51 protein-coding genes and 1 pseudogene are annotated in these 57,093 nt (G+C 63.2%); 26 read left to right on the plus strand and 26 right to left on the minus strand.

The annotated features are described in order from the left end of the window. A pseudogene (locus LCF60_RS00005) lies at positions 1–668 on the minus strand (hypothetical protein); the annotation flags it as partial. A 181-nt stretch (positions 669–849) separates the two neighbouring features. Between LCF60_RS00005 and LCF60_RS00010 the strand changes: the two are divergent. Continuing rightward, on the plus strand, positions 850–1,413 hold the full coding sequence (locus tag LCF60_RS00010) for a hypothetical protein (protein WP_292288952.1): 564 nt from the start codon (positions 850–852) through the stop codon (positions 1,411–1,413). Between the two features lie 543 nt (positions 1,414–1,956). Then, on the plus strand, positions 1,957–3,639 hold the full coding sequence (locus tag LCF60_RS00015) for a histidine kinase dimerization/phosphoacceptor domain -containing protein (RefSeq protein WP_292288953.1): 1,683 nt from the start codon (positions 1,957–1,959) through the stop codon (positions 3,637–3,639). 91 nt (positions 3,640–3,730) lie between these two features. On the opposite strand, the gene LCF60_RS00020 is transcribed toward LCF60_RS00015, so the two are convergent. The 3 genes from LCF60_RS00020 to LCF60_RS00030 form a co-directional block, all read right to left on the minus strand. Then, the gene (locus LCF60_RS00020) at positions 3,731–3,883 is read right to left on the minus strand and encodes a hypothetical protein (RefSeq protein ID WP_292288954.1); all 153 of its coding nucleotides are present in this window, start codon (positions 3,881–3,883) and stop codon (positions 3,731–3,733) included. 102 nt (positions 3,884–3,985) lie between these two features. After that, a complete protein-coding gene (locus LCF60_RS00025; protein ID WP_292288955.1) occupies positions 3,986–5,236 on the minus strand; it encodes a sarcosine oxidase subunit beta family protein in 1,251 nt (416 codons plus the stop codon). A gap of 43 nt (positions 5,237–5,279) precedes the next feature. Then, positions 5,280–6,074 (minus strand): alpha/beta hydrolase, encoded by a 795-nt coding sequence (locus tag LCF60_RS00030; RefSeq protein ID WP_292288956.1) that lies wholly within the window; start codon positions 6,072–6,074, stop codon positions 5,280–5,282. An 81-nt stretch (positions 6,075–6,155) separates the two neighbouring features. Here LCF60_RS00030 and LCF60_RS00035 point away from each other — a divergent pair, with 81 nt between their 5' ends. Continuing rightward, on the plus strand, positions 6,156–7,631 hold the full coding sequence (locus LCF60_RS00035; protein ID WP_292288957.1) for an NAD-dependent succinate-semialdehyde dehydrogenase: 1,476 nt from the start codon (positions 6,156–6,158) through the stop codon (positions 7,629–7,631). A gap of 141 nt (positions 7,632–7,772) precedes the next feature. Beyond that, positions 7,773–9,941: an esterase-like activity of phytase family protein gene (locus LCF60_RS00040; protein WP_292288958.1), complete on the plus strand. Its 2,169-nt coding sequence runs from the start codon at positions 7,773–7,775 to the stop codon at positions 9,939–9,941. A gap of 95 nt (positions 9,942–10,036) precedes the next feature. Here the strand turns inward: LCF60_RS00040 and LCF60_RS00045 are convergent, their stop codons facing one another. From LCF60_RS00045 to LCF60_RS00065, 5 genes are all read right to left on the minus strand, one after another. Beyond that, positions 10,037–10,504, minus strand: a complete 468-nt coding sequence (locus LCF60_RS00045) for an Hsp20 family protein (RefSeq protein WP_292288959.1) — start codon at positions 10,502–10,504, stop codon at positions 10,037–10,039. A gap of 117 nt (positions 10,505–10,621) precedes the next feature. Next, positions 10,622–11,449: a trypsin-like serine protease gene (locus LCF60_RS00050; protein ID WP_292289165.1), complete on the minus strand. Its 828-nt coding sequence runs from the start codon at positions 11,447–11,449 to the stop codon at positions 10,622–10,624. A gap of 70 nt (positions 11,450–11,519) precedes the next feature. Next, positions 11,520–12,833 carry a glycolate oxidase subunit GlcF gene (glcF, locus tag LCF60_RS00055; protein ID WP_292288960.1) on the minus strand — a complete coding sequence of 438 codons (1,314 nt, stop codon included), beginning with the start codon at positions 12,831–12,833 and terminating at the stop codon, positions 11,520–11,522. Positions 12,834–12,836: 3 nt separating this feature from the next. Next, positions 12,837–13,940: an FAD-binding protein gene (locus LCF60_RS00060; protein WP_292288961.1), complete on the minus strand. Its 1,104-nt coding sequence runs from the start codon at positions 13,938–13,940 to the stop codon at positions 12,837–12,839. Between the two features lie 56 nt (positions 13,941–13,996). Beyond that, on the minus strand, positions 13,997–15,445 hold the full coding sequence (locus LCF60_RS00065) for an FAD-linked oxidase C-terminal domain-containing protein (RefSeq protein ID WP_292288962.1): 1,449 nt from the start codon (positions 15,443–15,445) through the stop codon (positions 13,997–13,999). 123 nt (positions 15,446–15,568) lie between these two features. Between LCF60_RS00065 and LCF60_RS00070 the strand changes: the two genes are divergently transcribed. From LCF60_RS00070 to LCF60_RS00080, 3 genes are read left to right on the plus strand one after another with little or no spacing between them, the layout of a single operon-like run. Continuing rightward, positions 15,569–15,979, plus strand: a complete 411-nt coding sequence (locus LCF60_RS00070) for a CopD family protein (protein ID WP_292288963.1) — start codon at positions 15,569–15,571, stop codon at positions 15,977–15,979. Next, positions 15,979–16,689, plus strand: a complete 711-nt coding sequence (locus LCF60_RS00075; RefSeq protein ID WP_292288964.1) for a DUF599 domain-containing protein — start codon at positions 15,979–15,981, stop codon at positions 16,687–16,689. Before LCF60_RS00070 ends, LCF60_RS00075 begins: the two co-directional genes overlap by 1 nt. Positions 16,690–16,724: 35 nt before the next feature. Then, positions 16,725–17,057 (plus strand): hypothetical protein, encoded by a 333-nt coding sequence (locus LCF60_RS00080; protein WP_292288965.1) that lies wholly within the window; start codon positions 16,725–16,727, stop codon positions 17,055–17,057. Between the two features lie 104 nt (positions 17,058–17,161). On the opposite strand, the gene LCF60_RS00085 is transcribed toward LCF60_RS00080, so the two are convergent. Further along, the gene (locus LCF60_RS00085; protein ID WP_292288966.1) at positions 17,162–18,082 is read right to left on the minus strand and encodes a rhodanese-related sulfurtransferase; all 921 of its coding nucleotides are present in this window, start codon (positions 18,080–18,082) and stop codon (positions 17,162–17,164) included. Between the two features lie 113 nt (positions 18,083–18,195). Here LCF60_RS00085 and pncA point away from each other — a divergent pair, with 113 nt between their 5' ends. From pncA to LCF60_RS00110, 5 genes are all read left to right on the plus strand, one after another. Further along, positions 18,196–18,789, plus strand: coding sequence for a bifunctional nicotinamidase/pyrazinamidase (gene pncA, locus LCF60_RS00090; protein ID WP_292288967.1), 594 nt, complete (start codon positions 18,196–18,198; stop codon positions 18,787–18,789). Then, a complete protein-coding gene (locus LCF60_RS00095; protein ID WP_292288968.1) occupies positions 18,786–19,502 on the plus strand; it encodes a YkgJ family cysteine cluster protein in 717 nt (238 codons plus the stop codon). Before pncA ends, LCF60_RS00095 begins: the two co-directional genes overlap by 4 nt. A gap of 118 nt (positions 19,503–19,620) precedes the next feature. Then, a complete protein-coding gene (locus LCF60_RS00100) occupies positions 19,621–20,076 on the plus strand; it encodes a TerB family tellurite resistance protein (protein WP_292288969.1) in 456 nt (151 codons plus the stop codon). A gap of 60 nt (positions 20,077–20,136) precedes the next feature. Beyond that, complete coding sequence (gene pncB, locus LCF60_RS00105) at positions 20,137–21,429, plus strand: nicotinate phosphoribosyltransferase (RefSeq protein ID WP_292288970.1); 1,293 nt, start codon at positions 20,137–20,139, stop codon at positions 21,427–21,429. Between the two features lie 115 nt (positions 21,430–21,544). Then, positions 21,545–22,966: a saccharopine dehydrogenase NADP-binding domain-containing protein gene (locus LCF60_RS00110; protein WP_292288971.1), complete on the plus strand. Its 1,422-nt coding sequence runs from the start codon at positions 21,545–21,547 to the stop codon at positions 22,964–22,966. Positions 22,967–22,990: 24 nt separating this feature from the next. Here the strand turns inward: LCF60_RS00110 and LCF60_RS00115 are convergent, their stop codons facing one another. Both LCF60_RS00115 and LCF60_RS00120 read right to left on the minus strand, forming a co-directional pair. Beyond that, the gene (locus LCF60_RS00115; RefSeq protein ID WP_363318371.1) at positions 22,991–24,163 is read right to left on the minus strand and encodes an MFS transporter; all 1,173 of its coding nucleotides are present in this window, start codon (positions 24,161–24,163) and stop codon (positions 22,991–22,993) included. A 48-nt stretch (positions 24,164–24,211) separates the two neighbouring features. Next, the gene (locus LCF60_RS00120) at positions 24,212–25,435 is read right to left on the minus strand and encodes an MFS transporter (RefSeq protein ID WP_292288972.1); all 1,224 of its coding nucleotides are present in this window, start codon (positions 25,433–25,435) and stop codon (positions 24,212–24,214) included. Between the two features lie 96 nt (positions 25,436–25,531). On the opposite strand from LCF60_RS00120, the gene LCF60_RS00125 reads away from it, so the two are divergent. Beyond that, entirely contained in the window at positions 25,532–26,464 is a 933-nt protein-coding gene (locus tag LCF60_RS00125) for an aldose epimerase family protein (RefSeq protein ID WP_292288973.1), read from the plus strand. Positions 26,465–26,585: 121 nt separating this feature from the next. Here LCF60_RS00125 and cueR read toward each other — a convergent pair whose 3' ends face one another. The 7 genes from cueR to LCF60_RS00160 form a co-directional block, all read right to left on the minus strand. Then, on the minus strand, positions 26,586–26,978 hold the full coding sequence (gene cueR / locus LCF60_RS00130; RefSeq protein ID WP_292288974.1) for a Cu(I)-responsive transcriptional regulator: 393 nt from the start codon (positions 26,976–26,978) through the stop codon (positions 26,586–26,588). Continuing rightward, positions 26,975–29,440, minus strand: coding sequence for a heavy metal translocating P-type ATPase (locus tag LCF60_RS00135; RefSeq protein ID WP_292288975.1), 2,466 nt, complete (start codon positions 29,438–29,440; stop codon positions 26,975–26,977). Before LCF60_RS00135 ends, cueR begins: the two co-directional genes overlap by 4 nt. A 100-nt stretch (positions 29,441–29,540) precedes the next feature. Then, positions 29,541–29,993: a hypothetical protein gene (locus tag LCF60_RS00140; protein WP_292288976.1), complete on the minus strand. Its 453-nt coding sequence runs from the start codon at positions 29,991–29,993 to the stop codon at positions 29,541–29,543. Between the two features lie 186 nt (positions 29,994–30,179). After that, positions 30,180–31,367, minus strand: a complete 1,188-nt coding sequence (gene rlmN / locus LCF60_RS00145; RefSeq protein ID WP_292288977.1) for a 23S rRNA (adenine(2503)-C(2))-methyltransferase RlmN — start codon at positions 31,365–31,367, stop codon at positions 30,180–30,182. A 124-nt stretch (positions 31,368–31,491) separates the two neighbouring features. Further along, positions 31,492–32,535: a permease gene (locus LCF60_RS00150; protein ID WP_292288978.1), complete on the minus strand. Its 1,044-nt coding sequence runs from the start codon at positions 32,533–32,535 to the stop codon at positions 31,492–31,494. A 16-nt stretch (positions 32,536–32,551) separates the two neighbouring features. Next, positions 32,552–32,869: a metalloregulator ArsR/SmtB family transcription factor gene (locus LCF60_RS00155; RefSeq protein ID WP_292288979.1), complete on the minus strand. Its 318-nt coding sequence runs from the start codon at positions 32,867–32,869 to the stop codon at positions 32,552–32,554. A 134-nt stretch (positions 32,870–33,003) separates the two neighbouring features. Further along, positions 33,004–33,537 (minus strand): invasion associated locus B family protein, encoded by a 534-nt coding sequence (locus LCF60_RS00160; protein WP_292288980.1) that lies wholly within the window; start codon positions 33,535–33,537, stop codon positions 33,004–33,006. 174 nt (positions 33,538–33,711) lie between these two features. Between LCF60_RS00160 and LCF60_RS00165 the strand changes: the two genes are divergently transcribed. Further along, on the plus strand, positions 33,712–34,710 hold the full coding sequence (locus LCF60_RS00165) for an asparaginase (RefSeq protein WP_292288981.1): 999 nt from the start codon (positions 33,712–33,714) through the stop codon (positions 34,708–34,710). Here the strand turns inward: LCF60_RS00165 and serB are convergent. After that, positions 34,682–35,572 carry a phosphoserine phosphatase SerB gene (serB, locus tag LCF60_RS00170; RefSeq protein ID WP_292288982.1) on the minus strand — a complete coding sequence of 297 codons (891 nt, stop codon included), beginning with the start codon at positions 35,570–35,572 and terminating at the stop codon, positions 34,682–34,684. The genes LCF60_RS00165 and serB overlap by 29 nt on opposite strands. A gap of 297 nt (positions 35,573–35,869) precedes the next feature. On the opposite strand from serB, the gene LCF60_RS00175 reads away from it, so the two are divergent. The 3 genes from LCF60_RS00175 to LCF60_RS00185 all read left to right on the plus strand — a co-directional run bounded on the left by LCF60_RS00175 (position 35,870) and on the right by LCF60_RS00185 (position 39,574). Next, positions 35,870–37,051 (plus strand): phosphoserine transaminase, encoded by a 1,182-nt coding sequence (locus tag LCF60_RS00175; RefSeq protein ID WP_292288983.1) that lies wholly within the window; start codon positions 35,870–35,872, stop codon positions 37,049–37,051. A 94-nt stretch (positions 37,052–37,145) separates the two neighbouring features. Continuing rightward, positions 37,146–38,741, plus strand: coding sequence for a phosphoglycerate dehydrogenase (gene serA, locus LCF60_RS00180; protein ID WP_292288984.1), 1,596 nt, complete (start codon positions 37,146–37,148; stop codon positions 38,739–38,741). A gap of 92 nt (positions 38,742–38,833) precedes the next feature. Then, positions 38,834–39,574, plus strand: a complete 741-nt coding sequence (locus LCF60_RS00185; RefSeq protein ID WP_292288985.1) for a metallophosphoesterase family protein — start codon at positions 38,834–38,836, stop codon at positions 39,572–39,574. On the opposite strand, the gene LCF60_RS00190 is transcribed toward LCF60_RS00185, so the two are convergent. Together LCF60_RS00190 and LCF60_RS00195 are read right to left on the minus strand one after the other, a co-directional pair. Next, the gene (locus LCF60_RS00190) at positions 39,571–40,581 is read right to left on the minus strand and encodes a cytochrome d ubiquinol oxidase subunit II (RefSeq protein ID WP_292288986.1); all 1,011 of its coding nucleotides are present in this window, start codon (positions 40,579–40,581) and stop codon (positions 39,571–39,573) included. The genes LCF60_RS00185 and LCF60_RS00190 overlap by 4 nt on opposite strands. Before the next feature lie 4 nt (positions 40,582–40,585). Continuing rightward, positions 40,586–41,971 carry a cytochrome ubiquinol oxidase subunit I gene (locus tag LCF60_RS00195; RefSeq protein ID WP_292288987.1) on the minus strand — a complete coding sequence of 462 codons (1,386 nt, stop codon included), beginning with the start codon at positions 41,969–41,971 and terminating at the stop codon, positions 40,586–40,588. 300 nt (positions 41,972–42,271) lie between these two features. Here LCF60_RS00195 and LCF60_RS00200 point away from each other — a divergent pair, with 300 nt between their 5' ends. The 5 genes from LCF60_RS00200 to LCF60_RS00220 all read left to right on the plus strand — a co-directional run bounded on the left by LCF60_RS00200 (position 42,272) and on the right by LCF60_RS00220 (position 47,075). Beyond that, complete coding sequence (locus tag LCF60_RS00200; protein ID WP_292288988.1) at positions 42,272–42,706, plus strand: universal stress protein; 435 nt, start codon at positions 42,272–42,274, stop codon at positions 42,704–42,706. Positions 42,707–42,773: 67 nt separating this feature from the next. After that, on the plus strand, positions 42,774–44,270 hold the full coding sequence (locus tag LCF60_RS00205) for an alanine/glycine:cation symporter family protein (protein WP_292289167.1): 1,497 nt from the start codon (positions 42,774–42,776) through the stop codon (positions 44,268–44,270). A gap of 155 nt (positions 44,271–44,425) precedes the next feature. Continuing rightward, the gene (smpB, locus tag LCF60_RS00210; protein WP_292288989.1) at positions 44,426–44,899 is read left to right on the plus strand and encodes an SsrA-binding protein SmpB; all 474 of its coding nucleotides are present in this window, start codon (positions 44,426–44,428) and stop codon (positions 44,897–44,899) included. 134 nt (positions 44,900–45,033) lie between these two features. Next, positions 45,034–45,891: a 3-mercaptopyruvate sulfurtransferase gene (sseA, locus tag LCF60_RS00215; RefSeq protein WP_292288990.1), complete on the plus strand. Its 858-nt coding sequence runs from the start codon at positions 45,034–45,036 to the stop codon at positions 45,889–45,891. Then, entirely contained in the window at positions 45,891–47,075 is a 1,185-nt protein-coding gene (locus LCF60_RS00220) for an amino acid aminotransferase (RefSeq protein WP_292288991.1), read from the plus strand. The genes sseA and LCF60_RS00220 overlap by 1 nt, the downstream gene beginning before the upstream one ends. A gap of 124 nt (positions 47,076–47,199) precedes the next feature. Here the strand turns inward: LCF60_RS00220 and LCF60_RS00225 are convergent, their stop codons facing one another. The 3 genes from LCF60_RS00225 to LCF60_RS00235 form a co-directional block, all read right to left on the minus strand. Further along, positions 47,200–47,544 carry an antibiotic biosynthesis monooxygenase gene (locus tag LCF60_RS00225; RefSeq protein WP_292288992.1) on the minus strand — a complete coding sequence of 115 codons (345 nt, stop codon included), beginning with the start codon at positions 47,542–47,544 and terminating at the stop codon, positions 47,200–47,202. Positions 47,545–47,593: 49 nt separating this feature from the next. Next, entirely contained in the window at positions 47,594–50,578 is a 2,985-nt protein-coding gene (locus tag LCF60_RS00230) for an error-prone DNA polymerase (protein ID WP_292288993.1), read from the minus strand. Between the two features lie 117 nt (positions 50,579–50,695). After that, positions 50,696–51,424, minus strand: a complete 729-nt coding sequence (locus tag LCF60_RS00235) for a 4'-phosphopantetheinyl transferase superfamily protein (RefSeq protein WP_292288994.1) — start codon at positions 51,422–51,424, stop codon at positions 50,696–50,698. Positions 51,425–51,611: 187 nt separating this feature from the next. Between LCF60_RS00235 and deoC the strand changes: the two genes are divergently transcribed. The 4 genes from deoC (at position 51,612) to rlmH (ending at position 55,980) form a co-directional block, all read left to right on the plus strand. Next, positions 51,612–52,604, plus strand: coding sequence for a deoxyribose-phosphate aldolase (gene deoC, locus LCF60_RS00240; RefSeq protein WP_292288995.1), 993 nt, complete (start codon positions 51,612–51,614; stop codon positions 52,602–52,604). Between the two features lie 34 nt (positions 52,605–52,638). Then, the gene (locus LCF60_RS00245) at positions 52,639–54,987 is read left to right on the plus strand and encodes an aldehyde dehydrogenase family protein (RefSeq protein WP_292288996.1); all 2,349 of its coding nucleotides are present in this window, start codon (positions 52,639–52,641) and stop codon (positions 54,985–54,987) included. 152 nt (positions 54,988–55,139) lie between these two features. After that, entirely contained in the window at positions 55,140–55,505 is a 366-nt protein-coding gene (rsfS, locus tag LCF60_RS00250) for a ribosome silencing factor (protein ID WP_292288997.1), read from the plus strand. 1 nt (position 55,506) lies between these two features. Next, complete coding sequence (gene rlmH, locus LCF60_RS00255) at positions 55,507–55,980, plus strand: 23S rRNA (pseudouridine(1915)-N(3))-methyltransferase RlmH (protein WP_292288998.1); 474 nt, start codon at positions 55,507–55,509, stop codon at positions 55,978–55,980. A 96-nt stretch (positions 55,981–56,076) separates the two neighbouring features. Here rlmH and LCF60_RS00260 read toward each other — a convergent pair whose 3' ends face one another. After that, positions 56,077–56,880 carry an undecaprenyl-diphosphate phosphatase gene (locus LCF60_RS00260; RefSeq protein ID WP_292288999.1) on the minus strand — a complete coding sequence of 268 codons (804 nt, stop codon included), beginning with the start codon at positions 56,878–56,880 and terminating at the stop codon, positions 56,077–56,079. Positions 56,881–57,093: the final 213 nt, after the last annotated feature.

The following is a 57,093-nucleotide window of genomic DNA, read 5'->3' on the forward strand; positions in this document are numbered from 1 at the left end:
GCCAGCTTGACCTGCTCGTCCTGCACCATCGCGTTGTAGGCGGCGTTCAACTCGGCCAGTTCGGTTTCCAGCTTGGTGCGCGCAGCGGCGTCCTGTTCGACGCTGATCCTGTTTTCCAACTCGATGATCCTGGGGTCCATCGTCAGGATCTCGGCCCGCACGGATTCCAGCTCTCCGACCGTCGCTTCGCGCTCGTCCAGCGTTTCGGACAGGTTCACCTCGACCTTGTCCTTCTGTTCGTTGAGCAGGTTCAGCTGCCCCTGCAACAGCGTCACGATCACGTCGGACTTGGCGATCAGGTCCTGCAGCTTGTCGTCGATTGACGCTGTCTTCATCCGCTCCTGCCGCATCGATTCCGATTTGCCCTTCGAAAAGATGCCCACAAAGCTTTCCCAGCCGGTCTTCGACCGCATCTCGTCGAAGTCCTTGGAAAACGCGGCCGTCACATCGTCCAGCCCCATGATGAGCTCCGCGATATTCGCGTTCATCACATCCGTATGGGCATGCACGTCCTCCAGCGTGGCGTTCTCGATGTCGAAGGTGATGTCGTCGCCGGTTTTCATCTTGGCCCGAGCGGTTTCGATCCGGCCTGTCAGTTCCGCGATCTTGGCCTGTGCCTCGGCCACCTGCGCCTGGCTCTCGCGCACTTGCGTGTCGAAATCTGCCACTCGAAATCCTCCAATCAAAATGCCCATTCGGAAAATAAGGGGCCATGCCGCACACCGACAAATCGGCTGTGCCGAAACATTTGCAAAAGCCCGGTTGAAAGGGAAGCGAAGATCGCGCTTAAAGTTGCAGAAGGTGCGATGCAGCGCCTTGAATTTGAAACGACCATTCGGAGCATTCAAGATGAACAGATTCATGTTTCTGGCGCTTGTCGCTGGCCTGTCGCAGCCGATTGCTGCACGGGCGGACGAAATTACCGACACGCTTCAATCCGCGATCGACGCCTATAACGAAGGTGATGTCGCCTATGCGCTGGAAGAGCTCGACTTCGCCCGCCAGAAGCTGATGGCCCAGCGCGCCGAGGTGTTCCGGGAATTCCTGCCCGAAGCGCCAGAGGGCTGGACCCGCGAGGTCGAGACCGAGATGCAGGCCGGGCTTGCGATGATGGGCGGCGGCATGGGGGCCAATGCCAGCTACACGTCGCCAGACAGGTCGCAAAGTTACACCATCACCATGATGGCCGACAATGCGATGGTCGCCAGCATGGGTGCGATGGTGGCCAATGCCGCTGCCATGGGCATGAAAGTCGAACGCATCGGCCGACAGCGTGTGGCGCTCAATGACGATCAGGCAATGGCGCTGGTCAACAATCGTATCCTGATCACGATAGACGGAAACGACGAGGCGCTCTTGTTGCAAGCGATGGAGCGCATCGACTTCGAGGGCTTGTCGAATTTCGGCAACTGAGGAACCGTTTAACCTTTGGTAGACCCCTTTGCCGGCGCGTCAGGTGGCGGGACTGTCTGCCCTTCCGAGACCGGCCTTTTCTGCGTCCTGTGTACGCCCCCTGATGTGAAATCCGGTCGCCTGGGGTGGCCGGCTGGGTTTCCCGTGCGCCACTTTAAAAAAATATGAGCAACAAAGTCTCGCCATACGGATTTGAAACTCTACCTGCCGATCCATCCATGTTAAGGCATGTCACACACTCCACGAACGATGCGGGCGACCATGCGGCAAGAGTTCAACAGATGCGTTTCTCATTCGGCTTTCGGGAACATGTTTGAGGCGTGGGCGGTTTCCGATGTGCCATCTGTAAACATGGAAACCGTGGAGATGTCGTTGCATCGGACCAACGCCACCATCGCCGTCATTCCGCCCCTCTGGAGCCGCGGTGGCGATCCTCTTGTGCGCGGACGGACGCCCTAGGGTCGGATGTCCCGAACGGATACCCATACCACACCCTCCAGAGACAGGGAGACCACCTTCAAGGCGTTTCGCCAGAGTCTTGTCGTGCGCATCGCATTTCTGCTTTCGCTGGCGCTGCTGCCGATCGGCTTGGTGGCGATGGGGCAAAGCTGGCGCGCGCTGCACATCACGAACGAAAATCTCGAGGCGTCGATCCATGCCCGTACGAGTTCTCTTGTCACGCCGGAACGGCGGGCGCTGGATTCCCAGATGGGTGTCGCGAATGCGCTTGCCGACACGATCGGCGTTCTGGACCTGTCGACCGACCAGTGCACGGAAGTCATGCAGCGCGTCCTCGAGACAAACCCGCGCCTGACTTTCGCGGGCCTTGTCGAAGAAGGGTCCGTGTCGCAGTGCAACAACATCGGTCAGGTTCTCGAATTTGAACCGGATCCAAGGGTCGACGCGCTTTTTGTCGATCCGCAGCCCTACATCACCTTCCGCGAACGGGGCTCGACCAGCCAGGAACCCGTGATCCTGGTGGCCTATCCAAGCTTCGCAGAGGAGGGCGGGCTGAAAGGCTATGTAACGATTTCCCTATCGGCCGAACCGCTTCTTCAAAGCGACACCACCGATGCCCAGAACACGGATGTTGCGCTGGTCACGTTCAACAAGTTCGGCGATATCCTGTCCAGCCATACGCCCGAAGGCCCGATCACGGATTACCTTCCCGCGGGCCTTGCGCTTCAAGGCTTCGTCAACCAGAGGGACTCGTTCTTCACGGCGTTGACCGTGTCCGGCGATACGCGCCTGATCTCGGTCGTTCCGATCCTTCCGGGCGAAGTCTACGCCCTTGGCAGCTGGGGGCGCGCCGCGTTGCAGCGCCCGACGGCGCCGTGGTTTGTCGTGTCCACGCTTCTCTTTCCGTTCCTCATGTGGCTGGTCGGGATCATCGTTGCGGTGACGTCGTTGAACCGGCTGGTGCTGCGTCATGTTCGAGATCTCGGCCGACGGATGCGGGGTTTCGCGACCCAGCGCAGCGTGGAGACGTCCGAGAATATCGAGGACGCCCCGAGCGAGATCCAGACCATCAACGGGACCTTCGAAGCGATGGCGGACCAACTTCTGCGCGACGAGGCCGATCTCGAAAACGCCGTCTTCGAACGCGAGGTGCTGCTCAAGGAGGTGCATCACCGGGTGAAGAACAACCTGCAGCTCATTTCCTCCATCATCAACATGCAGGTGCGCCAGGTCGGCAGCCCCGAGGCGGTCGCGGCCCTTCGCAAGTTCCAGGACCGGGTGACAAGTCTCGCCTCGGTGCACCGCGCGCTCTACCAGGAGCCGTCGCTGACCCATATCCGGTTCGACGTCTTGCTCAACGACCTGGTGGCACAATCCAACGCCGCCGGAACGCCCGATCACACGCCGGTGCAGATCGATCTCGATCTTGATCAGGTCACGCTTCTGCCCGACCAGACAGGTCCGCTTGCCATGGTGGCGACCGAAGCCCTGTCCAACGCGTTCAAATACGGTGGTCCAGGGTCGGACGGGCTGTTCCACCTCGAGGTCAAGCTGAAGAAGCTGACCGAGAACGACGCCACCCGCGTGCGGTTGTCGGTCGAGAACAGTATCGACGCGACACTCGAGCGGAGCTTGGGCACCGGTCTTGGCAAGCGGCTGATCGTGGCATTCGCGAGCCAGCTTGACGGGCAGCTTGACGAGATTGACGAAGTCGACCGTCACGGCTTCATCCTGACCTTCGACTACCAGCCTTTCACACCGGATTGATCCGCGGCTCCTGGAACAACGAAGAAGAGCGCGCGCCACAGCCGGGCCCGCGCTCTGTCCATAGGCAAGATCACGTCAAGCAGACGCAATCTCAGGAATTCGGTGCGTCTTTCGCCAAACGCGACTTCTCCGCGTTCGGATCGTGGCGTTTCTTTTCTGTGCGCTGCTTGCTCATCAATGCGAAGATGATGAACGCAAGGATCGTGATGAGCGCCAACAGGGGTACAAAGAACTCAGCAGTCATTGGGACCTCCTTTCAACCCCTTCAACACCCATGGCCCGAGGTGGTTCCGACCTCTGCCGGGCTGGTGCGGCGACACACTGCTTTGTGAAGGCCGAAATGCGGTCAGTGCAGGTTGGGCTGGTTGCCCTCGCCCTTCTCGTCGATCATGTGGCCCGTTTCGAAGCGGTTCAGGCGAAACGCCGTGGCGGTTTCGTGCGGCGTGTCGGTGGCCAGAAGATGCGCATAGGCAAAGCCCGAGGCCGGGGTCGCCTTGAACCCGCCGTAACACCAGCCACCGTTGAAATAGAGCCCGTCGATATCGGTGCGGTCGATGATCGGAGAGCCGTCCATCGACATGTCCATCACCCCGCCCCAACTGCGCAAGAGCCGCGCGCGGCAAAGCATCGGGAACATGGCGATCGCCTCTTCCATCACGTCCTCGACCGTTGGCAGGTTCCCGCGCTGGGCGTAGGAATTGTACCCGTCCAGATTGGCCCCGAAGACAAGCCCGCCCTTGTCCGACTGGCTGCAATAGAAATGTCCTGCGCCAAAGGTGATGACCCCCGGCAGTACCGGTTTGAGCCCTTCGGTCACGAAGGCTTGCAGCACATGGCTTTCGATCGGCAGGCGCATCCCGGCCCTGGCCATGACGGTGGACGACGCCCCGGCGACACAGGCCCCGACCTTCTTGGCGCCGATGAACCCGCGCGACGTGTCGACCCCGCGGCATCTTCCATTCTCGATGCGGAAGCCGGTCACTTCGCAGTTCTGGAGGATATCGACGCCCAGCGCATCCGCCGCCCGCGCATAGCCCCAGGCCACCGCGTCGTGCCGCGCGGTCCCGGCGCGCGGCTGCAACAGACCGCCCATCACGGGAAATCGCGCGTTGTTCACGTTCAAAAACGGATAGCGGTCGAGCACCTGTTTCTGATCCAGCAACTCTGCATCCGCACCGTTCAGGATCATCGCGTTGCCGCGCCGGATGTAGTCGTCGCGCTGGGTGTCGGAATGCATCAGGTTGAGGACACCGCGCTGGCTCATCATCACGTTGTAGTTAAGCTCCTGCTCCAGCCCTTCCCAAAGCCTGAGCGAGAATTCGTAGAATGGCAGATTGCCGTCGAGCATGTAGTTCGACCGAACGATCGTCGTGTTGCGCCCGACATTGCCGCCGCCGATCCATCCCTTTTCCAGCACCGCGATGCGGCTTTGCCCAAAGGTCCTTGCAAGGTAATAGGCGGTCGCCAGCCCGTGCCCGCCGCCGCCGATGATCACGTAGTCATACTCTGGCTGCGGATCGGGATCGCGCCATTGAGGCCGCCAGCCGCGATGGCCGGTCAGCGCCTCCTTGATGATCTGAAATCCTGAATACCGCATGATGGCATCCTTTGTCCGGCTCTGCCCGGGCGAAACTGCTGCGTCAGGCGTCTTGCAGTATGGCCTGCATCAACGGGCTGTCGGGGTCCTGCAGCCCGTCGATGACGTCGAAATGATGCTTGCCGGGATCGACAACGCGCTCGCAGTTCCAGGCATCGGCAAGCCACCTGGCCTGGTCCAGAAAGACGGGCCGTTCCTCGGCCCCGACCCAGACGGTCACAGGCGTTGACGGAGGCGCCATGAGCACCGGGCTTTCGGCAATGGCTTCTGCCTCTTCAAGCTTGAAGTCCTGGTTCATCAGCGTGTCCATCAGGGGCCGCAGATCAGCCACTGGAGAGATCGGCACGCTTTTCGCGATCCGCGTCCGCACGGTGTCATCCAGCACAGAGGGATCAAGCATGCGCGCCACCAGGTGCCCCCCCGCCGAATGCCCCGCGAGGTGGATCGGTCCCGGAAACTCCCGCGCGACGACGGAAATGGCCGTGGCAACCTGGCGGGTGATGTCCGAAATCCGGACCCGGGGGCACAGGTCATAGGTCGGCATGGCGACAACCCAACCCTGCTTCAGCGCGCCTTGCGCGAAATGCGACCACAGCGATCCGTCGAATTGTCGCCAATAGCCGCCATGAACGAACACGAAGATACCCTTGGGCACACCGTCCGGCTGGAACAGATCGACGATCTCGCGCGTTCCGTGCCCGTACATCACCCCCAAACGGGCGCGACCGAGCACGGACATCCTCTGACGAAACGCATCCGAGTCCGCCCGCCACCTGTCCGGGTAGGCGGCCCCGTCTGGAATAAAGGGCGCATTTGCGTAAGCTTCGTTCAAGTCCACATCGCGTCTCCAAAAACAACAGCACTTGTCATTGCATGTATCAAGTGATCCACCTTTGTCAGCATAAAACCGGAGGGACCCATGCTCGACCAGACAACAAATCTCGCCAGCCTGCTCAAGGACCCGTCGTTGCTTGAAACGCGTGCCTATGTGAACGGCGCGTGGATTGATGGCGACGATGGCACTTTCGCAGTCGACAACCCGGCCCGCGGCGACACCATTGCCGACGTCGCCGACCTGTCCCGCGCGCAGGTGGCCGACGCCATCGCCGCCGCGCAGACCGCCCAGAAGGACTGGGCCAGGTGGACCGGCAAGGAACGCAGCCAGGTGCTGCGCAAGTGGTTCGACCTGATGATGGAACACCAGGACGATCTGGGCACCATCCTGACCGCCGAACAGGGCAAGCCGCTGGCCGAAGCCAAGGGCGAAATCGCCTACGGCGCGTCCTTCATCGAGTTCTTCGCGGAAGAGGCCAAGCGCGTCTACGGCGAGACCATTCCCGGCCACCAGCGCGACAAGCGCATCATGGTGATGAAACAGCCCATCGGCGTTGTCGGGTCGATCACGCCCTGGAACTTCCCGAATGCGATGATCACCCGCAAGGCCGGTCCGGCGCTGGCGGCCGGGTGCAGTTTCGTCGCGCGACCGGCGGCTGAAACCCCGCTATCCGCCATCGTCCTGGGTGTGCTGGCCGAACGTGCCGGTATCCCTGCAGGCGTGTTCAACGTGGTGCCGTCCTCGTCGTCGTCGGAAGTGGGCAAGGAAATGTGCGAGAACCCGGCGGTGCGCAAGCTGACCTTTACCGGCTCGACCGAGGTGGGTCGCATCCTGTTGCGCCAGGCCGCCGACCAGGTGATGAAATGCTCGATGGAGCTGGGCGGCAACGCGCCCTTCATCGTGTTCGACGATGCCGACATCGATGCGGCGGTCGATGGTGCCATCATGTGCAAGTTCCGCAACAACGGCCAGACCTGCGTCTGTGCCAACCGCATCTACGTGCAGGCGGGCGTCTATGACGTGTTCGCGCAAAAGCTCAAGGACCGCGTGTCGAAAATGAAGGTGGGCGACGGGCTCGAAGAGGGCACCGACCTTGGCCCGCTCATCAACGCGGATGCGCTCACAAAGGTGCAGGACCATATCGCGGACGCCAAGTCCAAGGGGGCCGAAGTGATCCTGGGCGAGGAAGAGCACCGCAAGGAGGGCAATTTCTTCGGCCCGACCATCGTCACGGGTGCGACACGGGACATGGCATTCTCGACCGAGGAGACCTTTGGCCCGCTCGCTCCGCTCTTCAAGTTCGAGACCGAAGACGATGTGATCGAACTGGCCAATGACACGATCTTCGGGTTGGCCAGCTATTTCTACGCCAAGGACCTGAGCCGCGTCTACAAGGTGGCCGAGGCGCTGGAATACGGCATCGTCGGCGTGAACACCGGCATCATCTCGACCGAGGTGGCGCCCTTCGGCGGAGTCAAGCAATCGGGTCTGGGCCGCGAAGGCAGCCATCACGGCATCGAGGAATTCCTCGAGATGAAATATGTCTGCCTGAGCATCTGACGCGCCTCTTGTCATCAGCAGCGGATGAGGCCCGGCCTGAGGTCTCATCCGCTGCAATTTTCACAAAACCGATTCAAATACTTCATGTAGATGTCGTGCCCGCGCGTCACCTCCCTTGATGTCCATCCAAGGGGGATTTCCATGACATATCGTGCGCTGTGCCTGACATCGGCCATAGCTCTCACCGCCTCTGCCGCCGCGGCAGAGATGAATTTCAACCGCATCGCGTCTTTCCCGGTCGTCCGGAACATGGCCGAGGGAGAAGACACGAACCGGGTGTCCAGCCCGGAGATCATCTCGGCCAGCGCTGACGGCATGACGCTGGTCTATTCCGACAGCCCGCTGGGCGTGATCGGCATGATCGACATCACCGATCCCGCCAACCCGCAGCCCAAGGGCAATGTCACGCTCGAAGGCGGCGAGCCCACGGCAGTGTCCGCTCTGGGCAACACGGTCTTTGTCGGTGTGAACACCTCGGAAAGCTTTACCGATCCGTCGGGTTTCCTGATGCATCTCGACATGACGACCGGCGACGAGGCCGGGCGCTGCGATCTGGGTGGCCAGCCCGACTCGACCGCTGTTGCACCCGATGGGTCCTTCGTGACCGTCGCCATCGAAAACGAGCGTGACGAAGATGCAGGTGATGGCCGTGTGCCGCAGATGCCGGCCGGCCACGTGTCGATCATCCCGCTGGATGCCGATGGCATGATGCAGTGCGATGCGCAAATCCGTGCGGACGTAACCGGCCTTGCCGAGATCGCACCCGAAGATCCCGAACCCGAATTCGTCGACATCAACGCCAATGGCGAGATCGTCGTGACGCTTCAGGAAAACAACCACATCGTCGTGCTGTCTTCTGCGGGCGAGGTGCTCAGCCATTTCTCGGCCGGAACAGTTGACCTCGAAGGTATCGACGCCACCGACGATCGCGCGGCGCTTGTTTTCGACGCAACACTGACCGACGTTCCGCGTGAACCCGATGGCATCCAGTGGATTGACACCGACCATTTCGTGACTGCGAACGAAGGCGACATGGATGGCGGATCGCGCGGCTTTACCGTGTTCAACAAGGACGGCACAGTTGTATACGAAAGCGGTGTGTCGTTCGAACATGCCGTGGCACAGATTGGGCACTACCCCGACCGCCGGTCCGATGCCAAGGGTGTGGAACCTGAAGGCATGGAATTCGCCACGTTCGGCGGCACACCTTACGTGTTCCTTCTAGCCGAACGCGCGTCGGTGGTCGGTGTCTACGACATGACCGATCCGGCGAACCCGGTGCTCAAGCAGCTGCTGCCGTCGGGCATTTCACCCGAAGGCGCCGTTGCCATTCCCGCCCGCAACCTGCTGGCCACGGCAAACGAATATGACGGGATCGAGGACGGAGCCGCGCGGGCGCATGTCATGATCTTCGAATATCAGGAGGCCGCCGCCGCCTATCCGCATGTCACCTCTGCCGGCATGGACACGCTGACCGGCTGGGGCGCGAATTCCGGCATGGTGGCCGACACCGATGGCACGCTTTGGGCCGTGAATGACAGCTTCTACGCTTTCCAGCCGACCATCTTCCACATCGACCCAAGCCAGACCCCCGCGCAGATCGTCAAGGCGATCCCGGTCACGCGTGCGGGCCGACCGGCACAGTTGATGGACATGGAAGGCATCACGCTTGATGGGGCGGGCAATTTCTACGCCGTTTCCGAAGGTCGCATGGACCGGGGCAACCCGCACGCGATCTACCACATCCAGGCGGATGGCGAGATTGCCAAGGTCATTCCGTTCCCGAAAGAGATCATGGCGGTCGAGCGCCGCTGGGCCTCGGAGGGGATCACCCTTGTCGGCAACACGCTCTGGATCGCCCTCCAGCGCGAATTCGACGATGATCCGGCGAACCATGTCAAGCTTCTGGCCTACAATCTCGAGTCCGAGGAATGGGGTGCAGTGCATTACCAAAAGGCCGAACCCGCGACCGGCTGGGTCGGGCTTTCCGAAATCACGGCGCATGGCGATCATGTCTACATCATCGAACGCGACAACCAGATCGGCGACGCAGCCGTGACCAAGAAGATATACCGCGTTGCCCTGGCCGACATGGCGCCATCGGCGCTGGGCGGCGAATTGCAAGTCGTCGAAAAGGAAGAGGTCGTCGATCTTCTGCCTTACCTGACATCGACCGGCGGCTACGTGCTGGACAAGGTCGAAGGCCTTGCCATCACCGAAGACGGCACGATGTGGGTATCCACGGACAATGACGGCGTGGACGATCACTCCGGTGAAACGATGCTGTTCTCCATCGAAGGCGCTCTCTGATCCTCAGCCGCCCCAATGGCTCATGTGCTCGGGGCGGTACGCAAAAAAAAGGCGCGGGATGACCCGCGCCTTTCACCGTTCTGACCCGGTCGGGGTCAGTTCACCGCTTTCGCGTCGACCACGTCCTTCTCGACCGCATCCGCCTTTGCAATCGCGATCCGGCGCGGTTTCAGCGCCTCGGGGATCTCGCGTTGCAGGTCGATATGCAGCATGCCGTTTTCATGGCTCGCGCCGACGACGCGGACGTGATCGGCAAGGTGGAACCGGCGCTGGAACGCGCGGGTTGCAATGCCACGATGCAGGTAGGTGCGGTCTTCGTCCTCGTCGACCTTGTTCGCCGAGACATGCAGCGCGCCGTCCTTGACCTCGACGGTCAGGTCATTCTCCGAAAACCCGGCAACGGCGATCGAGATGCGATAGGCATCATCGGCTGTCTTTTCGATGTTGTACGGCGGGTAGGTGGATTGCGACACGTCGTTGGTCAGAACCCGGTCCATGAGATCGGCGATTTGGTCAAAGCCGACGGTTGCGCGGTAAAGCGGTGCGAAATCGTATCCTCGCATAGGTCATCCTCCATTGAGCGATACCAGATGTGACAGGCCTTCCAGTTTGGACAGGCCCGGTTGAACGCGTCGGGCCCCGGTTGGGCATCCCGACGCGTGATATCTGGGAAAGTCTGCTCAGGGTTTCAAGGGGTCGAGATCCGCCTCGATCGGGCGCACGAATTTCGCCCCAGTGTCCTTGCGGGCATCGCCCTCGGCGCGGAAGGGACGGAAGGCCGACCCTTCGTCATAACCCGCCCCGTCGTCCATCAGGGCCCGGATGGCGTCGATCTGCCCCTCAAGCGGCGCGCCAAGCGAAACCGGGAGGTCGCCGCTCATCGCCTTGGATGACACCACCGAAACGATCCTTGGCCCGTCCGACCCGAAGGCAAAGACCGGCGACCCGGAACTGCCGAAGTCAACCGAACAGGACATGACCAGAAGATTGTTCTGAGTGGACATGATCTCGCAGGTGTCCTGCATCGACGGAGCCTCGGACCGGTTATGCGCGTAGGACACGACCGAAACGCTTTCTCCCGCGGGGGGACGGTGCTGGGTGACGAACGGAATGATGGTCGTGTTGCGCACCGGGTGTTGCAGCTCGATCAGGGCAATGTCGTTATAGACCCGGTCCGGGCTCGGCGCCTCGTTGAAATCGTAATCCGGGTAGACCACGGCCCGCCGGACGCGGCGATAGGCTGCCGCACGTCCATTGCGCCAGCCAGCAAGAAACTGGATGTCCTCGGGTGCCAGAAGCGCACCCTGGTCGTCGTAAAGGCAATGCGCCGCCGTCAGTACAAGCTTGGGTGAAATCAGGGAACCGGTGCAGAACGCGCGGCCGGCCAGCTCCAGGCGACCGACAGCTTCCCACGCGCGACCATCCTGGCGGCTCTCCATCGAGAACAGCCCGGTACCCTGCGCCGAGGCAATCGCCGGCAGCATAGACAGAAATGCCCCCCAGAGCATCTGGCGCACGTTTCACCTCCGTGTCTGGATACAGTTAGCCGGCCAATCGGGCAAAACTATGGCTGAGATGTCAAGAATTCGCTGATGTCAGGGCAGGTGGCTTCGGACCTCCGGTCGCCCAGTCCAAAAGCTCGACCGTATGGACGATGGGGATCTCTGTACCGGACCCGATCTGCATCATGCAACCGATATTCCCGGCCGCGATGATCTCGGGCTGCTTGGCTTCCAGAGTGCGAATCTTGCGCGTTTTCAACTGCTTGGAAATTTCCGGCTGCATGAGGTTGTAGGTGCCTGCCGACCCGCAGCACAAATGGTTGTCTGCCGGTTCGACCACCTCGAACCCCGCCGCCTTGAGCAGGCTCTTGGGGTGCGTCTTGATCTGCTGTCCGTGCTGCAGGCTGCAGGCCGCGTGATAGGCCACTTTCATCCCGCCATGCTGTTCACGCGCCTGCGCCACCGCCGCCTCGTCCACGAGATCGACCAGCACTTCGCTCACGTCCCTGGCAATCGCCGACACCCGCGCCGCATCCTCGGCCAGCGGATCATTGCGGAACATGTGCCCGTAATCCTTGACGGTGGTGCCACACCCGCTGGTGTTGATGACAATCGCATCAAGCCCGTCGCCATCCATCTCGCGCGCCCAGGCCGTGATGTTGGCCGCCGCCGATCCGTGGCTTTCGTCCACCTTGCCCATGTGATGCGTCAGCGCCCCGCAACAGCCCGCGCCCTTCGCGACCACAACTTCGCAGCCCAGCCGCGTCAGCAAACGGATCGTCGCGTCGTTGATATCGGTGTTCAGCGCCTTCTGCGCGCAACCCGTCATCAGCGCCACGCGCTTCTTGCGCGGCTGAACGGGCGCAAAGCTTTGCGGATCATCATTGCGGCTCACCGCCGGTATCTTTTTCGGCGCCATCTCCAGCATCGCCTTCAACCGCGCATCCGGGATCAGCGGCGCAAAGGGCTTGCCGATCTTCGCCAAGAGCAGCGCCACCCGGAACCGCGTCGGATAGGGCAGGATGCGCGCCAATGTCCAGCGCAGCGCCTTGTCATGCCAGGGCCGGTCGTAATGCTCTTCGATATAGGCCCGCGCGTGATCGACCAGATGCATGTAATGCACACCCGAGGGACAGGTCGTCATGCAGGCCAGGCAGGACAGGCAGCGGTCGATATGCGTCACCGTTTTGGCGTCCGGTTTGCGCTCGTTCTCGAGCATGTCCTTGATCAGGTAAATCCGCCCGCGCGGGCTGTCCAGCTCGTCGCCCAGCACCTGGTAGGTCGGACAGGTCGCGGTGCAGAACCCGCAATGCACACAGCTGCGCAGGATCTCGTTTGACCGCTTGATTTCGGGATCGCGCAGCTGGTCTTCGGTGAATGTCGTCTGCATCGTTTACCCCATCAATCCCGCGTTCAGGATGCCTTTCGGATCGAATTTCTGCCGCAACCCACGCGACAGCGCGGCGATTTCCGGTGGTTCCGGCTGGAACTTCGGCTGGCCATTGCCCCGAACCAATGTTGCATGACCGTCGAAGGTGCCCAGCCGCGCCCTGACATCCGTGCCTTCCCGCACCCGTGCCCAGATCAGCCCACCACCCCAGTCGTACAGCACTCCGTCCGCCTGTATCTTCGCGGCCAGCCCGGCAGACAGGGTCGGCGTGCAGGACACCCGCCAGACATCGCCGGCGACGCCATGAAATGGCGCGCCGTCACGCACCCTGGCCCAGACCCCGGCAACGGCTTCGGGGTCACTCTCGATCCGCACGTCCATGTCGCCGAACAACCCGGCCACCCGTTCCGCACGATACGCGACGGACCCGGCAAACCCCTCGACCCGTAGCATCGTCACCGGCTGCCCGTCCGGACCCAAAGGCCCATGCGCCGCGCCGGACACTTCGAACGGCGACCCAAGTGCCTTGGCCATGACGCGCACCGCCTCCGCATCGCTCAAGCCAGTGATCAAAATGCACGCCGCCGTTTCCGGTTTCGGCAGCACCTTCAGGCTGACCTCGGTCAAAACGCCCAGCGTGCCCCAGGACCCGCTCATCAACTTCACCAGATCGTACCCCGTGACATTCTTCATCACGCGCCCGCCATTCTTGACCACGCTCCCGGTGCCATCGACATACCGCACACCCAGCATGAAATCCCGACACGCGCCCACCGACACCCGACGTGGTCCGCTGACATTGGCCGCGACGACACCACCGATGGTCGGCTCCCCGGACGTGCCCATCAGCCCGCGATGATCCATCGGCTCGAACGCCAGCCGCTGCCCCTCCGCGTCCAAAGCCGCTTCGATCTCGGCCAAAGCTGTGCCCGCCTGCGCCACCAGCGTCAGCGAGCCCGGCTCATAGAGCGTGATTCCCGAAAGCCCGCCAGTTTCCAGCACGTCTCCGTTAAGGTTAACGCCCCGCGTTCCCCCGCCCCGCACACATATCGGCCCGGAGGCCGATGCGATCATCTCGGCCAGCTCGGCCTCTGTTTCAGGTCTCATGATCTTCTCTGGTTCAAAAATATCTCGGGGGGTTTGGGGGGCTGGCCCCCCAATATTCACTCCGCAGCAAGCGCCACGCTGCGACGGCTCTCGGACGCCGCCAGCGGAAACACCTTGGCCGGGTTCAACAGCCACGCAGGATCGAACACGTCCTTCACCGCCATCTGTGCCTCAAGGTCGGCAGGCGCGAACTGATCCACCATCAGGTCGCGCTTTTCGATGCCGACACCGTGTTCGCCGGTCAGGCAACCACCCACCTCGACACAAAGCCTCAGGATATCCGCGCCAAGCGCCTCACAAAGTTCAAGATCACCCTCCTTGTTCGCATCGAACAGGATCAGAGGGTGCATGTTGCCGTCCCCGGCATGAAACACGTTGGCCACGTCCAGCCCGTATTCCTCGGACATCTCACCGATGCGCCGCAGCACGTAAGGAAGTTCCGAAACCGGGATCGTGCCATCAAGGCACATGTAATCATTGATCTGCCCCATCGCGCCGAAAGCCGATTTGCGGCCCAGCCAGATGCGCCCGGCTTCGTCCGCGTCCTTGGCCTCGCGCAGCTCAACCGGGTTGTGCCGCCGCGCGATCTCGAGGATCAGCGCCAGCTGTTCGTCGATCTCGGCCGGGCTGCCCTCGACCTCGACAATCAGCAGCGCCTCGCACATCGGATAGCCCGCCTTGGCAAAGGCTTCGGTCGCCTCGATGCAGGGGCGGTCCATGAATTCGATGGCCACGGGCAACACTCCCGCCTTGATGATGTCGGCGACGCAGGCGCCTGCCACCTCGTTGGAATCGAACCCCATCAGCACAGGCCGCGCGCCTTCGGGTTTCGGCAGGATGCGCAGGGTCGCTTCGGTCACGACGCCCAGTTGCCCCTCCGAACCGCAGATCAGACCCAGCAGGTCATAGCCGCCCGCATCCAGATGCGCCCCGCCGATCTCCATCACGGTTCCATCCATCTGCACCATGGTCACACCAAGCAGGTTGTTGGTCGTCACGCCGTATTTCAGACAATGTGCGCCACCCGAATTCATCGCGATATTACCCGCGATGGCACAGGCCAGCTGGCTGGAGGGGTCGGGGGCATAAAAGAACCCGTCTTCCTCGACAGCGCCAGTCACGCTCAGGTTGGTGCGCCCGGTCTGCACGCGAATGAAGCGGTTGTCGTAGTCGGTCTCGATGACGTCGTTCATCCGGGCCACACCCAGCAACACGCAATCCGCGGTCGGCAATGCTCCACCCGCAAGCGACGTGCCGGACCCGCGCGGCACGACGGGAACCCCCATCTGGTGACAGACCTTGAGCACCGCTGACACCTCTTCGGTGGACGCCGGCAGGACCACCGCAAGCGGCGCGCACTTGTAGGCGGTCAGCGCATCGCATTCATAGGCGCGCGTCTCCATCTCGTCCGAGATCACCGCGTCGCGCGGCAGAACGCTGCGCAGGCGATCGACGATCTGGGCCTTTCGGGACAGGACGCTGGCGTCAGGTTGGGGCATCTGCATTGGCAATTCCTCCGAATTGGTAAGAATATATAACCAATCCGACCGGTTTGGCCAGAGAAATTTTCGCCCCGCGCGGCATCTGTTCCTCTTGCCTTTGCGCCAAAGCTTGGTCACCTAGCGATCATGGACTGGATCAAGATCATTCATCTGTTGTGTGTCATGGGGTGGATGACCTCGATCTTCGCGGTCCCGCGCGCGCTGATCTATTGGAAGCGTGAACATGACCGGATCGGCGAATTCGGCCCGTTGGGCGATCTGACGATCCGGCTCTACCGCTTTTCCGCAGGGTTGGGCGTGATCGCGCTCGTAACCGGTATCTGGCTCGGATCGATCTGGCAGTTCCCGACATGGGTCTGGGTGAAGCTGTCTCTCGTGGTGCTGCTGACGCTGCATTACGCTTGGACGGGTCGGCTTGTGCTGCGTGCGAAACGCGGCGTGTTCACGGAATCCGACCGTTACCTTCGCATCTTCAACGAAATCAGTGTGTTCGGCGTCATCGCGATCCTCTGGGTTGTCGTCGTCAAGCCGTTCTGATGGAGTGGTTCGACCGCCTGTCGCTCTTTACCGTGCTGGATGCGGTCGGTCTTGGTCTGCTGATCGTCGGTTGGGTCAGCAGCACGTTCATCATCGAGAACGCGCCGAAATCCTACCCGTCCACCTCGCAGATCATGGCCGGGTTTCGCCGCGACTGGATGCGCCAGTTCGTCGGGCGCGACCCGCGCATCTTCGACAGCCAGATCATCGCGAGCCTGCGGCAGGGGACCGCGTTCTTCGCCTCTGCCAGCATGATCGCCATCGGCGGTGGCTTCGCCCTTCTGGGCAACGCCGAACGCCTTCGGGGTGTCGCGCAGGACCTGACGCTGGAAAGCGATCCGATCTTCATGCTTGAGGTCAAGCTGCTGGTGCTCTTGCTGTTTGCTGCGAACGCATTCCTGAAATTTGTCTGGTCGCACCGGCTGTTCGGCTATTGTTCGGTGATCATGTCGGCGGTGCCGAACGATCCCGAAGATCCCAAGGCGTTGCCGATGGCGCTGCAGGCGGGCGAGATCAACATCACCGCCGCCCGAGGATACAATCGGGGTTTGCGGTCGGTCTATTTCGGGATTGCCTCGTCAGCCTGGCTGCTTGGGGCCGGGGCGCTGATCCTGGCGACGCTGGTGACGATGCTGGTGATCCTGCGCCGCGAATTCGCGTCTCAGTCTCGGCACGTCCTGCTGCACGGGGCGCCCGACGCAAAGACATGATTTCGTAATCGCGTCTGATATGCTATGGACCGCATATGTCTGTTCGTGTCCTGACCTGCCTGTACTGTTTCGCAGCGCCCGCCTTGGCCGACCCGCCGGACATCGTCGGGGTGGATATCGACGGGTCACAGGTTTCGGTGACGATCGGACATCCGGATTCCGGGTGGGACCATTATGCTGACGGATGGCGGGTGGAAACCGAGGACGGAACGGTGATCGGGACGCGAGACCTTCTTCACCCGCATGTCAACGAGCAGCCCTTCACCCGCAGCTTGGGCGTCAGTGACCTGCCTGACGGGCCATTGTATATCCGCGCGAGATGTTCGGTCGACGGATGGTCGGAAGATCGCGTGGCCCTGGGCGGCTAGGGAGCCCCAGAGCAGGAAATCGTCGTGCCGGTGGTGTCGAAAAAAGGGTACACGTCCTGACCCAATGTTTCGCGCGCGAAACAAAAGGGCCGGTCTGGACCTATTCACGTTTCGTCAACCACATCCGCATGCAGGTGCCGTTCACCCCGGGCGTCGGCCAGACGGATCTGTCTCTGCCGTTCGCGGAACCGCGCCTTGTCTTCGTCCGTCGTCTCGTCGATGCACAGGTGACAGGACACGCCGGGTTCATATTCAGGCTTGTTCTTGTCGTCCGGCAGGATCGGGCGTCGGCAGGCATGGCACAAGAGATGCGGGCCTTCCCGAAGACCATGCCCGACGGATACGCGACCGTCGAACACAAAGCAGTCTCCCTGCCAGGTGCTCTGGTCCTGCGGCACCTCTTCGAGGTATTTCAGGATGCCACCCTTGAGATGGTACACCTCGTCCACACCCTGGCTGATCAGGTAGTTTGTGGATTTTTCGCAGCGAATACCCCCCGTGCAGAACATCGCGATGCGCTTGTTGTGAAAGCGGTCCTTGTTCTGCTCCCACCATTCGGGAAACTCGCGGAAGCTGTCGGTCCTGGGGTCGATCGCCCCTGCGAAGGTGCCGATGGCGACCTCGTAATCGTTGCGGGTGTCGATCACCGCAACATCCGGGCTTTGGATCAATGCGTTCCAGTCAGCAGGCTGCACATAATGCCCCACCCTGGCGCGCGGATCGACATCGGGCACACCCATGGTGACGATCTCTTTCTTCAGCCGCACCTTCATGCGCGGAAAGGGACGCTCTTTCGCGGTGGAGATCTTCCATTCGAGATCGGCGCAGCCGGGCAGGGCGCGCAGATGGGTTAACAGGTGGTTAATGCCCGCCTCGGGGCCAGCCACCGTGCCGTTGACGCCTTCACGGGCCAAAAGCAGCGTGCCGGTGATCGCGTTGTCGCGGCAAACGCCAAGCAACGGGTCCCGCAGGACCGCAGGATCGTCGAAGCGGGTGAAGTGATAAAGTGCGCAAACCGTAAACATGGGCGCGGAATTACGCCCGGTCGGGGCCGCTTGCAAGCCTCCGCAATGCCGCAACCCTTGACCCCTGGTGGCAGGGTTCTTACCCAAGACATACCCAACAGGAGGCCTGCCCCATGTCCGCGCTGATCGTCATCGACGTGCAAAACGATTTCTGCCCCGGAGGCGCATTGGCCGTGCCCGAAGGCGACGTGATCGTGCCGGGGATCAACGCGCTGATGGCCGAGGCCGAAGCGGTGGTGCTGACGCAGGATTGGCACCCGGCGGGTCATTCGAGTTTTGCTTCGCAGCATGCCGGGCAGGACCCGTACGGTCTGATCGATATGCCGTACGGACCGCAGGTGCTTTGGCCGGACCATTGCGTCATCGGGTCCGAAGGTGCGGCCTTTCACAAGGACCTGACCACCGACCGCGCCGAGATGGTGATCCGCAAGGGGTTTCGCCACGCCATCGACAGCTATTCCGCGTTCTTCGAGAATGATCACAGGACACCCACCGGGCTTGAAGGCTACCTGCGCTCGCGGGGGATCAGCACGCTGACGATGGTGGGCCTTGCCGCGGATTTCTGTGTCGCCTTTTCCGCCATCGACGCGGCCAGGCTGGGGTTCGATGTCACCGTCCGCATGGACCTGTGCCGCGCGATCGACCTGAGCGGGTCGCTTGCGACCGCGAAACAGGACATGGCGCAGGCCGGCGTGACGCTGGCATGAGCAAATCCGAGTCCCTGGGCCTGCGCCTTGGAAAGGCGCGGGTCGCGTCTGTTCCGGATGTGGCAGACCGGGCGCGCCGGGGTCTTCTGGCGTTTGCCTCGGCCATGGCGGAAAAGGGCCATTCCCCATCCGAGATCGCCACGCAGGTGTCGGACGGGTCAGCCGCGCAGGGGATTGGCCGCGTGGGCCTGTCGGCCCTGTCGACCCAAGGGTTGGCATGTGCCGAAGGCTGTGCCTTCTGTTGTATCCTCAACGGCGAGGATGGCGGTACGATCACCCAAGCCGAAGCGGTGGAATTGCACACCGCGCTGTCCCCTCTGTCCGGTCAGCCGGATGGACGCGGCTGGCACCCCAAGGCCTGTCCGGCCCTGGATCCGGAGACCCGGCGTTGCCGCGCCTACGCGGCGCGACCGATGATCTGCCGAAGCTATGTGTCGGGAGATGTCGCGGCCTGCGAACGTGTCGCCAAGGGCGAAGCGGCCGAAGGGCCGGGGACCTTGGCCCCGTACCACACCTATCTTGCGGCCATCGGGCTTTCGCGGGCGGCGTTGAAAGGGGCCAAGCGCGTGTCGACCTATTCGCTTGCCGCCGTGGCGGCGGGCGCGGTCGAGGGGCAGAGCCTTGACCGGACGCTTGCCTCTGCCCGTCACAAGCCCGGAGAGCTGGACGCGGAACTCAAGCGCAGCAAGCGCGACATGTCGCGGGCCAGCTGAGCGGGCGTTCCCGATTTCGCACAGGCGCGACCTTGCACGCACGGAGCCTCGGATTCCCCCTTTGCTGCCGCGTGCGAAACGATAGACTGGGCACCAGTACCGACACTGAGGGTGGGCCATGTTCGAACGGATCCTTGCGTTGTTTGACACCACAACGCCGCAGACGCAGCTGCCGCCCGCGGATGCGAAATTCGCTCTGGGCGCGCTCATGGTGCGGACCGCGATGGCGGACAAGGCATACCTGTTTCAGGAAGTCGAGGAAATCGACCGGGTGCTTGCCAGAATGTACGGGCTCAAGCCGCTTGAGGCGGCCAAGATGCGGGCGCAGTGCGAAAAGCTCGAACACGAATTGCCGCGCACCGAAGATCTTGCGGCGATCCTGACCGAGAATATCAGCGAGCAGAAGCGCGAGGCGGCGGTCGCGGCGCTTTGGGACGTGGTCTATGCCGATGGCAACCGCCACGCCAAGGAAGACATGCTGTTGGGTGAAATCGCCGGGCTTCTGGGTGTGGACGAAGCGACCTGCGAACGCATCCGCGACGAAGAAGTCGCGAACTGGGACAAGAATCACTGACACTGGACAAGTCGGGGCCGGATTGGTCTAAGCGACGCGCACGCGCCATCGGAGACCGCCATGGTTGATATCGCCACCCGCGTCTGGAATCACAAATGGAAGATCGACCCGATCGTGCGGTCGCTCATCGATACGGATTTCTACAAGCTGCTGATGTGCCAGTCGGTGTTCCGCAACCGGCGCGACACGCAGGTGACCTTCAGCCTGATCAACCGATCCAGCCATGTGCCCCTGGCCAAGCTGATCGACGAGGGCGAACTGCGCGAACAGCTGGACCATATCCGGTCACTGTCACTGCGCCGGAATGAAAGTACCTGGCTGCGCGGCAACACGTTTTACGGCAAGCGGCAGATGTTCCGCCCGGATTTCATGGAGTGGTTCGAGCAGTTGCGCCTGCCGCCCTATCACCTTGAGCGCGTCGGCGATCAGTACGAACTGACCTTCGAAGGGGCGTGGCCCGAGGTGATGCTGTGGGAGATCCCGGCTCTGGCGGTGCTGATGGAATTGCGCGGCCGTGCGGTGCTGAACGACATGGGGCGGTTCGAATTGCAGGTGCTCTATGCCCGCGCGATGACCAAGCTCTGGGAAAAGATCGAAAAACTGCGCGAGGTGCCGGAACTGCGCATCGCGGATTTCGGCACGCGGAGGCGACATTCCTTCCTGTGGCAGGATTGGTGTGTGCAGGCGATGTTCGAAGGGCTGGGAAACAGTTTCGTGGGCACGTCGAACTGCCTGATCGCCAAGAACCGCGATCTCGAGGCGATCGGCACCAATGCGCATGAACTCCCGATGGTCTATGCGGCGCTGGCCGAGGATGATGCGACGCTGAAGCGAGCGCCTTATGACGTGTTGGCCGACTGGCACGAGGAACACGAGGGCAATCTGCGCATGATCCTGCCCGACACCTACGGCACAGAAGGGTTCCTGCGGGACGCGCCCGACTGGCTGGCGCGGTGGACAGGCATCCGGATCGATTCCGGTGATCCCGCGACCGGAGCCGAAACCGCGATCCGCTGGTGGAAGGAACGGGGCGAGGACCCGACACAGAAACTGGTGATCTTCTCGGACGGTCTGGACGTGGACAAGATCCTCGAGCTTCAGGCGCAGTTTGCCGGCCGCGTGCGGGTGTCGTTCGGCTGGGGCACGTTGCTGACCAACGATTTCCGCGGGCTGACCGTGGATGACAGGCTCGCGCCGTTCAGCCTTGTCTGCAAGGCGATCGAGGCGAATGGCCGCCCGACGGTCAAGCTGTCGGACAACCCGAACAAGGCGATGGGACCACAGGATCAGATTGCGCGTTACAAGCGGGTCTTCGGGGTTGGCGACCAGACGCGGCTCGAGGTCTTGGTCTGAGCCTGCCAGGGGCGGCTGCGGGCATTGGCCCATGACCCCCTTGGATTTGCCCCTTTGCGCGGGTTAGGTCTTGGGTTAACGGCGCAGCTTGCACCACACCTGACAAGGAGTCGTCATGACGCAGAACCATCCAGTCTACGGGCGCATCGACGGGCCAATCGTGATGATCGGGTTCGGATCCATCGGCAAGGGCACGTGGCCATTGATCGAGCGGCATTTCGAATATGATGCGGACAGGTTCACCGTGATCGAACCGGATGCGGCGCAAGCGAATTTCCTGCGGCAGCACAAGCTGAACCATCTTCAGGTGGCCCTGACGCCGGAGAATTATCGCGAGGTCCTTGGAGAGTTGTTTGCCGAGCGCAAAGGATTCTGCGTGAACCTGTCGGTGGACACCTCGTCGCTTGACCTGATGAAGTACTGCCGCGAGATGGGGGTGCTTTACATCGACACCGTGGTCGAGCCCTGGGCGGGCTTCTATTTCGACACGACAGAGAATGCCCAGCGCACGAATTACGCGCTGCGCCAGAAGGTGCGGGACGAAAAGGCGGCCAATCCCGGCGGGACCACGGCGGTCAGTTGCTGTGGCGCCAATCCGGGCATGGTGTCGTGGTTCGTGAAAGAAGCACTGCTGACGCTGGCCAAGGATACCGGACACGCGGCCGACACGCCGAAGGATCGCGCCGGGTGGGCCGGGTTGATGCAGTCGCTGGGCGTCAAGGGCGTCCACATCGCCGAGCGCGACACGCAGGCCCGCCGCCAGCCCCGGCCGCGCGACGTGTTCGTGAACACCTGGTCGGTCGAGGGCTTCATCGCCGAGGGATTTCAGCCGGCAGAGCTGGGCTGGGGCACACACGAGACATGGTTCCCGGAGAACGGACATTCCCATGACACCGGCTGTCAGGCGGGGATCTGGCTTGAACGGCCGGGCGCGATCACGCGTGTGCACACCTGGTGCCCGACGCCGGGGCCGCAGTTCGGGTTCCTGGTGACGCATAACGAGGCGATCTCGATTTCCGATTACTACACCGTTGGTGACGCCGGTGCGCCGGAGTATCGGCCCACTTGCCACTATGCCTACCACCCGTGCGACGACGCGGTGCTGTCGCTGCACGAGATGTTCGGGTCGGGCAAGCAGCAGACGGTGCATCACATCCTGACCGAGGACGAGATCGTCGAGGGGAATGACGAGCTCGGTGTGCTTTTGTACGGTCATGCGAAGAACGCCTTGTGGTATGGCTCGCGCCTGTCGAACGCAGAGACCCGCGATCTGGCACCGTACCAGAACGCCACCGGGTTGCAGGTCACGTCTGCGGTGCTGGCCGGGATGGTCTGGGCGCTCGAGAACCCGCAGGCCGGGATCGTCGAGACCGACGAGATGGATCATGCCCGGTGCCTTGAGGTGCAGCGCCCCTATCTGGGGCCGGTCGAGGCGCATTATACCGACTGGACGCCGCTTCAGGACAGGTGGGAGCACTTTCCCGAAGATATCGACGAAAGCGATCCCTGGCTCTTTCGGAACGTGCTGGCGACCTGACCTTCGGGGTAATTCCGTTGCGCGTCAGGGCCGTTCGACCGCGTGGCGCTTGCGCAAGAGGCCAGCAGCCAGCGCGGGCAGGATCGCCGCGCCTATCAGCATGACTTCCGGGCTGAACGTGTCGGAAACCCATCCGGCGGTTACAGGGCCCAGCATGTTGCCCGTGGCGACGGCCAGCAGGGTCGTGGTGAAGCTGAGGGCCGGGGCATCGGGAAAAAGGCGTTCCGACCAGAGCGCAAGCACGGCGCTTGTCATCATCACGAATATCCCCTGAAGCCCCGCCGAGGCGATCAGCCCGATCCACGTGCCGGCGGCCGCCGCGACCAGAATCAAGGAGACCGCGCCGCAAAGCATCAGCCCGCGCAAGAGCCAGGGCAGGCCCAACCTGTCCTTCACGTTGCCCGTCAGAAGACCGGACAGGCCGAAAAGCCCGAAGAACACGAAGACAAGACCGGGTGTGATGGCCGTGGGCACACCGTCCAGCCCACCCCGGTTCCAGAAATGGTCGGCGGCGAAGGCGATGTAGATGCCCGAGACAATGCCGAAGACCAGCGCCATGGCAAAAAGCGGATGCGCCCTGGCGCGCAGAAGGTCACGCCAGTCAAGCCCATGATCGACGCGCGGCGCCATGTCTATGTCGCGCAGGCCAAAGGCGTTTATGACGAGGGCGGCGGCTGCGGCCCCGGCGAAAACCGCCCATCCCGCGCGCCAGTGCAGGTCGAGCCAGACCGTGCCGATCCCCACCAGCCCCGCAAGCGCGATGCCGAGGCTGGTGCCGGTGCTGATCCGCGCCAATGCGCTGGGGCGGTCCTGGTCGCGGATCTTGCGATGCACCGGATCGTTGAAGGGGGTCCAGGCGAACCCGGCGCTTGACGCGGCCAGGAACACGCCGAGGGCGAGGCTTGCCGGTGACTGCGCCAGCGCGACGCAGGCCAGACCGGCCAGCGCGGCGGCCAGGCCCGACAGAACCGGCAGTCTCGGACCCGCGCGGATGAGCAGCGCTTCGGCCAGGATCAGCCCGAGGAAGAAGCCGAAGAAGCCCAGGCCCGAAATCAGGCCCACCGCGGTGCTCGACAGCGAAAAGGCCGACTTGAACTCGGGCACGAAGAGGCCAAAGCCCATCCGCGCGGGCCCGTAGCTGATGGCGGTCGCCGCGAACCCGGCGAGTGACAGGCTTTGAAAATAAGTGATCGCGATCTCCTTGCCGAAGCAATGTCGCGGCGGCTGGTCCGGTTCCGCGCTAGGTCAGGCGGGGGCGGTGCCTTGCGGCGTGCTGCGGCGGCCGCGCATCAGGATCACGATCATGATGGCAATATTGGCGCCGTTCCAGACGATGCCGTTGACGAAGGCCCATTGGTAGCTGCCGGTCACATCGTAGATCCAGCCAGACAACCAGCCGCCCAGCGCCATGCCCATGATCGTCATCATCATGACGAACCCGACGCGGGCGCCGGCCTCGCGGCTGGGCATGTATTCGCGCACGATCACGGCATAGCTGGGCACGATGCCGCCCTGGCTGAGGCCGAACACCAGGCTGACAAGGTAAAGCGACACCAGCCCGCCTGCGGGCAGGTAGAGAAAGAGCGCGATGGCCTGAAGGGTCGATCCGATGAGCAGGGTCGGCACACCGCCGATCCGGTCGGCCAAGGTGCCCGAGATCAGGCGTGACACCACGCCCCCCATGAGCATCAGCGACAGCATCTCGGCGCCGACGGCCGCGCCAAAGCCGTAATCGACGCACAGCGCCACGATATGGACCTGCGGCATCGACATCGCCACGCAGCAGCCGATCCCGGCAAGCCCCAGCATCCATTGCAGCTGGCGCGGGGTGAATCCGGTGGCGCGGGTCCGGCTGGCCGATTGGGTGTCGGCGGCGGCGATGGCTTCGGCGGGCACGCGGGTGCGCAGCATCAGGGCCAGCGGCGGCATGATGAGCAGCGTCAGGATGGCTAGCGCCGTATAGCTCCAGCGCCAGCTGGCACCATCCGCCAGGTTGCCAAGCAGCAGCGGCCAGATCGCGCCGGACAGGTAATTGCCCGAGGCGGCGATGGCCACGGCAATGCCGCGGCGTTTCATGAACCATTGCGAGATGTCGGCGATCAGCGGACCAAAGCTGCAGGCTGTGGCAAAGCCGATGATGAACTGCATCGCGGTCAGGACAAGCAGCGACGGGCTGAGCGCGGCGAGCGTATAGGCGGCCGTCAGGGTGAGCGCGCAGGTCACGAGGGCTGTGGTGATCCCGAACCGGTCGACGGCGCGCCCGACATAGAAATTGCCCAGCGCAAAGCCGATCATGGTGAGCGTATAGGCCAGTGACACGTCCGCCCGGCCTGCGCCGAACTCCTCCTGCACCTCGGGCATCACCACGATGATCGCCCACATGCCGACATTGCCCATCACCGCGATCAGCAGGGTGATCAGCAGGCGGGTCCAGGAATAGCGGCTGTCGAGGATGGAGGGCGTGGTCATGCCGCCACTTTAGGCAGAAGACCGCGCGGGGCCAGCGGAAACTGCGTGGTTGACGACGCGGGGCAGGTTCGGTCTTGTCGCTGCCGGAGGTGACCCATGCAACAGATCGCCAGCCATGTGCTGAGGGACGCAGAGACCGAAGTCACCGTGCTGTCCATCGGCTGCGCCGTGATGGATTGGCGCGTGCGGGACCGGCCGGTCGTGCTGGGCTATCGCGATCCCGAACATTACCGCGAAAACCCGGCCTCCATGGGCGCGATCTGCGGACGCGTGGCGAATCGCATTGCCGACGCGCGGTTCGAACTGAACGGGGTCACCTATGAGTTGCCTGCAAATGGCGGGCGGCATCACCTGCATGGCGGTCCCGGCGGGTTGTCGCGGCGCAACTGGCAGATGTCGCCTGACGGGGATTGTGCGGTCGAACTGCAACTGCTGTCCGAGGATGGCGATCAGGGCTATCCCGGCCAGGTGTCGTTCCGGGTCGTGATGCGGCTTGAGAACGGAACGCTGACCTGGGAGATGGACGCCGTGCCGGATCGGGTGACGCCCATCAACCTGGCGCAACATCTGTATTTCAACCTCATGGGCAAAGGAACGGTGGCGGACCATACGCTGCGCGTGGATGCCGATCGGTACACCCCGAACGGGCCCGACCGCGTGCCTCTCGGTCGGGTCGAGCCGGTCGACGGGACAGCCTTTGACTTTCGCACCCCGGTCACGCTCGGGGATGGCGAAGGATGGGACGGCAATGTCGTTCTGAACGGCGGCGACGCGCCTGCAGCCGAGGTCATCGCACCGGACGGGACGCGGTTGCGGCTCTGGACCGACCGGCCCGGTCTGCAGGTCTATACCTCGAGCATGCTGAAGCCCGTTCTGCCCGAAGGGCCGGGGGCCGCACACCAGCCCTGGGGCGGGCTTTGCCTGGAGGCACAGGACTTTCCCAACGCGGTGAACGTGCCTGCCTTCGGATCGATCCTCTGTGCGCCGGATGCGCCCTATCGGCAGGTGACGTCGATCGAGATCGGATAACGGCGCCGCATCGGATGGTGATGTGGCGCATGGCCGGGTTGAACTCGGCTCTTTCCACCCGGCACCGGCGCCGGGGTCGGCGGAGGCGTTTGCATATTTGGAAAGAGAAGAAGGGCGCGGGTCAGTGCTTTCCGGTCGCCAGATCGCTGAGGATCGGACAATCGGGGCGGTTGTCTCCGGCGCAGCTTTGGACAAGCTCTGACAGCGTATCGCGCATCGATTGCAGTTGGGTGATCTTGTCCTCGATCTTGTCCAGATGCGCCTTGGCCAAGTGTTTCACGTCGGCACTGGCGCGGGTCTTGTCATCGTAAAGCGCAAGCAGCGTGCGGCAATCCTCGATGGTGAAACCAAGGGCGCGGGCGCGCCCGAGGAAGGCCAGCTTGTGCAGGTCGCTGTCGCGAAAACGGCGATAGCCGTTGGTGTCGCGCATGGGGGTGATCAGGCCGATCTCTTCGTAGTAGCGGATGGTCTTGGCGGGCAGGCCCGCGCGCTGGGCGACGTCTCCGATGTTCATGCCGGAACCTCCGATATCTGTTTGGCGGCCGGGGCGGGGTTGTCCTGCTGTGCGGGCGCGATCCGGCGCAGGCGCAGGGCGTTGCTCAGCACAAAGACCGAGCTGAGCGCCATCGCGCCGGCCCCCAGCATCGGCGACAGCAGGATGCCGAAGGCCGGGTAAAGTACGCCCGCCGCAACCGGGATCAGGGCGGCGTTGTAGGCGAAGGCCCAGAACAGGTTCTGACGGATGTTGCGCATCGTGCGGCGCGAGATCTCGACCGCGTTGACGACGCCCGACACCCGGCCCGAAGACAGCACGATATCGGCGGCCTCGATCGCGACATCCGTGCCCGTGCCGATGGCGAGCCCGATCTCGGCTTCGGCCAGAGCAGGCGCGTCGTTGATGCCGTCCCCGACAAAGGCGACGGGGCCGAATTGGTCGCGGAGCGCCTTGATCGCGTCGACCTTGCCATCGGGCAGGACCCCCGCGGTGACATGGTCGATGCCCAGTTGCTGCGCGATGGTCCGGGCGGCAGCGGGACTGTCGCCCGAGATCATCGCGACCTTCAGCCCGGCGGCGTGCAGCGCGTCGATGGCGGGCTTCGCGCCGGGCTTGATCTGGTCGGCCACGGCGAAGACAGCGGCCGCCTGCCCGTCGATGGCAAGACAGACCAGGGTGTGGCCCTTGTCGGCAAAGCGGGTGATGGCGCTGCCGACCGGTGACGTGTCCACGCCCTGCTCGATCAGCAGGCGCTCGGACCCGACCAGCAGCGCCTGGCCGTTGACGCGGGCCTTGAGGCCATAGCCGGGCACGGTTTCGCTCTCGGTGATCGCAGGCAGGTTCGTGGGTGCGGCGTTGATGATCGCGCGGGCGATGGGATGATCCGAGCTTTGCTCGGTCGCCGCCGCGAGCGCCAGCATGTGTTCTGCGTCGAACCCCGGTGTTGTGGCCTGGTCGACCAGGGTCGGACGGCCTTCGGTCAGGGTGCCTGTCTTGTCGAAGGCGATGACCCTGGCCGCATCGAGCCGTTGCAGGGCGTCACCCTTGCGGAAGAGCACGCCGAGTTCGGCGGCGCGGCCGGTGCCGACCATGATCGAGGTCGGCGTGGCAAGGCCCATGGCGCAGGGACAGGCGATGATGAGCACCGCGACCCCGGCCACCAGGGCATATCCCAGCGCAGGCGACGGACCGAATGTGAGCCAGGTCAGGACCGTGAGCACGGCGATGGCCAGGACGACCGGCACGAAGATGCGCACGACCTTGTCGGCCAGTGCCTGAATCGGCAGTTTCGCGCCCTGGGCGGTCTGCACCATGTCGATGATCCGGGCGAGCACGGTGTCCGACCCGACAGCGGTTGCGCGGTAGATGATGGGGCGTTGGCCGTTGATCGTGCCGCCGGTGACCGGATCGCCCTCGGACTTGGACACGGGCACCGGTTCACCGGTGATCATGGATTCGTCCACGAAGGAATTGCCCTCGGTCACCACGCCATCGACGGCGATGCGCGCGCCGGGGCGGGCTTCGATCAGATCGTCGGTTTCGACTTCGGACAGCGGAATTTCGGTGAAGGCCCCGTCGCGCAGCACGCGCACGGTGTCGGGGCGCAATCCGACAAGATGGCGGATCGCGGCGCCGGTGCGGCCCTTGGCCCGGGCCTCCATCCAGCGACCGGCCAGGATCAGGGTCACGATCACGCCTGCGGCTTCGAAATAGACGGCGCGGGTGCCCTCGGGCAGCAGGGCGGGCGCGAAGGTCGCGAGGGTGGAATAGCCCCACGCGGCCAGGGTGCCCAGGGCGACGAGGCTGTTCATGTCCGGGCTGCCCCTCGCCAGAAGCGGCAGGCCGATGCGGAAGAACCGGCGGCCCGGCCAGGCGAGCACCAGCGTGATCAACAGGAATTGCAGCACCCAGAAGCTCTGCATGCCAATGCTGCCCACGATGGCATGATGGAGCGGCGGGAAAAGGTGGCCGCCCATTTCGGTCAGGAACACCGGCAGGGTCAGCGCGCCCGCGATCAGCGTGTCGCGTTTCAGCGGCTCGATGTCGGAGGGCGCCTCTGTCGGGGCTTCGCCGGTCACAGGCTTGGCGGGATAGCCTGCCTCGGTCACGGTCTTGGCCAGCAGATCGGGCGTGACCGCGCCATCGAGGACGCGGACATTCGCTGTTTGCGCGGCGAGGTTCACATTGGCCGAAAGCACGCCGGGGACGTCCTGAAGCGCGCGTTCGACGCGGCCGGTGCAGGAGGCACAACTCATGCCGGAAATGCTCAGGCGATGGGTTGCCTCTTGCGCCGGGTAGCCAGCGGATTCGAGCGCGCCGCGCAGTGTTTCCGGTGACGCATCGCCGGTCACCTGTGCCATGCGGTTGGCGATGTTCACCGAGGCTTCGGTCACGCCGGGGGTGGCCTGCAAGGCGCGTTCGGCCCGACCGGCGCATCCGGCACAGCTCAGGTTGTCGACAGCAAATCGAAGCGTGGTCATGGGTCTGATCCTTTGGTCTGAGGATCAGATAAGGTTTCCAGTCACTGGAAGGTCAAGAGCCTTGTCACGAATTTCTGCCAATGAGCCCTGGCGGCGTGTTTCATTGTGACGGGGCCTGTCGGACAGCTGCGCGCACGCGTTCCCGGCAGTCTTCGCACAGCAAGGGAAGGCCGAAGCGCGACGCGGCACAGAGCAATGGCAGCAAGGCGGCAGGGGAGACCAGGAACCCGGCTTCCGCCAGAGCCGTGTCGCGGTCCTGCTCTGTTGCGGACATGACAAAGCGCGCGACAGAGGCTTCGTCGGACGAGATGCCTTTGGTTTCGGGCGAAAGAATGGTCAGCGCCTGCCAGCCATGTCTGTCGAGAAGGCTCTGCATCTGTTCGAAGGCTTGCAGGCAGGCCCGCGCACGAGGATCCCCCATGGAACGGCACAGGTCGTCCCAGATATCCGCCTGCGCGTCGGGGCCATGTTGCCAAGCCCGAAGGATTGCGACCACGCGCTTTTCCGGGCCGCGCAGATCGGTGTCGGACAGAAGGATACGCGCGTGATGCATGTCAGGCCTTTTCGCAATAGCTGGGAAAAGGCTAGCGGATTAATCCGACAGAAACAATCAGGAAATAGAGAGACGCCGAATGTCGCCGTCCGATAAACGGAAAAATTCGGCCGAGGGCGCGACCTCGCCGGTTAGTGACGTTTGGTGCAAAGATTGTCGGAAAGGACGAGTTCAATCCGGCCTGGACTAACCCGTCCCGCTCTCTGCCGCGATCTGGGCGCGGCTCTTGCGTTCGCGTTCGGTCGCCGACTTCAACTGGCCGCAGGCGGCCATAATGTCTTCACCGCGCGGTGTGCGGATGGGGCTGGCATAGCCGGCCTTGTAAAGGATGTCGGCAAAGGATTCGATGCGGGACCAGTCCGATCGTTCGTAAGGCGCGCCGGGCCATTCGTTGAACGGGATCAGGTTGATCTTGGCCGGGATGCCGGAGATCAGCTTGACCAGTCGGCGGGCGTCGGCGTCGCTGTCGTTCACGTCCTTCAGCATCACGTATTCAAAGGTGATGCGTTCCGAATTCGAGTTCTTCGGATATTCGCGCAGCGCATTCAGCAGCGTTTCGATGTTCCAGCGCTTGTTGATCGGCACCAGCCGGTCGCGCACCTCGTCGGTCGTCGCGTGGAAGGACACGGCCAGCAGACAGCCGATTTCCTCGGCGGTCTTGGCGATCTCGGGAACGACACCCGAGGTGGACAGCGTGATGCGGCGGCGCGACAGGGCGATGCCTTCGCCGTCCATCGCGATCTTCATGGCGTCGCGGACATTGTCGAAATTGTAAAGCGGTTCGCCCATGCCCATCAGGACGATGTTGGACAGCAGGCGCGGACCGTTTTCACCGGTGCCGACGCCCGGTTCGGGCCATTCACCCAGATCATCGCGGGCCAGCATGACCTGGCCGATGATCTCGCCAGCGGTCAGGTTGCGGACCAGTTTCTGCGTGCCGGTGTGACAAAACGAACAGGTGAGCGTGCAGCCGACCTGGGACGAGATGCACAGCGTGCCGCGGTCGGTTTCGGGGATGTAGACCACCTCGACCTCGTGACCGCCGGCGATCCGCACAAGATACTTGCGCGTGCCATCGGCCGAGACCTGCTTGGACACGATCTCTGGCAGGGCAATCTCGAAATGCGCGTCAAGTTGGGCGCGGTAGCCCTTGGCAAGGTTGGTCATGGCGTGAAAATCGCGCACACCCCATTGGTAGATCCACTGCCAGATCTGGTTGACCCGCATCTTGGATTGCTTTTCCGGCGTGCCCATCGCGATCAGAGCGTCGCGCAAGGCCGGGCGAGTCAGGCCGACGATATTCGTCTTGCCCCCTTCGGGCGCCTTGCGCGGGATGGTCAGAACGTCTTGCGTGATCGGTGCAGCGCCGGTCATTGGGTCAGCCTTTCTCGGAAAGAGATAAGGCACATATAGGATTCTTTACGATTTGCAAAAGAGAATGGCGGTCCAAGGTGCCGGAAAGCGCCTTGAACCGCATCACAAGCTCGCCTCGTCTCTATCAGAGCATCGTCCAGCCCTGGTACATCAGGCCGATCAGGAACGCCCCGCCCAGCGAAATCGCGATATAGAGCGTAAAGACCCGCGGTTTCACCAAGGCCCAGACCGCGATGGCGGCAGGCAGCGACGTCACGCCTCCGGCGACAAGAAACGCAAGGCCCGCACCGGACGCCATGCCCTGTTCCATCAGTCCGCTGATCAGCGGTAGGGCCGCATAGCCGTTGAGATAGGCCGGCACGCCGACAAGTGTCGCGATGGCAATGGGGCCGATGCCGGACCCGCCCAGCACCGAGGTGATGGTTTCGGCAGGGATATAGGCCAGCATCAGGCTTTCCAGCAAAAAGGCCAAAGTGAGCCATTGAGCGAGGAAGAGTGTCGTCTTGACCGCCTCCTTGCCGAATTTCTCGACCCGGTCGGACTGTTGCCAGAAACGCCAGACCACCGGTTTCGGGTTGCGGATTCTTGACGCGCCGCAGCCGCCATTCCCAACGCCGTCGCGGAGCGCGTCGTGCAGGACGTGGCTGCCCGCCAAGGCAAGGACGATGAAACCGCCCGCAACGCCCAGGCCAATGGCGGCAAGGGTCTTGGCGATTGCGAAGTCAAACCCCAGGACACCCGAGGTGAGCAGGAACATCGACGGATCCATCACCGGGGAGGCCAACCAGAAGGCCATGACGGCGGACAAAGGCACCCCCATCGTGAGCAACGCCGCGATGAGGGGAATCACGCCGCAAGAGCAGAACGGCGACAGGCCCCCGGCAAGCGCGGCCAGAAAGATCATCAGGGCCGGCGAGCCGGTGAAGGCCCGCGCGATCAGGTTGTCCGCGCCGGTTGCCACCGCCCAGGCGGCGATGCCGATGGACAAGAGCAGGTACGGCCCGGTTTTCATCAGCGACTGGAGGGTGAAGCCCAGGCTGTCCGTGGCCTGTGTCGGCGACACGAGCGCCAGCACGAGAACCAGAAGACCGGAGAGGATCCAGATCTTTTGTTTCTTCACCGCGGTCCAGAACTGGCTTGGCGGCGCATTGGAAGAGAGATCGGCCATGGCTGGCGTCCTTTTGTTAAGCGGCTGAGTCCGAGGAGTCGGTGCCGAGACCTGCGCAGCATTCATCCGACAGAAATCCGATGACGCGGTTCATCCTGTCGAAATCTGCCGCATTGATCACTTCCCGCCCCTGTCTGGTTTGCGTCACCAACCCGGCCTCGACCAGCGTCTTGAGGTGATGTGCCTGGGTCGATGCGGGCAGGCCGCTGTGATCGGCGATCTGGCCAACCGTGAGTCCGTTGTGCCCGGCGCGGACCAGCAGCCGGAAGATCTGCAAGCGGGCTTCATGACCAAGGGCGGCAAGGGCGCGGGCGTGATGCTGTGTCTGATTCATGAAACCATATAACTAGAAATGCAGTTATATTGCAACTGCTTTTTGCGCGCGCACGAAAAAAGGCCGGACATCGGCGTCCGGCCTTCCACGTGCTGTCTGCTCGGATCGGGAAAATCCCGTGTGCCGGCGGGCGTTTACCCGTTGGCGCAACGCTGCTCTGCGTCCTCCACGGCGGCGGTGAAGCCAAGAAGCGAAAACGTGTCCTTCGTCGTCGTGCCACGTGCCGATTGCGCCGTCAGAACGGCATCGGCCCCGCGCTTCATCGCGGTGACGATCTTGGAATCGTCCTGCGGTGTGGCGGGCCAGGCCCATTCACCTTCGGTGAACAGTTCGAACTCGGTCCCGCTGATGTTCACGTTGACCGTCGATCCGGGCGCAAACGGATACCCACCTGTAAAGGCGACCTGGCCCTGAACCTCGGCCCCCGGACGGTAGAACACCATCAACAGGATTTCGCCCCGGGTCACGGCGACAACGCGCCCGCCACGCGTGTTCACGCTTTCCTTGTAGGTCGTCACCGCCCAGCATTCGCGCGGATCCTGACCCTCGAACACGCTCCAGTCCGTGATGGCGTTCACGCGGTTGGTGCTTGTTTCCTGCGCAATACTTGCGCCAGCGGTGACCAACGCCATTGCGCTGATGGCCACTCCGCCAATCCATGATTTCATGCGTCCAGCCTCCAGACTGTCCCTAGCCTCAATTCTTACATCCGCCGCAGTATGGATTCAGCCCGTCCTTGTGTCACTGCAACTTTGCTCTCGACCTCGTCAGAATAGCCTGATTTATCGGGTGCTTCAAAGCCCAATTGGCAGAATTTCGCCCAAGCAGGAGGGAGCACAGAAATGGCACAGCCCGCATCACTCGCCGAGGTCTGGAGAGGCCCGTTTCACGAAAGCCATCACCTTGGCCATGCCGTGATCTGCGATGGCGCCGGGCAGATTCTGTCGGCCTGGGGCGACCCGGACGCGGTGGTGCTGCCGCGCAGTTCGTCTAAGATGATCCAGGCCTTGCCGTTGCTGACCTCGGGCGCGGCCGATGCGCGTGGTCTGAGCACGGAACAGCTTGCCCTGGCCTGTGCGTCTCACCAGGGCGCGCCGGTTCATGTGGCGCGGGTCAATGCCTGGCTGTCCGATCTTGGTCTGGACGATGCCGCGCTGCGCTGCGGACCGCAGGTGTCCCGCGATACCGATCTCAAGCTCGAGATGATCCGCGCGCACGACGCGCCCTGCCGTGTGCACAACAATTGCTCGGGCAAACATGCCGGGTTCCTGACGCTGGCGCAGCACCTGGGCGCGGGGCCCGACTATGTGGATCCCGAGCACCCTGTCCAGCTTGCCTGCCTTGATGCGTTCGAGACGGTCACGGACCAGCCCAGCCCGGGCTTCGGCATAGATGGCTGCTCGGCGCCGAATTTCGCCTCGACCATGCACGGGATGGCCCGCGCGATGGGCTGGTTCGCCACGGCGGGGCAACGGTCCGACAGCCTGAGCACAGCGGCCGCGCGTCTGGTCGAGGCGATGCATCGCCATCCCGAGCTTGTCGCCGGAGAGGGGCGCGCCTGCACCCGACTGATGCGCGCGGCAAAGGAACCGGTGGCGCTCAAGACCGGTGCCGAAGGCTATTTCATCGCCATCCTGCCGATGCGGGGTCTTGGCATTGCGCTCAAGGCGGCCGACGGGGCGACGCGGGCCGCCGAATGCGCGATCACGGCGCTTCTGGTGCGGCTCGACGTGCTGGACGCGGCGAACCCGGAGGTGACAGCCTTCCTGCGCCCCACGATCCGCAACTGGGACGGGCTGGCCACGGGCGAGATCAGGCCCGCGCCGGGGCTTCTGGTGTGACAAAGCTGTCGCGGCTGTAGCCTTGCAGGAACAGCAGCGCCGTCAGGTCGCAGTGATTGATCCGCAGCTTCGCCTGTGCCTGAACGCTGGGCTTGGCGTGCAGGGCGACGCCGGCCCCGGCCAGTTCGAGCATGCCCAGATCGTTGGCGCCGTCCCCGACCGCCAGAACCTCGTCGGGTGACAGGCCCAGCCGCGCCGTGATCTCCCGAAGTGCGGCGACCTTGGCATCGCGCCCGAGGATCGGACGCGCGACATCGCCGGTCAACAGGGCCTCTTGCACGATCAAAGTATTGGCGCGGTTCTCGTCGAAACCGAGGGTCTCGGCCACCCGGACGGTGAAGGCGGTAAAGCCGCCGGAGACCAGCGCGGTATAGGCGCCCTGCGCCTTCATCGTCGCCAGCAGCACCGCCCCGCCCGGCATCGGGGTGATACGGCTGTCCAGCACCTCGGCGATCACGCTGTCCGGCAGACCTTTCAGCAATCCGACCCGCTCCAGCAGCGCCGCTTCGAAATCCAGCTCACCGTTCATCGCGCGGGCGGTGATGTCGCGCACCTGGTCCCCGACACCTGCAACCTCGGCCAGTTCGTCGATGCATTCCTGCCGGATCATGGTGCTGTCCATGTCGGCCAGCAGCATCTTCCTGCGCCGCCCCTCGGTGCGCTGAATCACCAGGTCGACCCCCTGGTCCTGCAACGCGCCCCAGCTGGCCTCTGCGGTGTCCGGAACACAGCTCATCTCGAACTCCGCCGCCTCGTCCGGCGACAACCAGACAAGGTCCCCGCCGCCCCAGGCGTTGCGAAGCGCCTCGGCCAGCGCCGGATCGAGCGCGCCGGAAGGCGCGATGAGAGTGGCGGTGTACATGGCATGCTCCTTTGATCCGTCGCGCCGATGTACCCATGGCATCGCGAAAACGCCAGATCGCTCAAGAGCGCAACCCCATCTTCTTCTCTTTCCAAATATGCCCGCCGGAGGCTCCCGCACCTGTCAGAGGGCACGACGCCGCCAAAGTTTCCGATCCGCATCATCCGCCGCTGCCGGTTCCGCAAATGCGTCACCTTGGCCGCATTTTCCGACTTGCGTGGTGCGGGAGACCCGCATAAACGCGGCGTTGGGACACCCCTCCCCAACGAGGGGCGCTTATCTGGAAGGGTAGCATAAATGGCTATTTCAAAACCGGCGTCGCACGGCAACGTGCGCAAACCCACCACGCGGCCTGCCAATCCGCGGTTCTCCTCCGGCCCCTGTGCCAAACCCCCCGGTTTCAAACTGGACAACCTTTCCGACGCGCCGCTGGGCCGGTCGCACCGTGCGGCTGTCGGCAAGGCCAAGCTCAAGGCCGCGATCGAAGAGACGCGTGACCTGTTGGGCGTGCCTGCGGATTACAGGATCGGCATCGTGCCGGCCTCCGACACCGGTGCGGTGGAAATGGCGATGTGGTCGATGCTGGGCGCGCGCAAGGCCACCATGGTGGCGTGGGAATCCTTTGGCGCGGGCTGGGTCACGGATGTGGTCAAGCAGCTCAAGATCGACGCCGAGGTCAAGACCGCGGAATACGGGCAGATCGTCGACATGGCATCCGTCGATTACGACACCGATGTCGTCTTCACGTGGAACGGCACCACGTCCGGTGTGCGGATGCCGAACGGCGACGCGATCCCGGCGGACCGCGACGGGCTGACGATCTGCGACGCCACGTCGGCGGCGTTCGCGCAGGACCTGCCCTGGGACAAGCTTGATGTGACCACGTTCAGCTGGCAGAAGGTCCTGGGCGGTGAAGCGGCGCACGGGATGCTAATCCTGTCGCCCCGCGCGGTCGAACGACTTGAGACCTACACGCCGGCATGGCCGCTGCCGAAGGTTTTCCGCCTGACCAAGGGCGGCAAGCTGATCGAGGGCATCTTTGTCGGCGAGACGATCAACACGCCGTCGATGCTCGCGGTCGAGGACTATCTCCAGGCGCTGGACTGGGCGCGCTCGGTTGGCGGGCTGAAGGGCCTGATGGCCCGGGCCGATGCCAATGCGCAGGCGATCTTCGCGTTCTGCGAGGGCAATGACTGGATTGCCAACCTTGCCGACGACCCTGCAACGAGGTCGAACACCTCGGTCTGCCTCAAGTTCACCGACGACCGGATCAGCGATGGCGCGGTCTTCGCCAAGGCGGTGGCCAAACGGCTCGAGTCCGAAGGTGTCGCCCTGGATATCGGTGCCTATCGGGACGCGCCCGCCGGGTTGCGGATCTGGTGCGGCGGCACGGTCGAAACCTCGGATATCGAGGCGATGCTGCCGTGGCTCGACTGGGCGTTTCATGCCGAGATCGAGGCGCTGGCCCAAGCGGCCTGATCCAGCTTTTCGGGTGCGTGGAACCGCGCGCCCTCTCCGTTTCAAAATGTAGGGTGTGTGCTTGCACGCACCGACCCATCAAAGGACCACATATATGGCCCCCCGTGTACTCATCTCCGACAAACTTTCCGATGCGGCCGTCCAGATTTTCAAGGATCGCGGCATCGACGTGGATTTCCAGCCCGATCTGGGCAAGGACAAGGACAAGCTGGCCGAAGTGATCGGCCAGTATGACGGCCTTGCGATCCGCTCGGCCACCAAGGTGACGCCGACGATCCTCGAAAACGCGACCAGCCTCAAGGTGATCGGCCGCGCCGGGATCGGCACCGACAATATCGACAAGGACGCGGCCTCCAAGAAAGGCGTGATCGTCATGAACACGCCCTTCGGCAACATGATCACCACGGCCGAGCATGCCATCGCGATGATGTTCGCCGTCGCGCGGCAAATCCCCGAGGCGTCGGCGTCGACGCATGCAGGCAAGTGGGAAAAGTCCAGGTTCATGGGGGTCGAACTGACCGGAAAGACCCTGGGCGTGATCGGTGCCGGCAATATCGGCGGCATCGTCTGTGACCGGGCACGCGGTCTCAAGATGAAAGTGGTGGCCTACGACCCCTTCCTCAGTGAAGAGAAAGCGTCGAAGATGCAGGTCGAGAAGGTCGAGCTTGACGACCTGCTCAAGCGCGCGGATTTCATCACGCTGCACGTGCCCCTTACGGACCAGACGCGCAATATCCTGTCGGCCGAAAACCTCGCCAAGACGAAGAAGGGCGTGCGGATCATCAACTGCGCCCGCGGCGGTCTGGTGGACGAGGCGGCTTTGGCCGAGATGCTGAAATCCGGCCATGTCGCCGGGGCGGCCTTTGACGTGTTCGCCGAAGAACCCGCGACCGACAACCCGCTGTTCAACCTGCCCAACGTGGTCTGCACGCCGCATCTTGGCGCGGCCACAACCGAAGCGCAGGAAAACGTGGCGCTCCAGGTGGCGGAGCAGATGGCCAATTACCTGCTGACGGGCGCTGTCGAAAACGCGCTCAACATGCCGTCGGTGACGGCCGAAGAGGCCAAGATCATGGGCCCGTGGATCAAGCTGGCCGACCATCTGGGCAGCTTTATCGGCCAGATGACGGATGAACCGATCAAGGCGATCAACATCCTTTATGACGGCTCGGTCTCCGAGATGAACCTCGAGGCGCTGAACTGTTCGGCGATCGCCGGGATCATGAAGCGGGTCAACCCGGATGTGAACATGGTCAGCGCGCCACTCATCGCCAAGGACCGCGGGGTCAAGATCTCGACCACCAACCAGGCGAAGTCGGGGGCGTTCGAGGGCTACATCAAGGTGACCGTCGTGACCGACAAGCGCGAGCGGTCGATCGCAGGGACTGTGTTCAGCGACGGCAAGCCGCGTTTCATCCAGATCAAGGGCATCAATATCGACGCCGAGATCGGCGCGCACATGGTCTATACCACCAACGAGGACGTGCCGGGCATCATCGGCACATTGGGCATGACCATGGGGGAAAACGGCGTCAACATCGCGAACTTCACGCTTGGCCGCTCTACGGTGAAGGGCGAGGCGATTGCCCTGCTTTACGTGGATGAACCGGTTCCTGCGAACGTGGTGCAGAAACTGGAAAGCACCGGCATGTTCGGCCAGGTCAAACCGCTGCAGTTTGATGTTGCCTGACGATTTGTTAAACTAGGTTATCAAGGGCGGCCCAGCGCCGCCCTTTTCATTTGGGCCATCCTGCAACGGGATGCACTTCCAGAGGGCTTGCCATGACTCCGGTCTATGCCATCGGCGACATTCACGGTCATTCCGCGAAACTGGACGACGCGCTCGGGCTTGTCGAACAGGACGGCGGTCCGGATGCGCGCATCGTCTTCGTGGGCGATTACGTCGATCGCGGCGAGGACAGTCGCGGTGTGATCGACCGGCTTGTCACCGGCCTTGCCGAGGGGCGCAACTGGACCTGTCTGAAGGGCAACCACGACCGCCTGTTCGAGCGGTTCCTGGCCAAGCCGGAACCGCAACACGACCCACATCTGCTGGTGGGGTATCACTGGCTGCACGATGCGCTTGGCGGAAAAAGCACTGTCGAATCCTATGGCGTGACGGTGCCCGAGCGTATTCGCCAGTATGATCTTGCCGCGCAGGTCCATGACGCGGTGCCTGCCGAACACCAGGCCTTCCTGCAATCGCTGCATTTGAAGTACCAGATCGGGTCGCTGTGTTTCGTGCATGCCGGGGTTCGGCCCGGTGTGCCGCTTGACGATCAGGTCGAGAACGACCTGCTCTGGATCCGGCAGGAATTTCTCGAGGACGACACGGATCACGGCGCGCTGGTGATCCATGGTCACACCCCGGTGGAGTATCCCGAACTCCATGGCAACCGACTCGCCATCGACACCGGCGCGGCCTACGGGCGCACGCTTGTGCCTGTGGTGATCGACGACGAGGGCGTTTTTGCCCTGACGCCACAGGGGCGACAGCGTCTGGAGCGACAGGGTCAGCCCTAGTCGTAGCTCAGCGTCGTCGCCTTGCCCCGGAAGATGGTGTAGGCCAGCGCGGTGTAGCCCAGGATCATCGGCAGCACGAACAGCGTTCCGATCAGGATGATGAACAGGCTTTCCGGTGCGCTTGCGGCCTCGTAGATGGTGATCCGGTCCGGTACGATGAACGGATAGAACGAATATGCCATCCCGAAAAAGCCCAGCACGAAGAGAACGATGGTGGCTGCAAAGGGGAACCATGCCCAGCTGTCATCGCGGGTTGGCAAGCGGCGCAGCGCCAGCCACAGAAGCACGATCAAGGCACCCGACATCAGCGGCAAGGGCAAGAGCAGGAAAAACTCCGGCATCGAGAACCATTTGTCGAAGATGCGCGGGCTGACCAGCGGGGAGGCAACAGAGATTGCGCCAAGACCCAGCACGACGCCCCAGATGCCGCCTTTCGACCAGGCGACCGCCTTGCGCTGCAACGCGCCTTCGGTCTTCAGGATCAGCCATGTGGCTCCGATAAAGGAATAGGCGACAGTCAGGAACACCGCGGTGACCGCGGAAAAGGCGAGTGTAAACGCAGTGACTTCAAGACCCATGATATACATGCCCAGCATGTAACCCTGGCTGAGCGAGGTCATCATCGACCCGACATAGAACGCCCGGTCCCAGGATGTCTTGTGATGCGCGGGTGCCTTGACGCGAAACTCGAACGAGACACCACGCAGGATCAGGCCGACCAGCATCACGGCAACCGGCAGGTAGAGCGCGGTCAGGATGGTGCCATGCGCGGTGGGAAAGGCCACCAGCAGGATGCCGATGGCCAGCACCAGCCATGTCTCGTTGGCATCCCAGAACGGCCCGATGGAGGCGATCATGCGATCCTTTTCGTCCTTTTCGGCAAAGGGGAACAGGACGCCGACACCCAGATCGAACCCGTCCAGCACCACGTAAATCAGGATGGACGCGCCCAGCAGCGCTGCAAAGGCGAGGGGCAGCCAGACGGCCGGGTCTCCGAACAGGGTCATGACGTCACTCCGCTGCGACAGGAACTTGGGCCGCCGGGGCCACGGGAATGCGCGGGCCGATCGGTTCGCCCTTGGCGGCCTTGCGGGCGAGGTAGAAGAGCACGCTGACATAGGCCGTCAGCAGCACCGCGTAGATGGCGAGGTAGACAATGAGCGTCGAGGCGACCATCGGCGCGGGCACATCTGCGACCGCCGCTTCGGTCGTCAGCACGCCCTGCACCAGCCACGGCTGACGACCGATCTCGGTGGTGTACCAGCCCGCGAGCGTGGCGACCCAGCCCGAGAACGCCATCGGCACCATCGCCCACAAGAGCGGCTTGGGCAGGCCCTCGACCCCGCGTCGCTTGCGCGCCATGAAGAACACGGCAGTCCAGCTGAGCAGCAGCATCGCCATGCCGGTCGCCACCATGATGCGGAAGCTGAAGAACACCGGGGCGACGGGCGGATGCTGCACCGTGCCGTCTTCGGTGACAAAGTCATTCAGTCCCGGCACAACCCCGTCGGCCGAGTGCTTGAGGATCAGGGATGCGCCGTTCGCGATGGCGATCTCGAAATCGTTGGAACGGGTTTCCTCATTCGGGATAGCGAACAGGACCAGCGGCACGTTCGGGCCGGTGTCCCAGTTGCCCTCCATCGCGGCCACCTTTTGCGGCTGATGCTCAAGCGTGTTGAGCCCGTGGAAATCGCCGGCCAGGATTTGCAGCGGGATCAGCACCGCACCGATGGTCATGCCGGTTTTCAAGGTCGCGCGCACCCCGTTCGACCGGTCTCCGATCAGCCAGCGGAAGGCGCTCAGACCCGCCAGCAGGAAGGCCACGGTCAGACCGGATGCCAGCAGCATGTGCACAAGCCGGTAGGGCATGGACGGATTGAAGATGATCGCCCACCAATCGGTGGCAAAGGCCACGCCGTCGCGCATCTCGAACCCGGCAGGCGTGTGCATCCAGCTGTTCAGCACCAGGATCCAGAAGGCCGACATCGTGGTGCCGAACGCCACAAGGAAGGTCGACAGCGTGTGCAACCAGCTTGGCACCCTCGACATCCCGAAAAGCATGATCCCGAGGAACACCGCTTCGAGGAAGAACGCGGTCATCACCTCGTAGGCCAGAAGGGGCCCCGCGATGTTGCCGACGCTTTCCATGAAGCCCGGCCAGTTGGTGCCGAACTGGAACGACATGGTGATGCCCGACACCACACCCATCGCAAAGCTGAGGGCAAAGACCTTGACCCAGAACCGATACGCTTCGAGCCATCGCTGCCCCCCTGTCTGGCTGAAGCGGAGCTTGAAGAAGAGCAGCACCCATCCCAGGGCAATCGTGATGGTCGGAAAAAGGATGTGAAACGAAATATTCGCACCGAATTGAATGCGAGAGAGGATCAGCGTGTCCATGTTGAATCATTCCCCGAAAGGCAACCATTTCTGTCAGGAAATCAGATAGGCCGCGCGGCCAGGTTTCCCCTGTGCTGCGACAGCATTGCGCACCCGCAAGAGGGAACCCTCTGTTTTCAAGACTCGATTTCCGGAAATGTCGGAGATTCTCGGGGATTTGCGCGAAAGTGCCAGGTTCAGGGGCGTTTTCGTGCCGATTGGTGCGATGCTTGCCGAATTTCGGGCCAATTGACCTTTGGTCAGGTGCTAATCTCAACATACCGGCGCCGAGACCGGGAAAAGGTCCAAAAGGGGGACAGCATGTCTGAGAAATTTGTCGTTGGTTATGACGGCAGCGATGTGGCGAAGCGCGCGCTCGACTTCGCGGTGTCGCGGGCGAAGGCCCAGGGCGGCAGCATTCTTATCGTCCATGTGCTTGAATGGTCGCCATATTCGTTCCTGACGCCGCAGGAGCTCGAGGAACGGCATGCGCGCCGGACCGAGGAACTGGAGCGAGCGGAGAAAGCCCTGATGTCGCCGCTCAAGTCCACGATCGCCGCCGCCGGTGTTCCGGTCGAAACCCAGATCAAGTACGGCCACGTGGCCAAGACGCTGTGCGATATCGCCAAGAAGGAAGGCGCCACGCAGATGGTGATCGGACGCGATGGCGACGGTGGGCTGTCGAGCCGGGTGTTCGGGTCGGTCGCCGGATCTCTGGTCCAGGTGGCCCCGGTGCCGTGTACAATCGTTCCATAACCGCAAAGGACTTTCAGAGATGACACGTCTTGTTCCAACGGCGGTTCTGGCCGCCTGCTTCACGTTCATGGCCGCGCTTTCGGCATCGGCTCAATCCATCGACGAAACCATCAACAGCATTTTCGCCAGCTCGACCGGCTGGTTCGTTACCCTGATCTTCAGCAATTTTCCCGGCACCAGCTTTCCGTGGATTGTCGGCTGGCTGGTCGTCGCGGCGACGGTGTTTACGGTCTATTTCGGCGTGATCCAGTTTCGCGCCTTCGGTCATGCCATCGCGCTGGTGAAAGGGGATTACTCCGATCCCGATGACGCGGGCGAGGTCAGCCATTTCCAGGCGCTTGCAACCGCGCTTTCGGGCACTGTCGGGCTTGGCAACATCGCCGGTGTGGCGGTGGCCATCGGCATCGGCGGGCCGGGCGCGACATTCTGGATGATCCTTGCCGGTCTTCTGGGCATGGCGTCGAAATTCACCGAATGTACGCTGGGTGTGAAATACCGCAACGAATATGCAAACGGCACGGTGTCGGGTGGTCCGATGTACTACCTGACCAAGGGCTTTGCCGAACGCGGCATGCCCGGCGGGCGGTTCCTGGCGATCATGTTCTCGATCTTCTGCATCCTCGGGGCATTCGGTGGCGGCAACATGTTCCAGGCCAACCAGGCCCATGCGCAGCTGACCAACGTCTTCGGGCCCTATCCGGGCTTCATCACCGGGATCATCTTTGCGGGCATCGTGTTCGCGGTGATCGTCGGCGGCCTCAAGTCCATTGCACGGGTGACGGAAAAGGTCGTGCCGATCATGGGGGTGATCTATGTCGGCACCGCGCTGATCATCATCCTGATGAACTATGACATGATCGGCTGGGCCTTCGGGCAGATCTTCGCCGGGGCCTTCACCGGGCTGGGTGTCGCGGGCGGGTTCGTCGGGGCGCTGATCCAGGGCTTCCGCCGTGCGGCCTTCTCGAATGAGGCGGGGGTCGGATCGGCAGCGATCGCACATTCTGCCGTGCGCACCAAGGAGCCGATCACCGAAGGTTTCGTGTCCCTGCTGGAGCCGCTGATCGACACGGTCATCGTCTGTACCATGACGGCGCTCGTGATCATCATCACCGGTCAGCTGATCTCCGATCCGGAAACCGGGCTGTACCTGCTCAACGAAGCCGGAACGGCGATCCGCACGGTCGGTGACACGTCGGGTGTCGCGCTGACATCGGCGGCGTTCTCGTCCTCCATCGGCGGCTTCAAGTACATCCTCGCGCTGGCGGTGATCCTCTTTGCCTTCTCGACGATGATCTCGTGGTCCTATTACGGGCTCAAGGCGTGGACCTATCTCTTTGGAGAGGGCAAGGCGCAGGAGCTGACCTTCAAGTCGATCTTCTGCGTCTTCGTGGTGATCGGCGCCTCGGCGAGCCTTGGCCCGGTGATCGACTTCTCGGATGCGGCGATCTTTGCGATGGCGGTGGTCAACATCATCGGCCTCTACGTCCTGATGCCGATCGTGAAGCGCGAGCTCGACAGCTACTGGTCGCGCCTCAAGTCGGGCGAGATCAGGAAATTCACTTGATCCACGCAGCGCCGCTCCCGGTGCTGCGAGGTCGGTAAAGAGTGCGGGCGGGCCTACGGGTCCGCCCGGCTTTTTCGCGCGGCGACAAAACCGGTTTCAAAATTCGTGCGACATCTTATATCTAGCCCTCTCGCGGGCCGAAGGAGACCGCAGCGATGGCAAAGCCGAAGGACAACCCGAACTACAAGGTGATCGCCGACAACCGTCGTGCGCGGTTCGATTACGCCATCGAGGACGATCTCGAGGTCGGCATCATCCTGCAAGGGTCCGAGGTGAAATCGCTGCGCGAGAACAGTGCAAACATCACCGAATGTTATGCCGCTGTCGAAGATGGCGAACTGTGGCTCGTGAATTCCTATATCGCGCCGTACAACCGCGCGATGTTCCCGCACGAAGAACGGCGGCGGCGCAAGCTGCTGGTGTCGCGCAAGGAGCTGGCCAAGCTCTGGAACGAAACCCAGCGCAAAGGCATGACGCTTGTTCCGCTGGTGCTCTACTTCAACCACAAGGGCATGGCGAAGATGAAGATCGGGATCGCCAAGGGCAAGAAGATTCACGACAAGCGCGAAACCGAGGCCAAGCGCGACTGGGGACGTCAGAAACAACGTCTGTTGAAGAACGCGGGCTGATCCGGGGCAACTTTCCGTCGACGGAAAGTCGACGATGCGTAGACGCATCGTGACCCGCGCGGTGGGCAATCGCTTGCGAGTCGGACCTCCGGGATCTATGCAGAACCGACCTTTTTGCAGATGTGGCGACAGACATGGCACAGGACGACCCGAAGACGCTTGTATCGACAGACTGGCTTGCCGCGCACATGCGCGACCCCGATCTGCGCATTCTTGACGGATCGTACTACCTGGCGGATGCCGGGCGCGACGCGAAGGCCGAATACGCCGCCGGGCATATCCCCGGCGCACGGTTCTTCGACATCGACGACATCGCCGACAGCCGGTCCGACCTGCCGCACATGGCGCCGCCGATCGAAAAGTTCATGTCGCGGATGCGCGCCATGGGGGTTGGCGACGGGCACCAGGTCGTCGTCTATGACGGCGCCGGGCTGTTTTCCGCCGCGCGTGTCTGGTGGCTCTTCAAGCTGATGGGCCAGAACGATGTCGCCGTGCTGGACGGCGGTCTGCCCAAATGGGTCGCCGAGGGCCGCGAGGTCGAGGACCTGCCTCCCATCGTGCGCGACCGACACATGACGGTGCGGCGTCAGGCCCATCTGGTCAAGGATGTCACGCAGGTGTCCTCGGCCTCCAAGCTGCGCGATCAGGAGATCATCGACGCGCGCTCTGCCGGGCGGTTCCGGGGCGAGGAACCCGAACCCCGTCCCGGCATGCGCGGCGGGCACATCCCCGGATCGAAGAACGTCCATTATTCCAGCCTGCTGAACGCCGACCAGACGCTCAAATCGCCCGAGGAGACCCGCGCGATTTTCGAGGCGGCGGGCGTCGATCTGTCCAAACCGGCAATCACCACATGCGGCTCCGGGGTGACGGCGGCGATCCTCTCCTTGGCCATGGCGCGCATGGGCAAGGATGACCATTCCCTTTACGACGGCTCGTGGTCCGAATGGGGAATGTTCCCCACCGTACCCGTGGCCACAGGAGACAACTGATGTTCGAGACCCTCAAGGAACAACCCGCAGACAAGATCCTCGCGCTGGTGCAAACCTACCGCGAAGATCCGCGCGACCCCAAGATCGACCTCGGTGTCGGCGTCTACAAGGACGCGTCGGGCAACACGCCGATCATGGGGGCCGTCAAAAGCGCGGAACAGCAGCTTTGGGAAGCCGAAACCACCAAGGCCTATACCGGCCTTGCGGGGGATCCGGCCTTTGCCGACGCGATGGTTGCGATGGTTCTGGGCGACGCGGTGCCGCGCGCCAACGTGGCCGCGGCAGCGACGCCGGGTGGCACCGGTGCGGTACGTCAGGGCTTTGATCTGGTCAGGATGGCAAGCCCGGACGCCAAGGTCTTTGTCAGCGATCCGACATGGCCGAACCACCTGTCGATCCTCAAGCACATGGGCATGAACATGGTGCCCTACCGCTATTTCGACGACGAGTCGCGCGGTGTGGATTTCAACGGCATGATGGAAGACCTCGCGCAGGCCGGTCCGGGGGATGTGGTGCTGGTGCATGGCTGTTGCCACAATCCCACAGGTGCAAACCTGAACATGACCGAATGGAAGGCGCTGGTCGATCTGCTGCTCAAGACCGGCGCGACCCCGATGGTCGACATCGCCTACCAGGGCTTTGGGGATGGTCTGGAAGAAGACGCGGCAGCCACCCGCCTGATCGCTTCGTCTGTGCCCGAAACCATTATCGCGGCAAGCTGTTCAAAGAACTTCGGCATCTACCGGGAACGGACGGGCCTGCTGATGGTGGTGTCACAGAACGCGTCTGCGCAAAAGCTCAACCAGGGGACATTGGCCTATCTGAACCGGCAGAACTTTTCCTTCCCGCCCGATCACGGTGCGCGGTTGGTGACGATGGTTCTGAGCGACGACGCCTTGCGCGCGGACTGGGCCAAGGAACTGGAAGAGATGCGCACCGGCATGTTGGCGCTGCGCGAACAGCTGGCGGCGGAATTGCAGCGCCTGTCCGGGTCGGATCGGTTCGGCTTCATCGCGCAGCACCGCGGCATGTTCTCGCGGCTAGGGGCGACACCCGAACAGGTCGACCGCCTGCGCGACGAGCACGCGATTTATCTTGTCGGGGATTCGCGGTTGAACATCGCCGGTCTCAACAAGGACTCGGTGCCGATTCTGGCGAAAGCGATGATCGACGTCGGGATCTGAGCCCGTCTGGAGTTTGGAAATCCATGGGCGCCTGCGGGCGCCCATGTCGTTTTCAGGTGCCGCGTCATCCAGCGGCGCGCAGTTTGCAAAGTTGTGTTTGCATATTTGCAAAAAGAAGAAGCCGTTAGCCGTGCACCTTGACGCTGTCCTCGGGGGCTTGATCGCGGTCGAACATGCTGTAGTCGCGCATCACGTGGCAGACGCGCAGGCGGTAGTCGGAGAAGATGCCATTGCGGCCTTTTGATTGTGCGTTGCGATGCGCGGCGAGTTTGCGCCACCGTAGCACGGCGTCTTCGTCTTCGAAGAAGCTGATCGACAGGAGCTTGTCCGGGTTGGTCAGGCTTTGGAAGCGTTCGACCGAGATGAAGCCGTCGACCTCTTCGACCATGGGGCGCATGGTGGCGGCGATGTCGAGATAGGCGTCTTTCTGGCCGTCTGCGGGCATGAGTTCGAAGATGATGGCGATCATTTTGTGTCCCTTTTTGCGGGACAATGGCGTTGTCGGGGATGTTTGGCAATCAATCCGGGTTGCCGCGGGTGACCGGCAGCGGCATCGGTGGTTTGTACGGTTTGGCCGTGGAAACGTACGGGTGGACCGTACGGGAGGGATCCGGCGTCAGGATGTGGCGCAGGAGGGCCACCGGGTGGCGGCGCAGGGTGAGGCGCAGGGCGACGTAATCCTCGACCACCTGTTCGCCTTCGGTCATCTGGGGCAGGTGGGCTGCTGGCTCATGGATCGCCTCGCCGTCGATATCGCCATCGAAAAGCGGCAGGGTCTTGCGGGAGGTGAGGGCCTTGGCCTCCCACAGGGCCTGACGACGGGTGAGCCGCAGGTTTTGGAACGTGTCGGCTTCGGCAAGGCGCGCGATGGTGGCGGGGTCGAGACCGGCGCGGCGCCAGAGATCATTGATGCTTTGATACCCGTTGCCGCGACCGGCGGCGATCCATTGGGCGTCTTCCTCGTTCAGGCCCTTGATCTGGCGGAAGCCCAGCCGCAGGGCGAGGCCGCCATTTTCGCCCGGTTCCATCACGTTGTCCCAGAAGCTGGCATTGATGCAGACGGGTCGGACGGTCACGCCATGTTCACGGGCGTCGCGCACGATCTGGGCCGGGGCGTAAAAGCCCATCGGCTGGGAGTTCAGCAGCGCGCAGGCGAAGATGCCGGGGTGGTGATGCTTGATCCAGGCGGAGGCATAGACCAGCAGGGCAAAGCTGGCGGCGTGGCTTTCGGGGAAGCCGTAGGAGCCGAAGCCTTCGATCTGCGAGAAGCAGCGTTCCGCGAAATCCTCGTCATAGCCCTTGTTGCGCATGCCGCGCAGGAAAAGTGTGCGGAATTCTGATACATTGCCGTGTTTCTTGAAAGTGGCCAGCGACCGGCGCAATCGGTCGGCCTGTTCGGGGGTGAAGCCCGCGCCGACGATGGCGATCTGCATTGCCTGTTCCTGGAAAAGCGGCACGCCGAGGGTCTTGCCCAGCACCGCGCCGAGCTCATCCGAGGGAAAGCTGACTGCCTCTTCGCCGTTGCGGCGGCGGATATAGGGGTGGACCATGTCGCCCTGAATGGGGCCGGGGCGGATGATGGCGACCTCGATCACCAGATCGTAGAAGGTGCGGGGCTTCATGCGCGGCAGGAAATTCATCTGCGCGCGGGATTCGACCTGGAAGACGCCGATGCTGTCGGCCTTGCAGAGCATGTCGTAGACGGCGGGGTCTTCGGGCGGCAGGGTGGCGAGCGTGTAGGTCTGGCCGTGATGCAGGGTCATCAGGTCGAACGCCTTGCGGATGCAGGAGAGCATGCCGAGCGCCAGCACATCGACCTTGAGGATGCCGAGCGCGTCGATATCGTCCTTGTCCCAGCAGATGACGGTGCGGTCCTCCATCGTGGCGTTTTCGATCGGGACCAGTTCATCGAGCCGCCCTTCGGTGATGATGAAGCCGCCCACGTGCTGGCTCAGGTGGCGCGGGAAGCCGATGATCTCGAAGATCAGCTCCATCGTCAGTTTGAGGCGGTGATCGTCGGGGTCGAGACCGATTTCGCGCATGCGGTGCTCTTCGAGGCCGTTGGTCGAGAAGAAGCCCCAGAGTTGCGAGGACAGCGCGCCGATGGTGTCCTGTGACAGGCCCATCGCGCTGCCCACCTCGCGGATGGCGCGTTTGCCGCGATAGTGGATCACGGTGGCGCAGAGCCCCGCGCGGTGGCGGCCATAGCGTTCGTAGATGTGCTGGATCACCTCTTCGCGGCGTTCATGTTCGAAATCGACGTCGATGTCAGGGGGTTCGTCGCGCGCCTCGGAGACGAACCGCTCAAAAACCATGGTGCCGATCTCGGGGGACACCGAGGTCACGCCGAGGCAGTAGCAGACCACCGAGTTGGCGGCGGACCCGCGTCCCTGGCAGAGGATGCCCCGGTCGCGGGCAAAGGCGACGATGTCGCGCACGGTCAGGAAATAGGGCTCGTAACGCAGCTTGTCGATCAGGGTGAGTTCGTGTTGGAGCAGGGTTTTCACCTTGTCCGGCGCGCCATGCGGGTAGCGCCAGGTCAGCCCCTCATGGGCGAGGCGCGCGAGGCGCTGGGAGGCGGTCTCGGACCCGGTGATTTCGCTGGGATATTCGTAGCGCAGCTGGCCGAGGTCGAATTGGCAGCTGTCGGCCAGTTGCGCGGCGCGGTCCACGGCATCGGCATGTGGGCCAAGCAGGCGGCGCATCTCGGCCTCGGACCGCAGCCGTTGTTCGCCATTGGCGAGCGCCTTGGTGCCCAATTCGTCGACCCGGCAACCCTGCCGGATGGCGGTGACCACATCCGCGAGCTTGCGGCGGCGACCATGATGCATGAGCGGTGTGGCCGAGGCGATTGTGGACAGGTTCAGATCCTTGGCCAGCTGCGCGATCCGGTCGAAGCGGGGCCTGTCCTGCCCGTCATAAAGCGGGCCGAGGACGAGATGGGCCTGTCCGGGGAAGCGGCGCGACAGCCGGTCCGCCTGTGTCTGCCAGTCACCCGCGCCGGGTTTCGAGCTTTGCGCCTGTGACGGCGGGTGCAGGAGCCAGTGCAGGCCGCCCGAGCATTGGACCAGATCGTCGAGCGTGAGGAGACAGTCGCCCTTGGGCGCGCGGCGGCGTCCGGTGGTGATGAGGCGGCAGAGTTGCGCCCAGCCCTGGCGGGTGGTGGCGAGCGCCGTGGCGGTGAAGCCGGTATCGGTGACGATCCGCGCGCCGGGAATGAGGCGCGGCACATGGGTGAGGATAGGGCTGCGCTGGTGGTCGAGGTGACCCGGCACGGGCGGGCCGATGGGACCATTGCGGGCCTCGAGCTCGGCACGTTCGCGGATCAGGCGTGTGAGGGTCTTGGCCTCGGACCATGCGCGCACGATGCCCGCCACCGAATTGGTGTCGGTGATGGCGATGGCCGACAGGCCCAGGGTTGCGGCACGCTCCATGTACTCCTCGGGGTGGGAGGCCCCGGTGAGGAAGGTGAAATTGGAGGTGATCGACAGCTCTGCGAACATGCCCTCTTTTATGTTCTTCTTTTGTTCCTTTTCCAGTGATTCGAGTCATTCACGCGAAATTCGGGTGGCGCGGTCGCGCTGGCATATTTGGAAAGAGAAGAAGATCAGGAGATGGGCTCAGGGACCTGGCACGGACAGCCAGGTCAGGACATGGGTGCCCGACAGGCGGTGATGGATGTCGAAGCGCCGCCCGCTGGCCAAGCCGTTGCCGAGATCGGTGGTCAGGGACAGGGACAGTCTGTCGCCTGTCGGCGGCGCGGTCAGTTCGGCGGCGTCGAAGCCGAAATGTCGGCCGACCTGCGGGTAGAGCGCCTTGAACAGCGCCTCTTTGGCGGAGAAGGTCAGCGTGGCGCTGGTGGCGGCGGGGAGCGCGCCTTGCGTGACGATCGCGCGTTCCCGGGTGTTCAGGGTTTCGGCGAGGATCGCGGCCAGGCTGCGGCCCGACGCGATTTCCTCTGTATCGACGCCGTAGCCGTGCCCGGTGTCGCGGGAGAGCAGGCAGGCGCATCGGCCCCTTGCGTGGCTGATGGACCCTGCGAGGCCCCTGGGCCAGAGGGGCGCGCGACCGGGCGCGGTGGTGACAGGGTCCGGCGCATGGCCCAGCAGGCACATGGCGGCCTTTGCCACGGCGCGGCCCGCCAGGTATTCCGCGCGGCGCTTGTCGACCGCCCGGTGCAGTGTCTTCGGGCTGGGGATTTCCAGGTCGTCGAACAGGGCCGGAGTGAACCTTGTGCGATCATATGCTGCGGTGACCAAAATGGCGCCGGGGATCAGGCTGTCTTCGCAGGTGATCCCCGACAGGAATCCCTGTGAGCGGGTCTGCAGATATGCGAGCGGTTGGTCCATGGTCTGTCTGGAATCCCCGCAGGTCCGGGTGGCGTCAAGTCCAAAGGTGCCTTGTGGCGTCTTTCGCGACCGGGCCCGATCGGTGCGGTGACGGGGAGTCGGCAGGAATGTCGGGTCTACGTTGCGTCGTGGCTTGTGATGGCACAGGCACCGTGTCAGCATCCCGTTCCAGGAAACGAGGAATGCCATGCCGACGCAGACGACACATTCAGAGACCGTGCATTTGCCGCAGACGCTTGAGCCGCGCAATCCGGGGATGGCACTGGATCTCGATTGGGTGATGCGGGCCACGGCGAACCGGTCGGCGATCGAGCGACGCGCGGCGGGCCTGCCGGCGCGGCGGTCGGTGAAGAAGGATCATCAGGCGGCGTGGCTGTGCCGGGCGGTGACCTGCATCGATCTCACGACGCTGGCCGGAGACGACACGGTGGGCCGGGTCAACCGCCTGTGTGCCAAGGCGCGGCAGCCGGTACGGGCGGATCTGCTGGCGGCGCTGGGCATGGACGACCTGACTGTGGGCGCGGTCTGCGTTTACCATGACATGGTTGCCCCCGCGGTCGCGGCGCTGGCCGGGTCGGGCATTCCGGTTGCCGCGGTGTCCACGGGCTTTCCCGCGGGGCTGTCGCCGTTTCATCTGCGGGTGGCCGAGATCGAGGAGAGCGTCAAGGCGGGTGCTGCCGAGATCGACATCGTGATCTCGCGGCGGCATGTGCTGACCGGCAATTGGCAGACGCTCTATAACGAAATGCGGGCCTTTCGCGCCGCTTGTGGCGAGGCGCATGTGAAGGCGATCCTTGCCACCGGAGAGCTTGGGACGTTGCAGAACGTGGCGCGAGCCTCGCTGGTCTGCATGATGGCGGGGGCGGATTTCATCAAGACCTCGACCGGCAAGGAAAGCGTGAACGCCACGCTGCCGGTGTCCCTGGTGATGATCCGGGCGATCCGCGACTATTTCGAGGAGACCGGCTATCGTGTCGGCTACAAGCCTGCGGGCGGGATTTCCAAGGCGAAGGATGCCTTGGTGTATCTGGCGCTGATGAAGGAAGAGCTGGGCGACCGGTGGGTGCGGAACGACCTGTTCCGGTTCGGAGCCTCGTCGCTTCTGGGCGATATCGAGCGGCAGTTGGAGCATCATGTCACCGGAGCCTATTCGGCGTCCTGGCGGCATGCGGTTGGCTGAGGCCGTGTTTGCATATTTTTGAAGAGAAGAAGCCATGACCGTGCGAGAGATATTCGAGACGATGGACTATGGGACAGCGCCGGAATCGGCGGGTGATGCTCTGGCGTGGCTGGTCGATCAGGGGGATCGGTTCGGGCATTTCATCGGCGGCGCGATGACGGACCCCGGTGACGTCTTCGAGAGCCGCAATCCGGCGACGGGTGAGGTGCTGGCACATGTCTCGCAAGCCACCCAAGCCGATGTGGACGCGGCCGTTGCCGCAGCGCGCAAGGCGCAGAATGGCTGGGCCAAGCTGGGTGGCGCGGGGCGCGCGCGGTATCTCTATGCGCTGGCGCGGCTGTTGCAAAAGCATGCGCGGCTGTTCGCGGTGCTGGAGACATTGGACAACGGCAAGCCGATCCGCGAAAGCCGGGATATCGATATCCCCCTGGCGCAGCGGCATTTCTACTATCACGCAGGGCAGGCGCAATTGTTCGACAGCGAATATGCCGGGCGTGTCGCGCATGGCGTGTGCGGGCAGGTGGTGCCGTGGAACTTTCCGCTCTTGATGCTGGCGTGGAAGGTGGCACCTGCTTTGGCAGCGGGCAACACGGTGGTGTTGAAGCCTGCGGAATACACCTCGCTGACCGCGCTCTTGTTTGCAGACATCTGCCGTCAGGCGGGGTTGCCCAAAGGTGTGGTGAATATCGTGACCGGTGACGGCGCGGTGGGCGAAATGATCGTCACCCATCCGGACGTGGACAAGGTGGCCTTTACCGGGTCCACCGCCGTGGGGCGGCGTATTCGCGAGGCGACCGCCGGATCAGGCAAGGCGCTGACGCTCGAGCTGGGGGGCAAGTCGCCCTATATCGTGTTCGAGGATGCCGATCTGGATAGCGCTGTCGAAGGATTGGTCGACGCGATCTGGTTCAACCAGGGGCAGGTCTGCTGTGCCGGGTCGCGGCTTTTGGTGCAGGAAGGTGTCGCGGAGCGGTTCCATACCAAGCTGCGCGCACGGATGGACAAGCTGCGGGTCGGGTCGCCGATGGACAAATCGGTGGATGTTGGGGCTATTGTCGATCCGAAACAGTTGGAGACCATCACGCGACTGGTCGACGGCAATACGGCGGGCGAGACCTATCGCGCCAATTGCGAGATGCCGGAGAGCGGGTGTTTCTACCCGCCGACCCTGATCACCGGGCTGAGCAGTGCTGATCCGCTGATGCAGGAAGAGATCTTCGGGCCGGTTCTGGTGGGCACGACCTTCCGCACACCGTCGGAAGCCGTCGAACTGGCGAACAACACGCGCTACGGGCTGGCGGCGACGTTGTGGTCGGAGAATATCAACGTTGCTTTGGACATCGCGCCAAAGCTGGCGTCCGGGGTGGTCTGGATCAACGGGACCAACATGTTCGACGCCGCCGCCCCCTTTGGCGGCGTGCGCGAGAGCGGGTTCGGGCGTGAGGGCGGGCCGGAAGGGATGATGGCCTATACGCGGCCATCGGGCAGCGGCAAGCCTCTTGGCAAGATTGCGGGCTTCGGCAGCGGGCCGGAGACCGAACCGCAAGCGGTGGACCGGACGGCGAAGCTTTATGTCGGGGGCAAGCAGGCGCGGCCTGACGGGGGCTATGCCTATGAGGTCTACACCAAGGCGGGCAAGCTGCTTGGGCAGGCACCCCTGGCGAACCGCAAGGATGTGCGCAATGCGGTCGAGGCGGCGCGCGGGGCCAAGGGATGGTCCGGGACGACAGCGCATCTGAGGGCGCAGATCCTGTATTACCTAGCCGAGAACCTGGCCGCACGGACAGACGAGTTCGCCACGCGGATCAACCAGATGACCGGCGCGCGCAATGGTGTCGCAGAGGTGGATGTGGCGGTGAACCGATTGTTCACCTATGCCGCCTGGACCGACAAGTTCGACGGGCGCGTGGCGCAGGTGCCCTTGCGTGGTGTGGCGCTGGCCATGCGTGAACCGTGCGGGGTGATCGGCGCGTTTTGCCCGGATGATCATCCGTTGCTGGGTCTGGTGTCGCTGATGGCGCCTGCGATCGCGATGGGCAACCGCGTGGTGCTGGTCGCGTCAGAGCCGTTTCCGTTGGCGGCAACGGATTTCTACCAGGTGCTCGACACGTCGGACGTGCCCGGGGGGGTGGTCAATATCCTGACCGGGCGGCACGCAGAACTTGCGCCGACCTTGGCGCGCCATATGGATGTCGAGGCCGTCTGGTCGTTCTCGTCGACGGATCTTTCGGTCGAGATCGAACGCGGCGCGGCGGCCAATCTCAAGCGAACCTGGGTCAACGGCGGTCTGACCCGCAACTGGATGGGAACCGATGGCGAAGGCCGCGCGTTTCTTGAAGCGGCAACCGAAACAAAGACAGTGTGGGTTCCTTATGGCGCATGATCGCCAATTTTCGTCGGGGTCATTGAGAATGTACGGATGCAATGCTATTTTCATGGTACCCAGCGCCGGGGCGGAACGGCGTTCATACTTAGGAGGACGATGTCCTGTCTTTTCAAACGGATGTGGCGCGTGCCACTGACGGGGGTCTGCCCATGACCGGCACACCCGGAACCGGATCAGCCAGCGAAGCGACGCTCGCGGCGATTCTTTCTGAACTCGATGAAAACAAGGCCGACGACATCGTGCAGATCGATCTGCGCGGCAAAACGTCGATCGGCGACTACATGGTTGTCTGCTCTGGACGGTCGACCCGGCAGGTCTCGGCACTGGCCGAGAAGCTGGTGGAAAAGCTGAAATCCGAGCGCGGTATCCTGTCCAAGGTCGAAGGCAAGGAAACCGGTGATTGGGTGCTGATCGACACCGGTGACGTGATCGTGCACATTTTCCGGCCGGAAGTGCGGGAATTCTACCAGTTGGAAAAAATGTGGCTCCCGGCAGGGACCGCGCTGACCAACTAGGATGCGGGTGCATCTTCGCGCGGTCGGGCGGCTTGCGGGCCGGTCTGAAGAACGCGCTTTGGTCGATGACTACCTGGCCCGTTTCGGCCAGACAGGTCGGGGTCTTGGTTGGCGCTTTGGCGGCGAGACCGAGGTCGAGGACAAGAAGAACGGTGGGATGGCAGCCGAGGCGGCTTTGCTGCGGGCGTCCATTCCGGCCGGTTCCCTGATCGTCTGTCTGGACGAGCGTGGCGTTCTGATGTCCTCGCCGGAGTTTTCCAGGAAATTGCAGGCATGGGCCGACCAAGGTGTTCCGGACGTGAGTTTTGTCATTGGCGGGGCGGACGGGATCGATCCGTCCTTGCGGGCCCAAGCGGATGCCCTGCTGTCCTTCGGAAAGATGGTCTGGCCACACAAGCTGGTGCGGGTGATGGTGGCCGAGCAATTGTATCGCGCCGCGTCGATCATCGCGGGGTCACCGTATCATCGGGACTAGGGTTTCGACGTGGCGTCGCCGATCCGGCCGTCCGCGGAAGCTCTGCATCCCCCGACCTCTTCGGAATGTTGCCGGCCCAGGGAAACCGGGTTTGGCTCAGGTGTAGGCGATCGCCAGAAGGACCACGCCAACGACGATGCGATAGATCACGTAAGGTGTGAAGCTCACCGATTTGAGCAGTTTGAACATCAACTTCAGCGCGGCGAGCGCTGCCAGGAACGCGAAGAGTGCGGCGATGGCGGCGTCCTTGACGATGGCCATGTCGGTGACTCGCGCGACCTCGACGCTCAGCAGGGCACCCGAGGCGAGGATTGTCGGGATCGACATGAGCATCGCCAGCCGTGCCGCGCTCTCGCGGTCATAGCCCAGATGTCGTCCGGCGGTGATCGTGATGCCCGAGCGCGAGGTGCCCGGGACCAGCGCGAGCGCCTGCCACAGGCCCATGATGACGGCATCCCTCAGGCTCCAGTTCGTGGCGCGTTTGACGGTCGGACCGGTCTGGTCTGCCCAGTAGAGCACGACGCCGAAAACCAGCATCATCCAGCCGATCACGGCGGTGGAGCGCAGCAGGTCGCTCAGCCCGCTGAGCTTGAGCACGAGACCGAGGGCGACCACCGGGATCGTCGCGACGATCAGGCAAAGCGCCCAGAATGCGCCCTGGGTGTCCACGCGGCCTTTCGCCAACCGGCCAAGGCCGAAGGTCACAAGCTTAACGTCGGACCAGAAATAGAGTATGACGGCCACCAATGTGCCGACATGGACCGCGACATCCAGAACGAGTCCCTGATCGGTCAGGCCAGTCAGATTCGGCAGGAGAATCAGGTGACCGGACGAGGAAATTGGCAGGAATTCCGTAACACCCTGAATTAACGCCAGGATCAGGAGATGTGTCAGGGCCATGGCGTGTCGTCCAGTGGTTCTTGTGCTTGTGGGTATAAAGCCTTGAAAACAATTATGAAGCCTTATTTTAAGTCCGGATCGGACCTAAAATAGCTGCAATGCAGCAAGAGTTTCGCTGACGGGTCGAAAAAATAGTGAAAATAGGTCAGCATAACTGACTTTTCTTTCCCGTTGCTCTTCTATAATCAGACGCGACCACAGGTAAGGAAGGAC

The organism is Marivita sp., from assembly GCF_020055635.1.
GTDB lineage: Bacteria > Pseudomonadota > Alphaproteobacteria > Rhodobacterales > Rhodobacteraceae > Marivita.

Coding starts and splice junctions, on each gene's coding strand:
- LCF60_RS00050 (WP_292289165.1), bottom strand. CDS start 11,449: ATGCTCTGGGGGGCATTTCTGTCTATGCTGCCGGCGATTGCCTCGGCG.
- LCF60_RS00260 (WP_292288999.1), bottom strand. CDS start 56,880: ATGGCCCTGACACATCTCCTGATCCTGGCGTTAATTCAGGGTGTTACG.
- LCF60_RS00190 (WP_292288986.1), bottom strand. CDS start 40,581: ATGACCCTGTTCGGAGACCCGGCCGTCTGGCTGCCCCTCGCCTTTGCA.
- LCF60_RS00235 (WP_292288994.1), bottom strand. CDS start 51,424: ATGGACCAACCGCTCGCATATCTGCAGACCCGCTCACAGGGATTCCTG.
- serB (WP_292288982.1), bottom strand. CDS start 35,572: ATGTACACCGCCACTCTCATCGCGCCTTCCGGCGCGCTCGATCCGGCG.
- LCF60_RS00045 (WP_292288959.1), bottom strand. CDS start 10,504: ATGCGAGGATACGATTTCGCACCGCTTTACCGCGCAACCGTCGGCTTT.
- smpB (WP_292288989.1), top strand. CDS start 44,426: ATGGCAAAGCCGAAGGACAACCCGAACTACAAGGTGATCGCCGACAAC.
- LCF60_RS00020 (WP_292288954.1), bottom strand. CDS start 3,883: ATGACTGCTGAGTTCTTTGTACCCCTGTTGGCGCTCATCACGATCCTT.
- LCF60_RS00070 (WP_292288963.1), top strand. CDS start 15,569: ATGGACTGGATCAAGATCATTCATCTGTTGTGTGTCATGGGGTGGATG.
- sseA (WP_292288990.1), top strand. CDS start 45,034: ATGGCACAGGACGACCCGAAGACGCTTGTATCGACAGACTGGCTTGCC.
- serA (WP_292288984.1), top strand. CDS start 37,146: ATGGCCCCCCGTGTACTCATCTCCGACAAACTTTCCGATGCGGCCGTC.
- LCF60_RS00060 (WP_292288961.1), bottom strand. CDS start 13,940: ATGAGACCTGAAACAGAGGCCGAGCTGGCCGAGATGATCGCATCGGCC.
- LCF60_RS00175 (WP_292288983.1), top strand. CDS start 35,870: ATGGCTATTTCAAAACCGGCGTCGCACGGCAACGTGCGCAAACCCACC.
- pncB (WP_292288970.1), top strand. CDS start 20,137: ATGGTTGATATCGCCACCCGCGTCTGGAATCACAAATGGAAGATCGAC.
- LCF60_RS00205 (WP_292289167.1), top strand. CDS start 42,774: ATGGCCGCGCTTTCGGCATCGGCTCAATCCATCGACGAAACCATCAAC.
- LCF60_RS00010 (WP_292288952.1), top strand. CDS start 850: ATGAACAGATTCATGTTTCTGGCGCTTGTCGCTGGCCTGTCGCAGCCG.
- LCF60_RS00150 (WP_292288978.1), bottom strand. CDS start 32,535: ATGGCCGATCTCTCTTCCAATGCGCCGCCAAGCCAGTTCTGGACCGCG.
- LCF60_RS00065 (WP_292288962.1), bottom strand. CDS start 15,445: ATGCAGATGCCCCAACCTGACGCCAGCGTCCTGTCCCGAAAGGCCCAG.
- pncA (WP_292288967.1), top strand. CDS start 18,196: ATGTCCGCGCTGATCGTCATCGACGTGCAAAACGATTTCTGCCCCGGA.
- LCF60_RS00230 (WP_292288993.1), bottom strand. CDS start 50,578: ATGTTCGCAGAGCTGTCGATCACCTCCAATTTCACCTTCCTCACCGGG.
- LCF60_RS00040 (WP_292288958.1), top strand. CDS start 7,773: ATGACATATCGTGCGCTGTGCCTGACATCGGCCATAGCTCTCACCGCC.
- LCF60_RS00185 (WP_292288985.1), top strand. CDS start 38,834: ATGACTCCGGTCTATGCCATCGGCGACATTCACGGTCATTCCGCGAAA.
- LCF60_RS00085 (WP_292288966.1), bottom strand. CDS start 18,082: ATGTTTACGGTTTGCGCACTTTATCACTTCACCCGCTTCGACGATCCT.
- LCF60_RS00245 (WP_292288996.1), top strand. CDS start 52,639: ATGACCGTGCGAGAGATATTCGAGACGATGGACTATGGGACAGCGCCG.
- cueR (WP_292288974.1), bottom strand. CDS start 26,978: ATGAACATCGGAGACGTCGCCCAGCGCGCGGGCCTGCCCGCCAAGACC.
- LCF60_RS00120 (WP_292288972.1), bottom strand. CDS start 25,435: ATGACCACGCCCTCCATCCTCGACAGCCGCTATTCCTGGACCCGCCTG.
- LCF60_RS00135 (WP_292288975.1), bottom strand. CDS start 29,440: ATGACCACGCTTCGATTTGCTGTCGACAACCTGAGCTGTGCCGGATGC.
- LCF60_RS00195 (WP_292288987.1), bottom strand. CDS start 41,971: ATGGACACGCTGATCCTCTCTCGCATTCAATTCGGTGCGAATATTTCG.
- LCF60_RS00140 (WP_292288976.1), bottom strand. CDS start 29,993: ATGCATCACGCGCGTATCCTTCTGTCCGACACCGATCTGCGCGGCCCG.
- rlmN (WP_292288977.1), bottom strand. CDS start 31,367: ATGACCGGCGCTGCACCGATCACGCAAGACGTTCTGACCATCCCGCGC.
- rsfS (WP_292288997.1), top strand. CDS start 55,140: ATGACCGGCACACCCGGAACCGGATCAGCCAGCGAAGCGACGCTCGCG.
- LCF60_RS00225 (WP_292288992.1), bottom strand. CDS start 47,544: ATGATCGCCATCATCTTCGAACTCATGCCCGCAGACGGCCAGAAAGAC.
- LCF60_RS00095 (WP_292288968.1), top strand. CDS start 18,786: ATGAGCAAATCCGAGTCCCTGGGCCTGCGCCTTGGAAAGGCGCGGGTC.
- LCF60_RS00160 (WP_292288980.1), bottom strand. CDS start 33,537: ATGAAATCATGGATTGGCGGAGTGGCCATCAGCGCAATGGCGTTGGTC.
- glcF (WP_292288960.1), bottom strand. CDS start 12,833: ATGCAGACGACATTCACCGAAGACCAGCTGCGCGATCCCGAAATCAAG.
- LCF60_RS00220 (WP_292288991.1), top strand. CDS start 45,891: ATGTTCGAGACCCTCAAGGAACAACCCGCAGACAAGATCCTCGCGCTG.
- LCF60_RS00100 (WP_292288969.1), top strand. CDS start 19,621: ATGTTCGAACGGATCCTTGCGTTGTTTGACACCACAACGCCGCAGACG.
- LCF60_RS00080 (WP_292288965.1), top strand. CDS start 16,725: ATGTCTGTTCGTGTCCTGACCTGCCTGTACTGTTTCGCAGCGCCCGCC.
- LCF60_RS00155 (WP_292288979.1), bottom strand. CDS start 32,869: ATGAATCAGACACAGCATCACGCCCGCGCCCTTGCCGCCCTTGGTCAT.
- LCF60_RS00035 (WP_292288957.1), top strand. CDS start 6,156: ATGCTCGACCAGACAACAAATCTCGCCAGCCTGCTCAAGGACCCGTCG.
- LCF60_RS00165 (WP_292288981.1), top strand. CDS start 33,712: ATGGCACAGCCCGCATCACTCGCCGAGGTCTGGAGAGGCCCGTTTCAC.
- LCF60_RS00110 (WP_292288971.1), top strand. CDS start 21,545: ATGACGCAGAACCATCCAGTCTACGGGCGCATCGACGGGCCAATCGTG.
- rlmH (WP_292288998.1), top strand. CDS start 55,507: ATGCGGGTGCATCTTCGCGCGGTCGGGCGGCTTGCGGGCCGGTCTGAA.
- LCF60_RS00025 (WP_292288955.1), bottom strand. CDS start 5,236: ATGCGGTATTCAGGATTTCAGATCATCAAGGAGGCGCTGACCGGCCAT.
- LCF60_RS00125 (WP_292288973.1), top strand. CDS start 25,532: ATGCAACAGATCGCCAGCCATGTGCTGAGGGACGCAGAGACCGAAGTC.
- LCF60_RS00200 (WP_292288988.1), top strand. CDS start 42,272: ATGTCTGAGAAATTTGTCGTTGGTTATGACGGCAGCGATGTGGCGAAG.
- LCF60_RS00075 (WP_292288964.1), top strand. CDS start 15,979: ATGGAGTGGTTCGACCGCCTGTCGCTCTTTACCGTGCTGGATGCGGTC.
- deoC (WP_292288995.1), top strand. CDS start 51,612: ATGCCGACGCAGACGACACATTCAGAGACCGTGCATTTGCCGCAGACG.